Below are 56,971 nucleotides of genomic sequence, written 5' to 3' on the forward strand. Positions count from 1 at the left end.
CGGCGGGCCGCACAGGAACACGTCGCGCTGCCGCAGGTCCGGCACCAGCGCGAGCAGGTTGTCCGCGCCGAGCAGCAGGCCGTTGCGGTTGGCCGCGGTCGGCGGCCCGGTGAGCAGATGCACGTCCGCGCCCCGCCGGTAGCCGATGTCGACGAGCTCCCACAGCAGCACCGCGTCGTTGGCGGTGTTGACCCGGTAGAGCACGACGACGTGGCCGCGGATGTCCTCCAGCAGCGCCCTGATCGGCGTCACCCCGACCCCGCCCGCGATCAGCACCGCGTTCGGCATGCGCTGGTGCAACGTCGTGAACGCGCCGTACGGGCCCTCCGCGAACACCCTCGTGCCCGGCTTGAGCGAGCGCAGCGCCGCGCTGCCCGCGCCGAGCGCTTTCGCGGTGAGGCGCAACGAGCTGCCGTCCGGTGCGGCCGAGAGCGAGAACGGGTTGGCCTGCCACCAGCGGTCCCTGGTGAGGAACCGCCACAGGAAGAACTGCCCCGCCCGCGCGGGCAGCTCGTCCAGGCGCCTGCCGGTGACGTAGACGGACACGACGTCCGCCGACTCGGGCACCACCGCCGAGACCCGCAGCCGGTGCTTCACGTTGCGCCGCAGTGGAAGCAGCACGCGTCCCACGAGCACCGCGCCCAGCGCGGCACCCCAGAGCGTCCACCAGTAGGCGCGCGACACCGCGTTGCCGGTGAACGACGGGCCGACCACGAGCTGGTGGCTGAACGCCAGCACCACGGCGACGTAGGTGTAGAGGTGCAGGAAGTGCCACGTCTCGTAGGCGAGCCTGCGCCGCGCCCACCTCGCCGACGCGACCGCGACCCCCACGACCAGTGCGAACGCGACGACCGCGCGCAGCACGCCCGCCGCGCCGAACATCAGCTGCAACGGCGTGACCCGCTCCAGGAACCCCAGCGTGGTGAACACCGTGTGCCCGATGAGCAGCCACAGCACGGAGAAGCCGTTCCACCGGTGCAGCGAGGTGAGCCGGTCCATGCCGAGCCTGCGGTCGAGCCACGGCAGCCTTGCCACGAGCAGCAGCTGGAACGCCATCAGCAGCGCGCCGTAGAGCCCGAAGATGCGGCCCAGGCTGAGCAGTGCGGTGCGGGACGCGCCCGTGGTGACGTACAGGGACGTCACCACGAGCACGTTCACCCCGAGCACCGCGCACAGCCAGATCCTGGCCGTGGCCATCGGCGGGAGCTTCGAACCGAAGACCCGCGCGACGACGGGAGAGCGCAGTGTCGTCACGTCGCCGCTCGCTCACTCGCCCGCGCGGCGCAACAGCTTGGCGTACGTGAACCCGAGCACCGACCCGTAAATCAGATGGCCGACGAGGCTCGCCACGAAATTCACCGGGGTGATGGGGAACAACACGGTGCTGCCGTAGGCGGAGAAGTAAATCGTGCCGAGCAGACCGGACCAGATGAAGATGCCGTAGCAGACTCCTGTTGCCACCAGATGACGCTTCCAGCTGAGCAGCGCGCATCCGAGCCCGAACACGAGACCCATTCCACCGCCGTCGCCGAGCCAGCGCCAGAAGTAGCCCAGTGCCATGTTCGTGCCTTCACCGCCGTAGATCCAGGCACCCATCTGCGGAATGAAATCGGGCCAGATCCCCAGGATGACGAACGGGATCCGTGCCGCGTCGTAGGCGAACACGCCGACCAGGCCGCCCAGTAGTCCCCGCACGACAGCCGGGGTTTCGGGCACCTTCTTGAGCGCGAGGACCGCCGCTAGGAGCACGACAGGAAGAACCAGGTAGGGGGCTGAGTCCTTCATGTGGATGAATCCGAAGGCGTGTAACGCGATGGACAGCACCGGCAGTGCGCCGGCTGCGACAAAAGTGACGAGTCGAAGGGCGAACCATGCTACTGTCCGTGGTTTTTCGAGAGATACGCCGAATTGTGGCGCGACGGACACCAAGCGAACACGTGCGTGCAGCACCTCTCCAGCCTCCTACCGCATTTACAGTGGCGGCGGCGGTCGTCCCATGTGAGACGAATATGAGTGTGCTGTCGCGGTTGAATGGAATGGAAGAGATGATGTGCGTAGCGGGTGCGGAATGTTCAACCCGCATCTTGAATACGATCAAGCAACGCGCAGGTCAGGTGGAATTTCGGGCTGTTACGGAAGTGCGTTCAGTATCCCCGCGATGGAAGACACCTTGCTCCACGGATGCAGCTTGCGGAGTTCGCGGCTGATGAGGATGGAACCGCTCGACGACGCGAGCGCCAGTGCTTCGGAGCCTGCGATCGACGCCTGTTCCATGCCGCCGGTGCTGGCGTGCGCGAAGGCGAGCTTCGACAGGTGCACGCCGAGCAGCCACCGGCAGGTCGGTGTGCCCTCGTTGCGCAGGTGCTCGTACTGCGCGATCGCCTCGCGGTGGCGGCCGAGGTCGACGCAGCACGCGGCGCGCTGCAGCTCGACGTGCCGGACCTGGAACCAGCTGCCGAGGCGGTACTCGGGCGTGCGCACGGGCGTGATGTCCTCGACGAGCTTGCGCGCTTGATCGAGCTTGTTGAGGCACGCGGCTTCCTCGCCGATCCGGGCCTGGCTCTGCGCTTCCTGCTGCAGCGTCATCGCGCGCAGCTGCGGGTCGAGCCCGTCGTGCCTGCGCGCGGCGCGCGCGAGCCCGATGGCGCGGTCGTCGTCGTCCTCGAGCTCGGCCTGCATGCTCATCCGGCGGTACGCGTACGCGACGAGCTGCTGGTCGTCCGCGGCCTGCGCCTGCTGCAGCGAGCGCTCGGTCCACCACGCGGCGCCCGGCAGGTCGCCGGTCTGCAGGTGCAGCCAGCCGCAGAACTCCGCGTACAGCGCGGCGATGTCGAGGATCTGGGTGCGCCACTTGCCTTTCGCGAGCGGGCGCAACCGGTCGACGAACTCGTACAGCTGCCGCACCGCGGGCAGCATGCTCGAGCTCGAGATCCAGCTGTCCGCGTCGTTGACCACGCGACGCAGGAACAGCAGCTGCCGCACCACTTCCTCGTTGATGGGGGAGCTGTTGCGCGCGTCGTCGCGCCCGGCGTTGAACGCCGCGGGCGCGCACGCCATCAGGAGGCCGTGCCCGTCGAGCGCGCCGCCCATGATGTTCTGCACGAGCGTGGGCGGGCAGTCGTTGGTGCGCGGGCGCCGGACGTCGATCGGTGCGATGCCGACCTCGTCCTCGGTGAGCCCGAGCAGGTGCGCCGGAATGCTCAGCAGCCGCTGGAAGATCCTCAGCACGCGCACGTCGTACGCGAGGTTGCCGCCGGACTCGATGCGGGAGATCGCCGACTGCGAGAAGCCGGCCATGATGCCGAGCTGGTCCTGCCGCAGGCCGCGGGCGCGGCGCGCGATCGCGATGACCATGCCGGGTGAGGAGTGGAGCACCGCCTGTCGCACTTCCCAAGACGCCCACAAAGAGGGTGGTACCGCGGTGGTTTCATCAGGCTCGACGGTCAACTCGGTGTCGGCGGACCCGCGCATCGCACAACCTCGCCAGGTAGTTCGGCGCGGCGGCGGAAGTACTTAGTTAGACAACTTTCCTTACTATTAAATTACCAGTCCTTGAGTTGTAGTGTCAACAAGGTCACCGGGGTGTGATCACCCCGGTGACCTCAGTTACTTGCTTATTCGCACTCAACTGCTTCGAGCGTCGGGTCCTCGGCGACGCCCGCCGCCACGAAGCAGACCTCGTCGCCTGCCGCGACCGTCTCCGCGTAGGCCGAACCGCCCTTGTCCACGACGACGCGCGACCAGACCAGGTCCTCGTGCGAACGCGGGTAGACCGTGAACGTCGTCGACTCGCCGCTCTTGACGCCGGAGTGGCAGTAGCCGCCGAGCCAGTCGAGCCCGCACAGGTGCGCGGTGTAGTCGCCCTTGTTGAAGACCACGACCTCTACTTCGATCTTGGCTGTCGACGCGCTCGCCGCCGGCGTGAGCGCCACCGCGGCGCCGAGAGCGAACGTCAGTGCCAGTGTCCTGCGAATCCCACTCCACATGGGGTTTCCCCTCGGGTTGGTGCTCGCACCGACCGGCGGCCAACCGGTGAGGCCGCGGTACGTCCGCGCACCCTGGCTCAACACGAGCACAGCGTCTCGGTTGGTTCGGAACTGGTCGCGTTCACCGTTGACATCGCGGAAGTTGGCTCTGTGCAATGGAAAAGGGGGCCGAACGGCCCCCTCTTCACTCACCCGCAGTCGACCGGCTGCACCGTCGGGTTCTTGTTCGTCCCCCGCGCCTCGAAGCAGATCCGGTCGCTGCTGGCGACCGTGGACTGCTCGTCGAAACCCTTGGTCACGACCCGCGCCCAGACCAGGTCCTCGCGCGACCGCGGGTGGACCGTGAACTTCTCCGTGGTGCCCCTGCGCACCGGGCCCCGGCAGTACCCGCCGAGCCAGTCGAACCCGCACAGGTGTGCCGAGTAACTGCCCTTGTTCGTGACCTCGACGGTCACGTTCAGCTTCTCCGCCGCGGACGCCGGCTGGGCCAGCGCGACAGTGGCGACGAAAGCGAACAACACTGCCAGGACCCGTTGAATCCCACTCTTCATGGGTTTGTTCCCCTCGGGTTGGTCCTCGCACCGACCGGCGGCCAACCGGTGAGGCCGCGGTGTCTCCGCGCACCTGGGACCAACACGAGAGAGGCGTCTCGCTTGGTTCGGATCTGGTTCGGAGATGTCAGCTTCCACGGTTGACACCGCGAAAAGTGGCTCCGCACAAGGAAAAGGGGGCCGTGCGGCCCCCTCTTCGCACCTATTTGGCCTTGGTGGCCAAGGCTTCCGGTAGTGGGTCGTACCGGCAGAACTGCCGGGTGAACGTGCCGGTGCCCGACGTGAGCGACCGCAGTTCGATGGCGTAGCGCAACAACTCGGAGCTGGGCACCTCGGCCCGGATGACGGTGCGCCCGCCCTCGTCCGCCTCGGTGCCGAGCACGCGCCCGCGCCGCCCGGACAGGTCGCCGAGCACGGTGCCGAGGTGTTCGTCGGGCAGCCGGATCGCCACCTCGTCCATCGGCTCGAGCAACGTGGTCCGCCCGTTCGCGGCGGCCTCCTTCAGCGCCATCGAACCCGCGGTCTGGAAGGCGGCGTCGGACGAGTCGACCGAGTGGGCCTTGCCGTCGACCAGGGTCACCCGGACGTCGACCATCGGAATCCCGTCGTGCAGGCCCCTTTCCAGCTGGGCGCGCACACCCTTCTCCACGGACGGGATGAACTGGTTCGGGATCGCGCCGCCGACGATCTTGTCGACGAACTCGAAGCCCGAGCCGCGAGGCAGCCCTTCCACGACCACGTCGCACACGGCGTACTGGCCGTGCCCGCCGGACTGCTTCACGTGCCTGCCGTGGCCCTTCGACTGACCGGCGAACGTCTCCCGCAGCGCGACGCGCACTGGTTCGGTGTCGACCTCGGCGCCACCGGCGCGCAGGCGGTCGAGCACCACGGCCGCGTGGGCCTCTCCCATGCACCACAACACCATCTGGTGCGTCTCGGGGTTGCGGTCCAGCCGCAGCGTCGGGTCGCTGGCGACCAGGCGGTTGAGGTTGCGCGCGAGGTTGTCCTCGTCGGAGCGCGAGCGCGGGACGACGGCGATGGGCAGCAGCGGCTCCGGCATGTCCCACGGTGCCATCAGCAGCGGCTGCTCGGGTGCCGAGACCGTGTCGCCCGTCTCGGCCGAGGTGAGCTTCGTCAGCGCGCACAGGTCGCCCGCGACGCAGTACGGCACCTCGCGCAGGTTGGCGCCCAGAGGTGAGTAGACGTGCGCGACGCGTTCGTCCACGTCGTGGTCCTCGTGGCCGCGGTCGGCCATGCCGTGGCCGGACACGTGCACCGGGCGTTCCGGACGGAGGGTGCCGGAGAAGACCCGGACGAGCGACACGCGGCCGACGTAGGAGTCCACCGCGGTGCGGACGACCTCGGCGACGAGTGGACCGTCGGGATCGGCGGCGAGCCGGGGGCGCGGGATGCCGTCGATGCCGGTGATGTCCGGCAACGGGTGTTCCAGAGGTGAGGGGAACGCGCGGGCGATGCCGTCGAGCAGCTCGGTCAGGCCCATGCCGGTCGAGGCGCACACCGGGACCACCGGGTGGAAGGAGCCGCGTGCGACGGCGGTCTCCAGGTCGGTGATCAGGGTCTGCTGGTCGATCTCCTCGCCGCCGAGGTACCGGTCCATGAGGGACTCGTCCTCGCTCTCGGCGATGATGCCCTCGATCAGCGCGTTGCGTTCGTCCGGGTAGTCCTCGCTGGTCAGCAGGCCGATCAGGCCGTCGTCGCCGGGGAGGTAGAGCGGTACGACGCCCGCGCCGAACGCGGCCTGGCACGCGGCTATCTCGTTCAGCACGTCGGCGCGGTGGTGGTCGGTGCGGGTGATCACGACGGCGCGCGGCATGCCGACGGTCGCGCACTCCTCCCACAGCGCCACGGTCGCGGCGTCGACGCCTTCGAACGCGTTCACCACGAACAGCGCCGCGTCCGCCGCGCGGAGCCCTGCGCGCAGCTCTCCCACGAAGTCGGCGTATCCGGGTGTGTCGATCAGGTTGATCTTGATGTCACCGTGCTGCAGCGGTGCGACCGCGAGGCCGACTGAGCGTTGCTGGCGGACGGCGGCCGGGTCGTGGTCGCAGACTGTGTTGCCCTCGGTCACCGAGCCGGCGCGGGTGAGCACGCCGGTGGTGGCGAGAAGGGCCTCGGTGAGCGTTGTCTTGCCTGCGCCGGACGGACCGACGAGCACGACGTTGCGGACCTTGGCCGGGTCGTCCACAGCGACCGCGCCTGCCGGTTGTCCGTTGTCGGAGTGTTTGCTGCCCATGGGACGGACCTCCCGTCAAGTTCGTAGTGTTCGATCTCACACCCGTTGAGCGGGGAGGACAAGTCCGTGGACCCGGTAGCAGCAACACCTCGGTTGTACGGAGCGGCCGCACCACCCGGTCGGCTGCTTCCATGGGAGTGGGCGCGCACCCGTCTGGTGGAGGCCCGCACGTACTGGATCGCGTCCGTGTCGCCGTCCGGCAGGCCGCACACCCGGCCGGTGTGGGGCGCGTGGACGACGCTCGGGCTGTGGTTCTCGACCGGATCATCGGCCAGGCGGAACCTGCTGGTGAACCCCTTGATCTCGGTGCACCTGGAGGACGGCGACGAGGTCGTCGTCGTGGAGGGGACGGCCCGTTCGAGTGCGCCTGGACCCTGCCTCCAGGCGTACAACGCCAAATACTCGTGGTCGTTCCGCGCGGCCGGTGACGGCGTCCAGGACGACGACGGCACCACCGGTGCGGCGTTCCTCGTCGTGCCGGACGTGGTGTTCGGGTGGGAGTCGGGGATGGGCGCGCCGACGAAGTGGCACCCGTCACCACCAGGCACGAGGCCGGAAGTGGACTGGTGATTCCGGGCTGCAGTGGACCGCGTGGAGTGGCCACGTGCGACGTACGATCGGACCAGTTCCCTCCCAACTCAGAAAGGTTGCCCGTTGAGCACTGATCAGGTGACTGGTACCGCGCGGGTGAAGCGCGGCATGGCCGAGATGCTCAAGGGTGGCGTGATCATGGACGTGGTCGACGCCACTCAGGCGAAGATCGCCGAAGACGCCGGCGCAGTGGCCGTCATGGCCCTCGAGCGCGTCCCCGCCGACATCCGCTCCCAGGGCGGCGTCGCCCGGATGAGCGACCCGGACCTGATCGACGGCATCATCAACGCCGTCTCGATCCCCGTCATGGCGAAGGCCCGCATCGGCCACTTCGTCGAGGCGCAGGTCCTCGCGTCGCTCGGTGTCGACTACATCGACGAGTCCGAGGTGCTGACCCCGGCGGACTACGCGAACCACATCGACAAGTGGCAGTTCACCGTGCCCTTCGTCTGCGGCGCCACGAACCTGGGTGAGGCGCTCCGCCGCATCACCGAGGGTGCCGCCATGATCCGCTCGAAGGGCGAGGCGGGCACCGGTGACGTCTCGAACGCCACCACGCACATGCGCAAGATCCGCGGCGAGCTCCGCCGCCTGCAGACCATGGCCCCGGACGAGCTGTACGTCGCGGCCAAGGAGCTCCAGGCGCCGTACGAGCTGGTCAAGGAGGTCGCTGAGGCCGGCAAGCTCCCCGTGGTGCTGTTCACCGCCGGTGGCATCGCCACCCCGGCCGACGCCGCGATGATGATGCAGCTCGGCGCCGAGGGCGTGTTCGTCGGCTCCGGCATCTTCAAGTCCGGCAACCCGGCGCAGCGCGCCGAGGCCATCGTGAAGGCCACCACCTTCTACGACGACCCGGACGTCATCGCCAAGGTCTCGCGCGGCCTGGGTGAGGCCATGGTCGGCATCAACGTCGACGAGATCCCCGAGCCGCACCGCCTCGCCGAGCGCGGCTGGTAACCGCTCCGCACGTCGTGTCCCCCAGGGCTTCGGTCCTGGGGGACACGTCTCGTTTCGGGGCCGACAGCCTGTTCGGAACTGTTCCGAACAGGCGTTCTCGTTGACCTGGTGATCTTGCGGGCCGGAGGGTCGAGGTGCCAGATACCCGACCTCCTCGGTCAGGAACGTGTCCGGTACCAGGCCCCGCCACCAGTGCCAGGAGCAGCCTGCGTGGCTTCTTCTTCGCCACCGGGGAAAGTGACGGCGTGGCACCGGTCGCGAGCCGCTGGCGCGCGTCCACCCAGCTCCGCACCGCGTCGTCGTCCAGCCCGCACGCGCGGGCGAACTCGGCTGGTTCGGTGATCTCGGCCGGATCGGGCGGAGTTGTTGCCACACCGTGAAACTAGCGCTTGACGTACCTCACCCGGCACGGGCTCTGCGGCCACCTGGTCTGCTGCCCGGTCATGGGCTGCGGGTCGGAGTCGATCAGTTCGAGGTCGAGGCGCTGCAGGAGCCTGGTGATGATCACCTTGAGCTCCAGGTAGACGAAGTTCTCGCCGAGGCACCGGTGGAAGCCGCCGCCGAACCCGTACAGCGCCTGCTTCTTCTTCGGCTCGTCGGAGAACCGGTCCGGGATGAACTCGTCGGGTTCGGGGAACACCTCGGGCAGCCGGTGTGAGACGCCCTGGTGCAGCATCACCATGGTGCCCTTGGGGAAGTGGTAGCCGTCGTAGTCGATCGGCTCGGTAGCTCGGCGCACCACGCCGTTCGTGCTCGGGTGCAGCCGCTCGGTCTCGTGCAGCGCGTTGTCGAGGTGCACGAGACGGCGCATCGTCTTCACGTCGACCGCGGTCGTGTGCTCGACCTCGGCCATGACCTTCTTGAGCTCCAGCGGGTGTCGCAGCAGGTCGATCATCGCCCAGCTGAGGTGGGCGATCGTGGTGTCGTGGCCGACCCACAGCAGGATGAGCAGCAGCGAGACGAGCACGTCGTCCGGCACGGGCTCTTTGGTGTCGGCGTAGACCGCGGTGGCCAGCGTCTGGAGGAAGTCGGACTCCGCGGGCGGGTTGAGCTTGCGGTCCTCGATCAGCTCGGTGCACTTCCTGCGGAGCACGTCGCGGGCGCGGTGGCTGCGCACGATGTGCGGCAGGGGCACCCAGCCCGGCGTGACCGGGTCCACCCCGCCGGAGAACCGCCGGAAGACGTCGAAGAACCCGTCGATCCTCGTGGCGACGTCGACGCCGAGGAACGACGCCGCCGCGATGTCCATGAGCAGCGGGCCGAACGCCTCGACGAGATCGAACTCGCCCTCGGCCGGCAGCGCGTCGATGAACTCGGTCGCCTTGCGGTCCATGAGGTCCAGCTGCCCGGCGATGTGCTTGCCGGTGAACTGGGGGACCAGGATCTCGCGCTGCCGCAGGTACTCCTTGCGCTCCTCCAGCCAGTACACCTTGGTGAACATGTGCTTGAGGAACGGGTAGGCGTCCTTGATGGACAGTCGCGAGTCCGCCTCGCCGAACATGAACCTGCCGCGCTCAGGTCCGAGCAGCACCACGCCGGGCCCGCCGGGCAGCCGGACCGAGAACATCGTGCCGTGCTCTTCGAACCCGCGGCGGATCAGGCGGTCGGGATTCCTGAGGAACTCGACGGCGTGGCCGACGAGCGGCTTCGCGCCGGACACGGTGGGAGGAAGTGTCATGTCTGGCTTTCTATCCGCTGGCAAGTGCTCCCCTTGACGTGCGCCGTGTTACGAGACGGACTTCTTTTGGTACCTGACGCGACACGGGCTCTGCGGCCAGTTGTTCGCCTGCCCCGGTTCGGGCTTCGGATCGGTGTCGATCAGCTCCAGGTCGAGGCGCTGGAGCAGCCGCGTCATGATCACTTTCATCTCGGTGTACGCGAAGTTCTCGCCGAGGCACCGGTGGAAGCCGCCGCCGAAGCCGTACAGCGCGTGCTTCTTCTTCGGTTCGTCCTTGAACCGCTCCGGCAGGAACTCGTCCGGACGCGGGAACACGTCGCCCAGCCGGTGCGAGTGGCCGGGGTGCAGCACCACGACCGCGCCCTTCGGGATCGTGTACCCGGCGTGCTCGATCGGCTCGACCGCCTTGCGCACCACGCCGTTCGTGACCGGGTGCAGGCGTTCGGTCTCGTGCAGCGCCCGGTCGAGGTACTCGAACCGGCGCAGGTTCTTCATGTCGACGGTTTGCGCGTTCTCGACCTCGGCGGTGACCTTCTTGAGTTCCAGCTGGTGCTTCAGCAGGTCGATCACCGCCCAGCTGAGGTGCCCGACCGTGGTCTCGTGCCCGACCCACACGAGCATGATCGCCATCGCGACGAGCACGTCGTCCGGGACCGGCTCGTTGGTGTCGGCGTAGACCGCGGTGGCCAGCGTCTGGAGGAAGTCGGGTTCCGCCAGCGGGTTCTCCCTGCGTTCCTTCAGCAGGCCCTTGGCGAGCTTGCGCAGCCGGTCGCGGGCGCGGTGGCTGCGCACGAGGTGCGGCGCGGGCACCCAGCCGGGCAGCACCGGGTCCATGCCCTCGGAGAACCGGCGGAACACGTCGAAGAACCCGTCCAGCTTCTCCGGCACGTTCTCGCCGAGGAACGAGCCCGCGGTGATGTCGATGATCAGCGGCCCGAACGCCTCGACGAGGTCGAACTCGCCGTGGTCCGGCAGGTCGTCGATGAACTGGGTCGCCTTGCGCTCCATCAGGTCCAGGTGCCCGGCGATGTGCTTGCCGGAGAACTGCGGGAGCAGGATCTCCCGCTGCCTGCGGTACTCCTCCGGTTCGGCGAGGAAGTACGCCTTGCCGAACATGTGCAGGAAGAACGGGTAAGCGTCCTTGATGGACAGTCGCTTGTCCGTCTCCGCGAACATGAACCTGGCGTGGTCCGGGCCCAGCAGCACCACGCCCGGCCTGCCGGGGAGGCGGACCGAGAAGATCGTGCCGTGCTCTGCCAGCCCGCGGCGGATCAGGCCGTCCGGGTCGCGCAGGAACTCGGCGGTGTGGCCGAGGAGGCGCTTGGCGCCGGACACGGTGGGTGGAAGAGCCATGACCGGTTGTCTACCGCGTCATCGCGCTTCCACCCAGCGTTCGTGCCGCCTTACGAGACGGAATACGCCTCGATCTTCGCGTGGTGGCCGTTCGAGCCGGCCAGCTTCGCGTCACAGGTCACGAGGGGAACGTCCAGCTCTTCGGCCAGCGCGACGTAGGCCGCGTCATACGCCGTGATGCTCTTGCGCAGTTCCCAGATTCGTAGGACGAGAGATCGGTGCGACACTCGGATGATGGGCATATCAGCGAGCTTGTCCACGGTCAGCTGCGCCGTGTCCGCTGGGATGCTGCCGACGCGCTCGTGCTTTCGCATGGCGTGCAGGATCTCCAGATCGATGACTTCCGGTGCGCATGCTGAGGCGCTGATGATGCGGCTGAGCAACTTCGGTCGTGCGGGTTGGTCGGTGAACAGGGCGACTATGGCCGAGGCGTCGACCACGATGCGGCCGCTCACGGCTTGTCCCGATCGCGGTACCCCCGGATCTCGGCGATGAGGTCATCGGTGGTTACCGTGCCCCAGTCGAGCCCGCGGATCCCCTCGAGCCACTCGGCCATGGTGGGACCGTCTTCCGCCTGCTCTCGCTCGGCGCGCTCGACGAATGCGGTCAAGGTCATTGCCCGAGCGCCTGCCACTTCGCCGATGCGGTTCTGCCACCTGTTCTCGGACATGGGATCAAGCCTATCCGGCGGTACTGACAACACCATGCTCCTTTCTGTTTCGATCACATGTTCGACATCGGCCATGTGGAGCTCCGCTTGATCACCCGACGGAGTTGTCAGATGTGTTCCATGACCATCACCGCGGTCGTCCCCGGCTCCAGCGCCTGACACGTGTGCGGCAGGTCGCCGGGATAGACGAGGTAGTCACCGACACCGATCTCGACAGGGTCGTCGCGCAACCCGGCCAACGCCCGCCCGGACGTCACGATCATGTGCTCGACGGTGCCGGGCATGTGCGGCTCGGACTCGCGGGCAGCACCGGGCTCCAGCGTCAGCCAGTAGATGTCCCGCCGGGCCCCAGGCGGGCAGGAGGCCAGCAACGAAGCCGCGTAGTGCGCCCGCTCGGACTGCACGACAGGGCTCTCGCCCGCCCGGATGACCTGGACGCGGGGCACGGGCGGGTCGACCAGCCGGGAGAACGGCACGCCCAGTGCGACGCCGATGGCCCAGAGCGTCTCGACCGACGGGTTGCCGTTGGCCGCCTCGAGCTGCGACAGCGTCGACTTGGCGACGCCCGCGCGCTTGGCCAGTTCGGAGAGGGACAGGCCGGCGCGGTCGCGTTCGCGGCGCAGGGAGGCCGCGATGACGGAGAGCGGGGCAGTGTTCGACACAACAGTCCAATCGTTCGCCTTGACGAACAGCGTTTGGGTGTTCAGTGTAGAAGACGTGCGTTCGACATGGCGAACACTGGACTCCGTGCTGCTGCGTGACGTGACCGCGGTGGCGCTGGGCGCTGCTGTCAACGGTGCCTCGTTCGGCGCCATCGCGGTGGGCTCCGGCCTGCCGTGGTGGATGCCGCTGGTGATGTCCGTGCTGATCTTCGCGGGCGGGGCGCAGTTCATGGCCGTCGGCATCGTCGCCAGTGGCGGCAGCCCGATGACGGCCGTACTGGGAGGGCTGATCCTCAACTCGCGGCACCTGCCGTTCGGGCTGGCGATCGGGGACGTGCTCGGCAGGAGCTGGCTGGCTCGGATCGTCGGCAGTCACCTGATGATCGACGAGTCGGTGGCGTTCGCGCTGAACCAGAAGGACCCGGCCAAGGCGCGCGCCGCGTACTGGGCGTGCGGCGTGAGCCTGTTCGTGATGTGGAACGCGGGTGTCACGGCCGGAGCCCTGGTGGGACAGGCGATCGGTGACCCGATGGCGTTCGGGCTCGACGCGGCGTTCCCGGCCGCGCTGCTGGCGCTCACGCTGCCCGCGCTCAAGGACGTCAAGACTCGGCAGGCCGCCGGGCTCGGCGCGTTGATCGCGCTGGCCACCACGCCGTTCCTGCCGCCGGGCCTGCCGATCCTGCTCGCGCTGGGCGGGCTGGTCGTCTACGCGAACAAGGCGAACAAGGCGCAGAAGGAAGAGAAGGTGGCGGAGCCGTGCCCCTGACCTACGTCATCGTGCTGGCGATCGGCACGTTCGCGTTCCGGATCGCCGGGCCGCTGCTGCGCGACCGGATCACGCTGCCGGACCGTGCCAAGGAGCTGATGTCGGCCGCGGCCACGGTGCTGCTGTTCGCGCTCGTGGCCACGGCGACGCTCACGAGCAACCGGCACTTCGCCGGATGGGCGTTGCCGATCGGCGTCGCGGTCGGTGGAATCGTGGCGTGGCGGAAAGCGCCGTTCGTCGTCGTTGTCGTTTTGGCCGCAATCACCACGGCCGGATTGCGACTGCTCGGAGTGGAATAGCTATCCGTGTTTCCGGATGTGTGAGAACAGCAGATTCGTGTGCACCTCGGCGACCTCGCGGCGGTTGGTGAACCTGTCGAGCACGAGTCGCTGCAGGTGTGCTACGTCCGCTACCGCGACGTGCACCAGGAAATCCTCCGGACCGGTCACGTGCGATAGCGCGAGCGTTTCCGGCAGGCTCAGCACGTAGTTCATGAACGGCTCGACGATGTCCCTGGTGTGCGGGCGGATCCGCACCGCGACCATCGCCTGCACCGGGGTGCCGACGGCCGCCAGGTCGACCGCCGCGTGGTACCCGGTGATCACGCCGCGCTCGCGCAGCGCGCGGTGCCGGACCACGCAGGTCGACGGCGCGACGTTCACCAGTTCGGCCAGGTCCTTGTTCTGCAGCCGAGCGTCCTTCTGCAGTTCCCGCACGATCGCGGCGTCGATCGAATCGAGCACGGCAAACACCCCTTCCAGCCGAAGCAGCTGCGGAAGGATGCCCACACAGCCGACGCGATGTCCACCATTCGGCGCATGACGCGCATCGAGACCATGGCGGTACACGGCGGACGCGACGACCTGGCCGAGCTCGGCGTGCACGCGCCGCCGATCGACCTCTCCACCACCTACCCGGTGCCCGACCAGGCGCTCGGCGGCGAGGCGCTGCACGCGTGGGCGGACGGCGCCGCGAGCGCCTCGTCGCCGGTGTACGCGCGGCTGCACAACCCGACCGTCGGACGGTTCGAGCAGGCGCTCGCCCAGCTCGAGGGCACCGAGGCCGCCGTGTCGTTCGGCAGCGGCATGGCCGCCGTGACGGCCGTGCTCCAGGCCGCGTGCGTCATGACCGCGAAGCCGCACGTCGTCGCCGTCCGGCCGCTCTACGGCGGCACCGACCACCTGCTCTCATCAGGACTTCTGGGCGTGCGCACCACGTACGCGACGGCTGACGGCGTCAAGGACGCGATCGGCCCCGACACCGGGCTCGTCGTCGTGGAGACGCCGGCGAACCCCAACCTCGACCTCGTCGACATCGCGCAGGTCGTCCGGCAGGCCGGGGGAGTCCCGGTCATGGTCGACAACACCTTCGCCACGCCGATCCTGCAGAACCCGGCCGCGTTCGGCGCCACCTACGTGCTGCACTCCGGCACCAAGTACCTCGGCGGGCACGGTGACGTGATGGGCGGCGTCGTGGCCTGCGCGGAACGGCTCGCCGGCCCGCTCAGGCAGGTCCGCATCCTCACCGGCGCCGTGCTGCACCCGCTCGGCGGCTACCTGCTGCACCGCGGCCTGGCGACGCTCCCGCTGCGCGTCGAGGCCGCCCAGAAGAGCGCGGCGACGCTGGCGCAGCGGCTCGCCGAGCATCCGGCCGTCGAGTTCGTCCGCTACCCGCGCCCGGACGGCGTCCAGCTGCGCGGTTCCGGCGCCATGATCGCGTTCGCGTGCCACGCCGACCCGACGGACGTGGTGCGCGGGCTGCGGCTGATCACGCCCGCCGTGAGCCTGGGATCGGTCGACACGCTCATCGAGCACCCGGCCGCGTTGACGCACCGATTGGTGCCGAGTGTGGCACGGGAAGAGTGCGGAGTTCCCTCGAATCTTCTTCGCGTCTCAGTGGGATTGGAACATGTCGACGACATTTGGGATGATCTGCACCGGGCATTGTGTGACGCTGATTACGTTAAGGCTTCCCTAAAGAATTCCTTGGACCTCGTCGTGGCTCACTAGGGTGCCCGCATCGGCGCGTCGGGGCGCGGGAGGTTCCGACGCGATGCAATTTTCCATCGGGAAGGAACTACTCGTGAGTTCTGCTGTGCCCGCGTTGAATCAAGACGATGACGTCGATGCAGACGGCTACACCAAAGCGCTGAGCAAACGTCAGGTCCAGATGATCGCGATCGGCGGCGCCATCGGCGTCGGCCTGTTCCTCGGTGCGGGCGGGCGCCTCGCCGCCGCGGGGCCGTCGCTGATCCTGTCGTACGCGGTCTGCGGCCTCGCCGCGTTCTTCGTGATGCGCGCGCTGGGTGAGCTGGTGCTGCACCGTCCCGTCGCGGGCAGCTTCGTCGAGTACGCGCGTGAGTTCATCGGCCCGTGGGCCGGGTTCGCGTCGGGCTGGATGTACTGGGTGAACTGGGCGATGACCGGCATCGCCGAGATCACCGCCGTCGCGATCTACATGCACAAGTGGTTCCCGAACCTGCCCCAGTGGATCTCCGCGCTCGTCGCGCTGGTCGTGCTCGTGGCGATCAACCTGCTGTCCGTGAAGCTGTTCGGCGAGCTGGAGTTCTGGTTCTCCGTCATCAAGGTGACCGCGATCGTCGTCTTCCTGATCACCGGCATCGGCCTGGTCATCGGCAGCGCGGACATCGGCGGCACCGAGGCGGGCGTGCACAACGTCCTCGGTCACGGCGGCCTCTTCCCGGCCGGCTTCGGCGTCGCGCTGATGACGCTCCAGGCCGTCGTGTTCGCGTACGCCGCGATCGAGCTCGTCGGCATCGCGGCGGGCGAGACCAAGAACCCGCACGAGATCATGCCGCGCGCGATCAACGGCGTCGTCTACCGCATCGGCGTCTTCTACGTCGGCTCGGTGCTGCTGCTCACGATGTTGTTGCCGTGGAACCACTTCACCGGCAACGAGAGTCCTTTCGTGACGGTCTTCTCGGCGCTGGGCATCCCGGCCGTCGGCGACATCATGAACGCGGTCGTGCTCACCGCCGCGCTGTCCTCGTGCAACTCGGGCCTCTACTCGACCGGCCGCATCCTGCGCTCGCTCGCGCAGAAGGGCGAGGCGCCCGCGTTCACCGGCAAGATGAACTCCTCACACGTCCCGTACGGCGGCATCCTGTTCACCGCCGGCGCGTACCTCTTCGGCGTGGTGCTCAACTACACCGTGCCGAAGGAGGCGTTCGACATCGCCATCGCGGTCGCGTCACTGGGCGTGGTCGCCACCTGGGCCACGTTGATCATCTGCCAGATGAGGCTGCGGCAGAAGGCCATGGCGGGCCTGATCGAACGGCCCGCGTACCGGATGCCGGGCGCCCCGTACACGAACTGGCTGACGCTCGGCTTCCTCGCGCTGGTGATCGTGCAGATGGCGTTCGCGGGCACCGCGGAGAAGATCGCGTTCTGGTCGATCCCCGTGCTCGCCGGTGTGCTGGCGATCGGGTGGCGCTACGTCCGTTCGCGTGACCGGGAGCTGGTTACTGTCGGCGACTGACCACGCTTTAGGCTGGGCGGCATGGTTGATGCTGCCCAGCCGGTCGTCGGCGTGCTCGCCCTCCAGGGCGACGTCCGCGAACACCTCGCCGCGCTCGAGAAGTGCGGCGTGGAAGCGCGTGCCATCCGCCGCGCCGAGGAGCTGGACGAGCTCGACGGCATCGTGATCCCCGGCGGCGAGTCGACCACGATCAGCCGCCTGCTGGAGACGTTCGAGCTGCTGGAGCCGCTGCGCGCGAAGATCGCGGCCGGGCTCCCCGCCTACGGGTCGTGCGCGGGCATGATCCTGCTCGCGGACAAGGTCCTCGACGGGCGCGCCGACCAGCACCAGCTCGGCGGGCTTGACGTGGTCGTGCGGCGCAACGCGTTCGGCAGGCAGATCGACTCGTTCGAGACGTTCCTCGACGTGCGGGGCGTCGGCCCGGTGCACACCGTGTTCATCCGCGCGCCGTGGGTGGAGTCGGTTGGTGCGGCCGTCGAGGTACTCGCTACGGTGCCCGAATCCCCGGAGGCAGGCGACGCCGCCGGTAGGATCGTCGCCGTTCGGCAGGGGAACGTGCTGGCGACCGCGTTCCACCCGGAACTCACGGGTGACGAGCGCGTGCACCGCCTGTTCGTGGACATGGTTCGTGGCGTGACTGGTTCGGAGGAGAAATGAGCGGCCACTCCAAGTGGGCGACCACCAAGCACAAGAAGGCCGCAATCGACGCGAAGCGCGGCAAGCTCTTCGCGCGGCTCATCAAGAACATCGAGGTGGCGGCCCGCACCGGTGGTGGTGACCCGGACGGCAACCCGACGCTCTACGACGCGGTCCAGAAGGCCCGCAAGAACTCGGTGCCGCTGGACAACATCGAGCGCGCCCGCAAGCGCGGCGCCGGCGAGGAAGCCGGCGGTGCCGACTGGCAGACGATCATGTACGAGGGCTACGGCCCCAACGGCGTCGCCGTCCTGATCGAGTGCCTCACGGACAACCGCAACCGCGCGGCGTCCGAGGTGCGCACCGCGATGACGCGCAACGGCGGCTCGATGGCCGACCCCGGTTCGGTGGCGTACATGTTCAGCCGCAAGGGTGTCGTGATCCTGCCGAAGAACGAGCTCTCCGAGGACGACGTCCTCATGGCCGTGCTCGACGCGGGTGCCGAGGAGGTCAACGACCTCGGTGAGGCGTTCGAGGTCGTGTCCGAGGCCGGTGACCTGATCCCGGTGCGCAAGGCGTTGCAGGAGGCCGGATACGACTACGAGTCGGCCGAGTCGTCGTTCCTGCCGTCCGTCTCGGTCGAGCTCGAGGCCGAGGGCGCGCGCAAGATCTTCAAGCTGATCGACGCGCTGGAGGACTGCGACGACGTGCAGAACGTCTTCGCCAACTTCGACGTCTCCGACGAGGTCATGGCAGAGGTCGACTGACGCTCGGGGTGGGGGGAGGTGTGCTCGCGGAGTGCGCTCGCCGAAGCCCTCGGTCAGGTGTCTTTCTGGGGGCGCAACCCCCAGACCCCGCCCGGCGGGCTCCGCCCCCGGACCCCCGACACGCGTATGCATGGCGAAGCCCACCCTTGCGTAGGGTGGGCTTCGTGTTGAGCGCCGAAGACCTGAAGCTCCGCGCGTGGTTGCTGGAGCAGTCCGAGACGTACGGGCACGCGACGATCACCGTCCCACCCGACGCCGACGGTGCGGGCTACGCGTTCTCCGTCGGCGCGTGGCGGCGGTTCGGCGCACCGGAGGCCGTCGTCATCGGCATGGAGCCCGAGATGGCCACCGTCCTCATCCGCGCGTACGTCCAGCGTGCGCGCGCCGGCGAGCGGTTCCGGCCCGGTCAGCTGTACTTCGACTTCTTCCAGGGCGTGCCCGTCACGTTCGAGCGCGTGTACCGCGGCTTCTACCCGGAGTTCTTCGGCAGCGCGTTCCTGCTGTACGACCACGGCGACTTCGCCGCGACCCAGATCATCGTGCCGACGCCGCAGGGCCAGTGGCCGTGGCAGCCCAACGCGCCGGAGGGTTTCGGCGACTGGCAGATGGTGCTGACGGAGAGCGGCATCCCGGAAAGCTGGACTCCCGGCGTCAACGGCCCCTGATCACGGGCATCGGTCGCCGAAGTTGCGGTGCAGCTGGTCGCAGGCCTTGCGCAGCGCCAGGTTCTCGTCGACCGTGCACAGCACGACCGCGTTGCCGTCGCTCGTCACGAGCTTCGTGCCGTCCGGGCTCCACGCCATCCTGTGCGGCCCAACGGTCTGAGCGGGCAGCGCGGCCCACGGCTCGCCGGTCTCGACGTCCCACAGCGTGATCCGGTCCTCCGAGGACGCCGCGAGCAGCCTGCCGTCCGGGCTCAGCACCGCGGCCGTGACCGGGACGTCGGTCCGCGCGGTGCGCACGGTGTCCAGGTCGTCGGCGTCCAGCGCGGTGATCTCGCCGCCGGTGCCGGTCACCACGATCCGGTCCCCACCGAACGCGACGGCCGCGGGCCTGTCGAACGCGCCCGGTTTCTCCGCGACGAGCTCGCCGTTCGCGGTGCGCCAGAGCCGCGCACCACCGTCGTCGAGTGTGACGGCGAGGCTCCCGTCGTGGTTGAGCGCGGTGACGCGGCCCGCGCCGGCGCCGGGCAGCTCACCGAGCGGCTTTCCGGTGCGGACCTCCCACAGCAGCGTGCGCACCTGCGTGGTGGCCGCGAGCACCTCGCCGTCGGAGCTGAGCGTCTCGTCGCCGGGCGACTCGGTGTCCTCCCGGTCGGGAATCGGCAGCTCGACGTGCTCGGCGAGGCGCGTGACGTCCTTCTCAGGCCCGACGACGATCGTGTTGCGCGCGCCCGTCACGGCGCGCAGCACGGTGCGGTTCCCGGTGGTCGGCGCGGCCGGATCCCATTCGGTGACGACTGTCTCCCGGTGGTGGGGCTGCGCGGGATCGGTGCGCGTCAACCTGCTCGACGCCGACCGCACCTTCCTCCCGTCCGGCGTGAAGCCGACGCTCCACGCGGCGTCGTGGGGACCGGTGAAGGGGAACTGGGCGAGGTCCCACAGCACGACGCCCTTGCCGCTGCGGGCGGTGATCGTCCCGATCGTCCCGGAGGACAGCTCCGAGACACCGAACTGCACGCCGGGTCCGAAGCGCAGCAGCGGCACGCCGTCCCAGAGCTCGACCCCGGTGCTGGTGGAGAGCACCAGCCCGGTGCCCGCGAACGCGAGCCCGGTGACGTCGCTCCGCGAGAACCGGGTGACCTCCCGGAGGTCGTCGGCGTTCCACAGCACGACGTCGGTGTCCCTGTCGGTGGCGGTGATCGTGCGGCCGTCAGGGCTGAACCGCACGCGCGACGTCTGGCCGGGCAGTTCGCCGACCTGGCGACCGGTGCCCAGGTCGACGAGCGTCGTGGCCTTCGACTCGTGCTCGACGGTCACCACGTCGTGTCCGGGGCGCGGCAGGATCGTGTGTGCACCGCGGCCCGCGGCGACGGGCACACCGATCTCCGAGCCGGAGCGGACGTCCCACGACACGACGGTGCCGTCGTCGGTCAGCACGGCGAGCGCGCGGCCGTCCAGGCGGAACGCCGCACCGCGTGCCCGCACCGGTTTCTCGAGAACCAGCCGGTGCGTCCGGACGTCCCACACGACGACGGCGGACGTGCTCACCGCGGCGACGAGCGACTCGTCGGTGTTGAAGGCGATGCGCAGCACGTCCGTCAGCTCCGGCGCCGACAGCGTGCCCGCGCGGGCACGCCCGTCCGTGCGCCACAGGCCGATGTCCGTCTCCTCCTCGACGGCCAGCAGCGCGCCGCTCGGGCTGAGCGCGATCTCGCCGGTGGCCGGGGCCGTCTCGATCAGGCCGTGGTGTTCGGGCCGGTTGGCGCTCACCAGCAAGGCGCCGCGGGCTTCTGCCGTCCGAGACGTGCCGAACGCGGCGATGCTGTCCCGCAGCGCGCCCTTCACGTCGGTTCCCGTCTGCTGCGCCGCACGTCCGGCGAGCGCGCGTGACTCGGCCTCGCGCTGTTGCCCGATCGCGACGACGGCCACGGTGCACGCGACCACCAGCAGCACCGCCAGCGCGCCCGCCAGCACGCGGGTGCGCAGCACGACCCGCCTGCTCGTGCGCAGCTCGTCCTCCTCGGCCGCGACGGCCCGGTCGAGGAAGTCCTGCTCCCGCTTGGAGAACCGGCTCGGGTCGAGCTCGCGGGCTCCTGCCAGCCTGGCGCCCCGGTACAGGGCGCCGGGATCGCGCCCGTTCGCCTCCCACTCGGCCGCCGCCTCGGCGAGCAGCTGGTGCGTGCGCAGCGCCTGCCGGTCCTCGGCGAGCCACGCCCGCAGCCGCGGCCACGACCGGATCAGCGACTCGTGCGTGATCTCGGCGGACGTGTCGTCCACCGTGACCAGGCGTGCCGCGATCAACGCGGGCGGCACGTCGTCGTCCAGTTCTGCACGGTCGATGCGCCGTTTCGTGTCGTCGGTGCCGTCGCCGGGCGCGGTCAGCCGGAGGAACAGATGACGCACCCCTTGCTGCTCGGCGGGGGAGAGCGACTCGTAGATCGAGTCGGCTGTGCGCGCCAGCGCGCTGTCGATGCCGCCCGCGGCCCGGAACCCGGCGAGCGTCAGCGTGTTCCCGCGCCTGCGCCGCCACGTCTGCAGCAGCGCGTGCGACAGCAGCGGGAGCACACCGGCGCGGCCGTGCGCCTCGGTGACCAGCTGCGCCAGCAACGCGCCCTCGACGGCGAGCCCGGCGTCGGTTGCGGGCCGGGTGATCGCGCGGCGCAGCTCGTCGGTCTCCATCGGCCCGACCGGCACCACCGCGTCGCGCATGGCCGCCACCAGTGCCGGGTGGGAGGTGCAGTGCGCGTAGAAGTCCGCCCGGACCCCGATCACCACGGTGGCTTCGCTGTTCAGGAGCCGCCCGATGAACCGGTCGCGCTCGGCGGCGTCCGCGCAGAGCGTGAACACCTCCTCGAACTGGTCCACGATGATCACGTCGTACCCGTCGAGGTCGTGGTGCGCCGGACGCGGGCCGGGGGTGAGCAGGAGCGACTTCCGCTCGAGTCGCGGCAGCAACCCGGCTCGCAGCACGGACGACTTGCCCGCGCCGGACGCGCCGAACACCGCGAGGAACCGGTGCGTCTCCAGCTTGGCGACCAGGTCGTCGACCAGTCGCTCACGCCCGAAGAACCGGGCCGCGTCCTCCTGCTGGAACGCGGTGAGCCCGATGTAGGGCGAGTCCTCGGCCGGTTCCGCGGCCGGTGGCCCCGCCTGGTCGGCGCTGATGTCCCGCCACCGGCGTTCCCACTCCGCGACGTCCCCGCCGCAGGCCAGCACGAACGCCGTCGTCACCGCGAGGGTCGGCAGCTTTCGCCCGCCCGTCGCGTCGGCCAGCGTGGCCGCCGAGAAACCCGCTCGCCCGGCCAGTGCGCGGTAGGTCAGCCCGGTGCCGTCCCTCAGCAGGCGCAACCCCCGCGCGAACTCCAGCAGCGGTGCGTCGTCGTCCAGCGGCCGCTCAGGTCGCGGCATTCCCCCTCCTCAAAACGTCCGTGCCGGTCATTCTGCATTGTTAGGTTCAGTGCATGACCATCCACATCGGACCGGTGGACCCGTCGCACGCGGGCGAGCTGATGACCGTCCAGCGCGCCGCGTACGTCGCCGAGGCACGGCAGAACGGCGTGCTGTCGATTCCTCCGCTCGAGGAAACCCTCGACGAGATCAGAGCGAGCCTCGGCCTCGCTCTCGGCGCGTGGATCGGCCCGCGCCTCGTCGGTTCCGTCCGCGGCCGCGTCGACGGCTCCCGGATGCTGATCTCCCGTCTGTCGGTCGCGCCGGACGTGCAGGGGCAGGGCATCGGACGCGCCCTGCTGGAGGCCATCACCGACGCCCGGCCCGACGAGGTCGAGCTGCTGTGGCTCGTGACCGGCGCGCGCAGCGACGACAACGTCCGCATGTACGTCAAGGCCGGGTTCGTGCAGACCAGGGCGGGTGTCGACGAGATGAACGTGCCCGTCGTCTTCCTGGAGAAGAAGGTCATCTCGAGTTCAGGCTGAGGTCACGGGCGGCTGGCACAGTCGTTCTCGGTCCACCCACGACCAACCACCGGTGCGGACGTCGATCACCCTCGGCTGATCCGTCCGGCACCCGTTGCCCCTGGCACACCCGGTGCCAGGGGCAGCGCTGTCTCAGCGACACCCGGCAGGCGGCGAGCCGAAGTTGGCGAAGTCCTGCTTCAGCCGCTGGCAGGCCTTGCGGGTGGCGAGGTCCGGCGAGATCGGCCACGCGGTGACGCCGTCGTCGTCGGCGACGGCGAGCTCGGTGCCGTCCCGCTTCCACGCGAGCTTCGCCTGCGCGCCGTTGGTGATCGGCAGGCTCGCCCACAGCTGTCTCGTGGTGGTGTCCCAGATGTTCAGCTCGCGGTCCGCGCCGACGGTGGCGAGCAACTTCCCGTCCGGGCTGAGCACCATGTCGGACATGCCACCGTTGTGCGCGTGCACCCGGCCGGTCTCGGTGCGTTCGAAGGGGTTGAGGAAGAACAGCTCCCCGTCCGGTCGCGCGACCATCAGCTGATCGTCCACTCCGTACGCGAAGAACTGCCCGTCGCGGACGCCCGACTGCCATTCGGGGCCCGGCCACTCGGCGCTCATGTCCTGAACCCGGATCACGCCTTCCGGGTCGTAGAGCGCGAACCGCTGGCTGTCCGGGCTGAACGCTAGCATCGACGACGCCGAGTAGATCTTCGTCGTCCTGCTTCGCGCCACGTCCCACACGAGCCCGTAGCCGGACATCTGAGTCGCGAGCAGCCTGCCGTCGCCGCTGAACGGGCCCACGCGTGGCCAGAGGTTCCCGAGGCTCGCCCGGTGCTTCTCCTCCGGCACCAGGGTGGTGCGGGTGTCGCCGGTGCGCACGTCCTTGATCTCGACCGCGTCGTTCTGCGTGATGACCATGCCGGTGCCGTCCGGTGTGAACAGGCTCAGCGGGGCGAGGTCCTTCGCGCCCGTGGGTCTCACGAGCGGCAGTGCCGAACCTGACGGCCACGTCAGGAGCTGGGGTTGCTGATCGCGGTTCGGCCCGCTCGCGACCGCCCCCTCCGGGGTGAGCCCGACGGCCGCGAAGGACCGGTTGCCGTGGAGGCGCGGCAGGTCGGCCAGCCTCCGCAGGGTGATGTTCCTCGACCCGGTCACGATGATCGTGCCGTCCGTGCCCGTCAGCGGCGTGTTCGGCCCGGAGTACGTCCCCACCTTCTGCTGATGCACCTTCGCGTGTGAGGCCACCTCCCAGAGCTGGACCTCGTCCTCCGTGCACACGACGAGCAGGCGACCCGCGTCGGCGAAGGCCATCCCGGTGACGAGAGCACCGATGACCAGCTCGCCGGACGAGGTGAGAGTCCGACCGTCCACCAGAGCGACAGTGCCTCGTCCGTCGGTGGTGGCGACGGTGATGCCGTCCGGGCTCACCGCCAGGTGGCCGCCTCCCTGGTTCGGGCTCGCCGTCCTGGTGGCGCCGGTGTCCGGGTCGAACGCGGTCAGCACTCCGGCCCTCGAGTACAGGAACGCGGTGCCCCGCGGGTCGATCGCGACGTCGTCGCCTACGCCGATCTCCCGCGCGTTGCCGCCGGTATCGCGCGTGGCGACGTCCCACTGGGCGACGTAGCTCGTCTGAGCCGGGTAGGTACCGGTGCTGACGACCGCGTACACGCGCCGGTCACCGGGCCCGAACACGGCTTCCATGATCTCCCCCTGGCGCGGCGGGTTCAGCGTGCGGGTGACACCGCTGCCGAAGTCGTGGACGTGCAGCCCGGCGGAGTTCCCGATGGCCAGCAGCGAGTTGTCCGAGCTGTACGCCAGCGCCGTCGTGGTCGACCACCGGCCCGACGGCTCCCTCGGCTGCTCGACCCCGCCGACCTGGCGGCGCGACGCGACGTCCCACAGGCCGATTTCGTCGCCCTCCCCGGAGATCGCGAGCTTCGTCCCGTCGGGGGAGAGCGCGGTCACCCCGAAACCGCTCGACGGGAACACGCCGTGGTTCGCTGGCCGGCCGGCGTTGTAGATCAGCGCGCTGCGCGCCTCGGTCGTGGGGCTGGCGGTGTACGCGGCGAGGCTGTTCCGCAACGCACCGGGCACATCCGTGTCGTGCATCTGCAACGCCTGCGCGGCCAGCGCCCGCGACTCCGACACCGCCTGGGCACGTGTCGCGTAGACGGCGATCGACGACGCGACCAGCAGGAGGACGCCGAGCGCCGCCGCGAGCACGCGGGTGCGCCGGGTCTGCCGCCTGGCCACGCGCAACTGTTCGTCCTCGGCCGCGAGGCTCGCGTCGAGGAACGCCACCTCGCGCCTGCTCAACGCGTCGCGGTGCAGCTCCCGCGCCACCGCGAGCCGAGCACCCCGGTACAACGCGCCGGGGTCGCGGTCGTGGGTCTCCCACTCGGTGGTGGCGTCGGTGAGCTGCCGGTGCGCGCGAAGAGCAGCCCGGTCCTCGGCCAGCCAGTCGCGCAGCCGCGGCCACGAGCGGATCAGCGACTCGTGGGTGATCTCGACGCGGTCGCCGTCGACGGTCAGCAGCCGGGCGGACACCAGTGCGGCGGGCACCTCGTCGTCGAGCTCGGCGCGGTCGATGCGTCGCTTGGTGTCCTCGGTGCCCTCACCGGGTGCGGTGAGCCGCAGGAACAGCCGGCGCACGGAGTCCTGCTCAGCCTCCGGAAAGGACGAGTAGATCTCGTCCGCGGTGCGGGCCAGCGCGCCGTCGATGCCGCCCGCCGCCTCGAAACCGGTGAGGGTCAACGTCGTGCCGCGGCGGCGGTGCCACGTCTCGAGCAGGGCGTGGGAGAGGAGCGGCAGGACACCGACGCGGTCGTTGGTGGAAGCGACGAGGTGGGCGAGCAGTGCTGACTCCACCTTGAGGCCGACCTGCGCGGCGGGCTGGGTGATGGCATGGCGCAGCTCGTCGACGGACATCGGTCCGACGGTCACCTGGGCGTCGCGCAGGGCGTCGACGAGCACCGCGTGCCTGCTGCAGTGGGTGTAGAAGTCGGTGCGCACGCCGATCACCACGCGGGTGTCGCGGCACGCCAGCAGCGCGGCGATGAAGGCGTCGCGCTCGGCGGGATCCGCGCAGAGCGTGAACACCTCCTCGAACTGGTCGGCGACAACGATGTCCACGTTCGCCTGGCGCAGCAGCAGGTTCAGGTGCGACGGGTCGGCCTCGAGCTCGGCGAGCACCTGCACCGCCGAGAGCCCGGTCAGCGACGCTACCCGCACCGCGCACTCGCGCAACGGGTGGGCGCCCGGCGTGAACAGGATCGACGGGCCGTCGGCGCGGGGGAGGAGCCCCGCGCGCAACAGCGACGACTTGCCCGCACCAGACGCGCCGAACACGGCGAGGAACGGGTGCCGGGACAGCCGTGCGAGCAGGTCCGAGACGAGCCGTTCCCGGCCGAAGAACCGGTCCGCGTGCTCGGGCTGGAACGCCGCCAGCCCGAGATAGGGCGCGTCGTCCACGTCTGCCGGCGGCAGTGACGGCGCGAGCCCGGCGGCCAGTGAGCGCCAGCGCGACTCCCACTCGTCGGCATCGCCATCGCAGGCGCGGACGAACGCGAGCGTCACGGCGAGCGTCGGCAGTTTGCGTCCGCCTGCCGCCTCGGACAACGTCGCGGCCGAGTAGTGCGCCAGCCTGCCCAGCTCGCGGTAGCCGGGGCCGCCCGCCTTCTCGCGCAGTGCGCGCAGGTCGGCCGCGAACAGGACCAACGGATCGTCCGACGACTCCAGCGGACGCTCACGACGCGGCATCAGCCCCCACCCCCAGTGGCTCGATTCCGGTCAGGCTAGCGCGCTCGTTGTCCGGACATTGTTGTAAGGCTGCAGGTCACCGACACCGAACAACGTGATCGGGCTACAAATGAGGGGCGGGAGAGAGTTTCGGGGGATCTCCGCGCAAGAGGTCGGGGGACCAGCGGTCCGCCCCACATGGGGGTGTGGGGCGGCCCGCAAGTACTCACCCGTCAGTTCTCGTTGAGGAACTTCTGCGCGAGGGCCTCGCCCTGCGTGACCGTCTTGTTGTGGTCCTCGATCGGCGTGGTCTTGGAGCCCTTGAAGTAGAGGTACCAGACGGGGCCGTCGGTGCCGCCGTTCTTCGGGTTCGGGTTGATCCCCAGGTTCACCGCGGACGCGTAGGACGCCTCACCGATGATGTTGGCGGGGCCGGTGTCGCCGACGACGACGTAGTCGACCTTGTTGTTGTAGATGATCGCGACGACGCCACCGCCCTGGATGCCCCACTTGCGGTAGTCCCAGTTGCCGCTCGCGCTCGGCACGACGACGTACGGGAGCTTGTCCGCGACCAGCGGCTTGCCCTTGGAGTCGTGGAACGCGGTGTCCGGCTGGAACCACGGGTCGGTGCTCTTGTTGCACTTGGTCGTCGGCTGCCCGTCGCAGTCGATGTCCATGTCCGCCTTGTACCAAACGGCGCCGGTCTTGTCGCAGACCGGGATGTTGGCTGCGGTCTCGCCGTCGCTCTTGTACTTGCCGCTGGAGATCTGCTTGCAGGTGGTCAGCTTGGCGAGCAGCTCCGCGGCCGTCGGACCGGCCTGGATCACCACGGGCTCGGGTGCGGCCTGCGCCGTGGTGGAGACCAGGGCTGCTCCGGTGAGTACTGCCAGCGCGAAGAGCCCAGATACGAGCTTGCGCATTGCCACCTCTTTCGACAGGTAAGTTTCCTGACAGAGGGCGGCGGAGTACTCACTATGCGCAACGAAAGTTACGCAGGTCAAGGTGCGGGCAATGGTCTAGGGCTTTCGCCCGAGTAGTCCGATCAGGCGTGTTTGTGCATCGCTGTCCGATGCGACGGGCATCGGCGGCTCGAACATCCCGGTGCCCTGCCAGTCGTCGATCTGCGGGCGCACGTAGGCCAGCACCGCCTCGACCAAGCCGGGGTGCAGCCGTTCCGGCGCGCCGATCGAGCGGGCCAGGTCCCAGGCGTGCACGGTCAGGTCGGTCGTCATCTGCCAGGCGTACTCCTCCGCGCTGATCTCACCGGAGCTGACCTGCACGGGCTTGTCCAGCGCGCCCGGTTCGAGCCAGGCCTCGCGGGCGGCCGCGGCGGCGAGCACCCACGCCAGCAGCGGGTCGGAACCGAGGTTGTCGTGGTCGAACCGGTCGCCGACCTGGGCGGGCGTGCAGCCCGCGAGGAGTTCCGGCGCCCACAGCTGTTCGTAGACGAGATGGCCGACGAGATCCCGGACCGACCACTCCCGGCAGGGCGTGCCGAGCGTCCACTGCTCCGGTCCGATCGCACGCACCCTGCGGTCGAACTCCGTCATCGCCAGTCCGTGCGCCTCCATCAAGTCCATCTGAAAAGTTCATCAAAACAAACTCAAGTTCGCATCCGTTGCTGTGGGATGGACCACTCCTGTGGCGTCTCGATTACAAACCGTACGGGCGTACCGCGTAAGGTTCCCCGATCCGCCGTGACATCGTTGACACGAGAGGAAGATCGCCGTGAGCGCCACGAGCGCCAGCATCTCCGCCCCGGACAAGGGGTTCTTCGGCCACCCCCGTGGGCTCTCCACGCTCTTCTTCACCGAGCTGTGGGAGCGCTTCTCCTTCTACGGCATGAAGGCCATCCTCGGCCTCTACCTGTGGACCGCAGTCTCCGAGGGCGGCCTCGGGATCGACAAGTCGCTCGCGCTGTCGGTCGTCGCCATCTACGGCTCGTCGGTCTACATGTCCGGTGTGGCCGGTGGTTGGCTCGCCGACCGCGTGTTCGGTGGGCAGCGCGCGGTGTTCTACGGCGGCGTGCTGATCATGTTCGGGCACATCTCGCTGGCGCTCCCGATCGGACTCGCCGGTGTGTACCTCGGCCTGATCCTGATCGTGCTGGGCACCGGCCTGCTCAAGCCGAACATCTCCACCGTCGTCGGCGGCCTCTACGAGGAGCACGACACGCGTCGTGACGCTGGCTTCACGATCTTCTACATGGCCATCAACATCGGTGGCTTCGTCTCGCCGCTGATCACGGGTGCGCTCGCCAAGGGCGTCGGCTACCACGCTGGCTTCGGTGCCGCGGCGGTCGGCATGGCGCTGGCGCTGGTGCAGTACCAGATCGGTCGCAAGAACCTGCGCGGCGCGGCCGCGGTGGCGCCGAACCCGCTGCCGCAGCACGAGAAGGCGGGCGTCTTCGGCGCCATCGCACTGGTGACCGTCGTGCTCATCGGCCTCGGTGTCGGCGCCTTCATGCTGTGGGACGTCGACGGCGTCATCGGCGTGATCAGCCTGCTCTCGGTCGTCCTGCCGATCACCTACTTCACCGTGATGATCCGCAGCGACAAGACGACCGCCGAGGAGCGCCCGCGCGTCATCGCCTACATCCCGCTGTTCATCGCGGCCGCGATGTTCTGGCTGATCTTCGAGCAGAGCGCGTCGGTGATCGCTGAGTTCGCGGACTCCCACGTGGACAACCACGTCTTCGGCCTGGAGTTCCCGGTCGCGTGGTTCCAGTCGGTCAACCCGATCATGATCATCGTGCTCGCGCCGGTGTTCGCGCTGCTGTGGGTGAAGCTCGGTGAGCGCGCGCCCAGCACGCCGCGCAAGTTCGCCTACGCACTGGTCATGGTGGGCCTGTCGTTCGTGCTGATGTACTTCGCGAGCAACAGCGCCGCCGACGGCAAGGTCACCGCGCTGTGGCTGGTCGTGATGTTCCTGCTGATGACCGCCGGTGAGCTCATGCTCTCCCCGGTCGGCCTCTCGGTGACCACCAAGCTCGCGCCGCGCGCGTTCGCGTCGCAGACGATGGGCCTGTGGTTCCTGGCGAGCGCTTCGGGTTCCGGCATCGCCGCGCAGCTCGTGAAGTTCTACACGAGCAGCCCGTCGGCGTACTTCCTCACGCTGGGCGGTGCGGCCGTGGTGCTCGGTGCCGCGCTGGCGGCGTCGGCCGGTCCGATCAAGAAGTTGATGTCCGGCGTCGAGTAGCCAGTAGGTGAGCGGGAGGCCCGTCGCGGCGGCGGTGCGGCGGGTCTCCCACTCACTTTCAAGGATGCACTACGCAGACGTGTCATTGGTGCCCGAACGTAGGTCCAGGTGGGTGAACTCACGCTTGTTACGCGTCAGTTTTCGCTTGGCGTCAGGGTTTCTTCACCGCCAGTGACGATTTGGACGGTGTGCCGCTAACCGGAAGGTGGATTGCGCCGCGCAGCAGCCGCGACGAACGCCGCTTCACCGGTCCCGCGACCTTCAGGTCGGGGAACTTGCGGAAGAGCCCGTGCAGCGCGGCGGCCGCCTCCAGCCGGGCCAGTCCCGCCCCGATGCAGTAGTGGATGCCCGCCGAGAACGCCAGGTGCTCGCGCACGTTCGACCGCGTCGGGTCGAAGCGCAGGGGATCGGCGAAGGTGTCCGGGTCCCGGTTCGCGGCGGCGAGCAGCAGGATGACCGGCATCCCCGGCTTGAGCGAAACCCCGTGCGCCTCAAGGGGTTCCCGCGCGAAGCGCACCGTGTAGTGCACCGGCGGGTCGAGGCGCAGCACCTCCTCGACGAACAGCTCGGCGTAGGCCGGGTCCTCGATCAGCGGCTCCCGCGTCTCCGGGTTCGCCATCACCGCCATGATCCCGTTGCCGATGAGGTTCACCGTCGTCTCGAACCCGGCGACGAGCAGCAGCTCCGTCGTGGCGATCAGGTCGTCGCGCGCCAGGTCGTCGTTCATCACCAGGTGGCTCACCACGTCCAGCCCCGGCGTGCGGCGGCGTTGTTCCACCAGGTCGTCGAGGAAGTCCTCGAACTCGGCGAGCGCGGCGTTGAGCTCGCGCATCTCCTTCATCGTGCGGATGCCGTCGAGCGTCGCGACGATCGCGGATCCCCAGCGCGCCAGCACGTCCTGGTCCGCGTCGGGCACGCCGAGCAGCTCGAGGATCACCTGGATCGGCACGCGCACGGCGAAGTCGTCCACCGCGTCGAACCGCTCCGGCAGCGCGTCGGCGTACTCGTCGACGATCTTGTCGATCATCGGCTTGCGCTCGCGCAGCGCCCGCGGCGTGAAGAACGGCTGCACGAGCTTGCGCAGCCTGCCGTGGTCCGGCGGGTTGCGCAGCAGGAACGAGTCCTCGACCGGGTTGACCAGCACCCGGCCGTCGCGCCCGTACAGCGTCGAGTCGAACGGGGTGATCTCGCTGGCGGGCGTCACGCCGAACCGCTGGTCGCGCAGCACCGAGTCGCTGATCTCACGCGACGTGGTCACCCAGCCGCCGAGCCTGCTCCACACCATGTCGCCCTGGGCGCGGATTGATTCATAACCGGGATGAGGGTCGCGAAACGGAGATTTCGTGACGACCTTCGCATACGGGTCGCCCATCATCGCGTACCCGCGCAACATCATCCGGCCCAGTACGAGCAGCGCTGCGTTCTTCAGCTTCGGCGACATGCCTCCACATTGCGCTGGACGCGAAGAACTCTCAAGTCTCTTAATGGACCCGGCGGTGACGGCGAACCGTTTCCTCGACGAGGTCCAGCACCGGCTCGAGGTCGTCGGCCGGCAGTCCCATCGCCAGGTGTGACACGAGACCTTCGAGCACGAGCTCGAGGAAGCTGGTGAGCACGCCCACGTCGACGTCGTCGCGCAGGTTGCCCGCCTCGCGCTGGCGCAGCAGGCGCTCGCGGGTCGCCTTCGTCAGCTGCTCGGAGCGTTCCGCCCAGCGCGCGCGGAAGTCCTGGTCGGTGCGCAGCCTGCGGGACACCTCCAGGCGCGTGCCCAGCCAGTCAGCCGCGTGCTCCTCCTCGCGGTCCGCGGGCGCGGAGAGCAGGTCGCGCATGACCTGCACGAGACCCTGCTCGGCCACCACGTCCGCCATCCGCAGCGCGTCGTCCTCGGCCAGCGCGAGGAACAGCGACTCCTTGTCGCGGAAGTGGTGGAAGATGGCACCGCGGGACAGCCCGGTAGCCTCTTCCAGCCGCCGCACGGTCGCGCCTTCGTAGCCGTGGCGCGCGAAACAGGCTCGCGCACCGTCGAGGATCTGACGGCGGCGGGCATCGAGGTGGTCCTGGCTCACCCTGGGCACCCGACGATCGTCTCAGCAGGGAGACCGGAAATCCAATCCGTACGTACGGATTGACACCAATCCTTTGGAGTGGATCTCCGTACGGCGGGTCGAGCGGAGCGCTCGCCGACCAATATCGTGTCGCGCCATGGACACGCAGGACATCCCCAAGTTGTCGACGCTGGCCGAGCGGCTCGGTTGGTCGCTCTGCGTGTCCACAGGCGTCCATGTGGTCGATCTGCTGCTGAGCTCAACGGCGACCGACCTCATCTCGGTCCTCGCGGACAGTCGCGACCGGTAAGCGCTTTCCCGTAACTCTGCCGTGCCATTGACAGGGGGATGCGGTGGTGGTGTGATCTGCGCGACAGATAGGAAAGTTTCCAGCCCAATAACTGAATTCCGCCGCCGCTCCGTGATCCTCCACCCCGACCCGTAAGTGGGAGGCACTTCAGTGGCACCGAGAGCAGGTCGGTCGCTCCGCACGGCCGGCACATTAAGCGTCGCCGCGGCGACTGCTTTCGCAGTGATGTCGATACCGACGGCCGCCAACGCGGCACCGGTCAGGTACGAGGCGGAGAGCGCCTCCATCTCCCAGGGCGTGGTCGAGTCCAACCACGCCGGTTTCTCCGGCACCGGTTTCGTCAACTACGACAACGTGGCTGGCAGCTCGGTGGAGTTCACGGTCAACGCGGCGCAGGCGGGCACTGCGACGCTGACCTTCCGCTACGCCAACGGAACCGCGGACAACCGGGCGGTCGACGTCAGCGTCAACGGCTCGCTCGCGGTCGACGAGCGGGCGTTCCCCGGCACGGGTGCGTGGACCACGTGGCAGACGGTCACGAACCAGGTCAGCCTCAACGCGGGTCAGAACAAGATCAAGGTGACGGGCTCCGGTGCGCTCGGCGGCCCCAACCTCGACTACCTCGACGTCGAGCAGTCCACGGCCGCCGCGCTCGAGCAGGAGTCCGAGACGGCGACGATCAACCAGGGTGTCGTCGAGTCCAACCACGCGGGCTTCTCCGGCACCGGCTTCGTGAACTACAACAACGTGTCCGGTAGCTACGTCGAGTACACGATCACCGCCGCGCAGGCGGGCACGCACTCGCTCGTGTTCCGCTACGCCAACGGCACCGCGGTCGACCGTCCGCTGGCGATCAGCGTCGACGGCGGCACCGCGGTGAACCTGTCGTTCCCCGGCACCGGCGCGTGGACGACGTGGCAGACCGCGACGGTGCAGAACGTCGTGCTGAAGGCGGGTGCCAACAAGATCCGCGGCACCGCGACGACCGCCAACGGCGGCCCGAACGCGGACAAGCTGACCGCGACCTTCACCGGCCCGATCGACAACGAGGCGCCGACCCCGCCGAAGAACCTGCGGTCCACCGGCAAGTCGGCGACCACGACCTCACTCGCGTGGGACGCGGCGACCGACAACGTCAAGGTCGTCGCCTACGACATCTACCAGCACGGCCAGCTCATGAAGACCGTCGACGGCGACACGCTCGCCGCCACGGTCGAGGGCCTCGAGTCCGACACCGAGTACGACTGGACGGTGTTCGCGAAGGACGCGACGCCGAACGTGTCGCCGGCGAGCAACAACGTCATCGTGCGCACCGACCCGGCTCCGCCGGACACCGTGCCGCCGACGGACCCGAGCGGCCTGCGCTCCACGGGCAAGACGGCCACGAGCGTCGACCTGGCCTGGACCGCCTCCTCGGACAACGTGAAGGTGACCGGCTACGAGATCTTCGTCGACGGCGCGTTCAAGCAGAACGCGGACGGCACCGCCACCACGGCGACCGTCGCGGGCCTGACCACGGGCAAGGAGTACGCGTTCAAGGTCCGTGCCAAGGACGCGAAGAACAACCTGTCCGGGTTCTCCAACGAGATCAAGGAAACCCCGGTGGCCGGTGGCCCGAAGGGTGTGCCGAACCCCGGCACCGTCTCCACCATCGCGAGCGGTGTGGACATCGCCTGGGGTGTCGTGTTCCTGCCGGACGGCTCCGCGCTGTTCAGCGAGCGCGAGACGTTCAACATCTACCGGCTCACCGAGGGCGGCCAGAAGACGTTGGTGGGCAAGGTGCCCAACGCCGTCGGCACCAGTGGTGAGGGTGGTCTGCTCGGCCTGGAGATCAGCCCGACGTTCTCGACCGACCACTGGCTGTACATCTACCACACGGCGTCCGAGGGCAACCGCGTCGTGCGGATGAAGTACGAGAACAACGCGCTGTCCAGCTACACGATCCTGTTGCAGGGCATCGCGAAGAGCCGCTTCCACAACGGTGGCCGCCTGCGCTGGGGCCCGGTGGACAACAAGCTGTACGTCTCCGTGGGTGACGCGCAGAACGACAGCCGCGCGCAGGACAAGAACTCGCTCAACGGCAAGATCCTGCGCATCAACGCGGACGGCACCATCCCGTCGGACAACCCCTTCGGCAACGCGGTCTGGACGATGGGCCACCGCAACCCGCAGGGCCTGGACTTCGACTCCCAGGGCCGGCTGTGGCAGGCCGAGTTCGGCCAGAGCACGATGGACGAGGTCAACCTGCTGCAGAAGGGCGGCAACTACGGCTGGCCCGCCTGCGAGGGGACGAGCGGCAACTGCGGCGGCAGCTTCATCGCGCCGAAGAAGACCTGGTCGACCGGCTCGGCGTCGCCTTCGGGTCTGACGATCATCAACGACTACGTGTTCGTCGCGACGACCGTCGGCTCGCGGGTCTACCGCAACCGCATCGACGCGAACAGCAACCTGGTCGAGCAGACGACGTACTTCCAGGGCACCTACGGCCGTCTGCGCACGGTCGAGGTGGACAAGGAAGGCGACATCTGGCTGACCACGTCCGCGGACAAGGACGGCACCGCGAACAACGACCGGGTGCTGCACGTCGACATCGTGTACCAGGGCGGAGACCCCGAGCCGCCGACCGGCTTCAAGCTCACGTCGACCGCCTTCGCGGACGACGCGCTGATCCCGGCCAAGTACACGTGCGCAGGCGACGGCTCGCCTGGGCAGGACCCCTCGCCGCCCCTCGCCTGGGGTCCGCGTGAGGGTGCTCAGGCTTACGCCATCGTGTTCGCCGACCGGGTGAACAACGGCAACAAGCTGCACTGGGCGATCTGGGACATTCCTGCTGCTTCGTCCTCTTTGCCCGAGAATCTCGGTGCCGGGTTCAACGTTCCCGGTCAGGGTGGGGCCAAGCAGAAGGCCATGGGATCCGGGGCCAACTCGCAGAAGTTCTTCGGGCCCTGTCCTGGTGGGTCCACCAACCCGTACACCTTCACGTTGTACGCGTTGAACACCGCCACTGTGCCGGGGATTACCTCCTCTTCGACCATGGCTCAGATTGAGACTGCCATCAAGAACGCTTCTGCCGGTAACACGGTGTTGCGTGGGCGGTCCAACGCCAAGGCTGGGTAGGTAGGTTGTTTTGGGCCGCCCCTGGGATTGTTTCCTGGGGGCGGCTTCTTTTGTTTGGGTTTGCGGTGTGGGGTGGGGAGGGGCTCGCGGATCACCTCACGGTCGCCATGTTTTCAGGGCGGGGTCAAGACAAAAAGACGTCTTGACCCCGCCCTGAAAATATGGCAAGGCTGCGCCTGATCCGCGAGCCCCTCCCCACCCCTCGCCCTTCGGATGCTTGGGATTATTCGGCTGCCGGTTTGTGCTCGGGGGCCGCGCCCGGTTGGCAGTGCGGGGGTTGGGAGTGCGGCGGGCGCTCTTTTCTCTTGGTACCTGCCGGTTTGGGCGGTGCTCCCTTGGTACCTGCCGGTTGGGTGGGTGCCCTCTTGGTGCCTGCCGGTCCGTCGGGCTCCCTTGGTATCTGCCCGTTGGGGCGGTGCTCTCTTGGTGCCTGGCGGATTCGCCGTGCTCCCGTGGCGCCTGCCTGTGCCGTCGTGCCCGCCACGCACCTGCCGGTTCGTGGGGGTGCTTGTCGTGCTGGCTTCGCTTCGCTCGCGGGGGCCACGTGGTGCCGCAGAAGTGCGGGCTGTCGCACCCCGGTTTCGTGGTTGGCGTGGCTCTGGGCCGGGGATTGTCGGTGCTGGCTGCGAGCATGGATCGGGGGGTTCTCGAGTGCGGGGGACGCCCGCGTGAGCGCGGCCGCGATCGCTAGCGGTGGTCGGGCAGCACCGGCACGTCGACACGCCCAACACGCCCAGGCTGTTGTCCACCACGGGCGAAGCGCGGATTCGCGGACCCCTGTCAGGCCCCGCGAATCCGCGCCTCAGGCATACCGCCGCGGAACTAGTAGCTCTTGGGCAACGTGATGGACCAGCTGTCCAAAGTGCCGTCGAACCCCTCGGAACGGTCCTGCACCACCAGCTGCCAGGTGCCGTTCTTGTCCTCACCCGAGAGGTCGAGCGTGTAGGTCGACTGCCAGGTGCCGACGCTGTTCTTCTTGACCACGTAGGACTTCCCGCTCGGCGCGATCAGGTCGACCTTGAGGTCGCTCTTGTACTCGTGCGTCACCTTGATGGCGATCTTCGTGGCCTTCGGGGCCTTGCCCGCGCAGCCCGCGTAGCGGATGGCGGTGCTGATCGCCTCGCCCGCGTCGGGCACGGCGACCTTGTTCGCGTTGGTCTTCGTGCCGCAGCCGGGGGCGGGAGCGGGCGGGGTGATGCCGTGGTTGGTGTAGAGCAGTTTGTTGGGGGACAACGGGCCCGGGTTCGTCACGCGGCCGTCGGTGGCGGCGGCTACCAGGGCGTCGTTGACCTGTTGTGGTGTGGCGGTGGGGTTCTTGGCCAGGTACAGGGCTGCGGCTCCTGCCACGTGCGGGGAGGCCATCGAGGTGCCGCTGGCGGACAGCGTGGCGGTGTCGCTGTCCTTCCACGACGACGTGATGCCCAGGCCCGGCGCCCAGATGTCCAGGCACTTGCCGTAGGACGAGAAGTAGGCGCGGCCGTCGTCGCGGGCCGTCGCGCCCACGGTGATGGCGCTCGGTTCACGGGCCGGGGACATGGTGCAGGCGTCGTTGTTGCTGTTGCCCGCGGCCACCGCGTAGGTGATGCCGGAGTCGACCGAGCGTTTCACCGCCGCGTCTAGCACGGCGTCTTCCTCGCCGCCCAGGGACATGTTGGCCACGGCGGGTTTCACGGCGTTCTTGGTGACCCAGTCGATGCCGGCCACCACCTGCTCGGTGGTGCCGGAGCCCTTGCAGTCCAGCACGCGGACGGCGTGCAGGGTGGCCTTCTTCGCGACGCCGAACTCGGTGCCGCCCACCGTGCCCGCCACGTGGGTGCCGTGGCCGTGGCAGTCGGAGGCGTCGTTGTCGTTGTCGATCGCGTCGTAGCCGGAGTGGGCGCGGCCGCCGAACGTCGTGTGGGTCATGCGGATGCCGGTGTCGATGACGTAGGCGTTCACCGTGGCGGCGTCGGTGGCGTAGAAGTAGGTCTGGTCCAGCGGTGGGACGCGCTGGTCGATGCGGTCCAGGCTCCACGACGGCGGGTTGTTCTGGGCGTCGAGCAGGGACAGGCGCTGGTTCTGCTGCACGAACGACACGGCGGGGTCGGCGGCGACGGCGCGGGCCTGTGCGGCGGTCATCGTGGCCGCGAAGCCGTTCAGGGCCGACGAGTACGTGCGGGTCACGTTCGCGCCGTGGCGCCTCGACACGTCCGCGGACGCGATGTGCTCGCGCAGCACGACGAGGTAGCTGTCCGGCACCGCGGTGGGGCTGTCCGCGCCCAGCACCCGGCCCTGTGCCGAAGCAGGTGTCGCGGTGCCCGCGGCGATCAGCGCCGCCGCCACCAGAGCGAGCTGGAAATTGCGCATTGTTCTCCCTTGTGAACTGCCAGGTAAGAGGGTTCACGCGGCGGAACGCGACCGTCGCGGACAGTATTGCATCGGACGACGATCTGTGGTCGTATGGATAGCGATTGAATGTTCGAAACCTCCGCCGCCTGTTTACCTGGAGGTTTGTCATGAGAAAGATTCTGCTGGCCACGGCCGTCGTCGCGTCCGCATTCGCCATCGCCGCACCGGCCATCGCCGCACCCGCTCCGTTCACACTTAGCAGTACCGCGTTCAAGAACAACGGGAACATTCCGGACAAGTACTCGTGCGCACAGGACCACAAACCTGGTAACGACATTTCCCCGCCGCTGGCGTGGGACGCGGGTGACCTGAAAGCGCAGAGTTTCGCGCTGGTGTTCATCGACACCGCGAACGGCGGCAAGCACTGGGCCGCGTGGGACATCCCCGCCACGGCCAAAGCGCTGCCGGAGGGCCTGAAGAAGGGCTACGACGTGCCGGACTTCCCCGGCACGCACCAGAAGGCCATGGGCAAGGCGGACGTGGCCGAGCAGTTCTTCGGCCCGTGCCCGCGCAACAAGCACAAGTACGAGTTCACGCTCTACGCGTTGAAGGTCGCGAAGCTGCCCGGCCTGAACAAGAACTCGAAGGTCGCGGACGTCGAGGCGGCGGCCAAGAAGGCCTCGCTCGGCACCGCGAAGCTGGTCGGGTTCTCCACCGCGGCGCCTTAGCCGGAAGTGGGGGCCGTCACACGCGTGGCGGCCCCCTTTTCCTTGATCCGCAACGGTTGCAGGCGTGCGACTGTCAGGGCTCCCGTGTAGCGTCGAATCAGCTCGATGATCACGGGGAGTGAGTGTTTTGACTGCGTTGCGCGACCAGCCGGCGCCGGTTCTCTTCAGAGACCGCGCCGAGGCCGAGGCCTACGTGGCCTCGGTTTGCTTCAAGCACGGACCTCCGAAGTTGTTCGGACTCGAGCTCGAGTGGACGGTCCACCACGCGGAAGACCCCAGCCAGCCCCTTGATCCGCGTCGACTGGCCGCCGCACTCGGCGAACACGCACCACCGACGCTCGTACCCGACAGCCCCCAGCGGCCGTTGCCCACCGGCACCCCGCTCACCGTCGAACCCGGCGGTCAGATCGAGATCTCCACCCCGCCCCGCGCCTCGCTAGGCGAGCTGTTCGCGACAGTGGCGGAGGACATCACCCAGCTCACCGCGTTGCTGGCCCAGGAGGGCCTGGTTCTCGGCGACCGCGGCGCCGACCCGCACCGGCCACCGCGCCGCATGCTGAAGGTCCCCAGGTACGACGCGATGCAGCACGCGTTCGACCCGCGCGGGCCGGACGGCATCACCATGATGTGCAGCACCGCCGGTCTGCAGGTGTGCCTGGACTTCGGCCACCAGCAGGACCTCGCGAAGCGCTGGGCCGCGGTGCACGCGCTCGGACCGGTGATGCTCGCCCTCTTCGCGAACTCACCGGGCGTCGGCGGCCAAAGGCCGGACTGGGCGTCCGCGCGCATGCGCACCCTGTACGGCACAGATCCTGTCCGCACGCGTGCGGCGGCCGTGTGCGACGACCCGGCAGGCGCCTACGCGCGCCGGGTGCTCGACACGCCGGTCATCGTCATGCGCAGGCCCAGTCCCAACTGGATCCCGCCGCACCGGCTGACGTTTGCGGACTGGATCGGCGGGGCACTCGAACGCAATCCCACCAGCGACGACCTGGACTACCACCTCAGCACGATGTTCCCGCCGGTCCGACCCCGCGGCTACATGGAGGTGCGGTACCTCGACACGCCGCGTCCGGGCGGCTGGATCGCCCCGACCGCGCTGCTGGTGGCGCTGTTCAGCGACGCGTCCGTTGTGGACCGGGTGCTGGACGTGACGGAGGCGGCGAAGGGCCGCTGGCTGCACGCCGCCCGCTTCGGCATGCAGGACAGCCGGATCGCCCGCGCCGCACGCGAAGTCGTCGAACTGGGATGTCAGGCGTTGAGCCGCACGGACCTGTCGCCCGAACAGGTCAGCGCCATCGCCGACGAACTGCAAGGGGGCTTGGCATGACCGAACAACTGAGGGAGCACGTCGCCAGGCAGCTCGAGAGGTCGCGTGCGCGCAGCACCCAGCTGACCGACGCCGTCGACGAGCACGACCTGGTGCGCCAGCACTCCAAGCTGATGTCGCCGCTGGTGTGGGACCTCGCGCACATCGGCAACCAGGAGGAGCTCTGGCTCGTCCGCGACGTCGGCGGACGCGAGCCGGTGCGCCAGGACATCGACGAGTACTACGACGCGTTCAAGTTCTCCCGGTCCAAGCGGCCGGAGCTGCCGCTGCTCGGTCCGAAGGAGACCCGCCAGTACGTCGGCGACGTGCGCGGCAAGGTGTTCGACGTGCTGGAGAAGGTCCCGCTCGAAGGGCGCAGGCTGGTGGAGAACGCCTTCGCGTTCGGCATGATCGTGCAGCACGAGCAGCAGCACGACGAGACGATGCTCGCCACGCACCAGCTGCGCGTCGGCGACCCGGTGCTGCAGGCGCCGCCACCACCGGCCGGAAACGCCGTGCTGACAACGGAAGTGCTCGTGCCCGCCGGCTCGTTCGAGATGGGCACCAGCACCGAGCCGTGGGCGCTGGACAACGAGCGTCCCGCGCATCCCGTGCACGTCAAGGCGTTCCACATCGACACGGCCCCGGTGACGAACGCCGAGTACGCCGAGTTCATCGCGGCAGGCGGCTACGACCGCGAGGAGTTCTGGAGCGCCGAGGGCTGGATGCACCGCCTGCACAGCAAGCTGCGCGCGCCGAGGTTCTGGCAGCGCGAGGGAAGTGGCTGGGCCCGAACGGTTTTCGGCGTCACCGAGGCGCTCGTGCCGAACGAACCCGTTGTGCACGTGTGCTTCTTCGAGGCCGAGGCGTACGCGAAGTGGGCGGGCAAGCGCCTGCCGACCGAGGCCGAGTGGGAGAAGGCCGCCCGCCACGACCCGGCGACCGGTCGTTCGCGCCGCTACCCGTGGGGCGACGAGGACCCGACGCCGCAGCACGCGAACCTGGGGCAGCGCCACCTGCGCCCGGCGCCGGTCGGCGCGTACCCGGCGGGCGTGTCACCGCTGGGCGTGCACCAGCTGATCGGCGACGTGTGGGAGTGGACGGCGTCGGATTTCCACGGCTACCCCGGTTTCGAGGTCTTCCCGTACCCCGAGTACTCGAAGGTCTTCTTCGGATCGGACTACAAGGTGCTGCGCGGTGGTTCGTTCGGGACGGACGAGGCGGCGGTCCGCAGCACGTTCCGCAACTGGGACTACCCGATCCGGCGGCAGATCTTCGCCGGGTTCCGCTGCGCACGGGACGCCTTCTAGCGGTGTGCCGCCACCTGGGTTACCTGGGCCCAGCCGTGCCCGTCGCCGACCTGCTCTTCGAGCGGCCGCACTCGCTGGAGCGCCAGGCGTACGCGCCGAAGGACATGCGGGGCGGGGGAACCGTCAACGTCGACGGCTACGGCGTCGGCTGGTTCCCAGGACTGGATCCATCGCGCCCTCCGCTGGGAGACGTACGTCGGCCGGTCAGATACCGCCGCACCGGCCAGATCTGGGGCGACGCCAACCTGCGCGCTGTAGCGGCGGCCACGTCGTCGGGCGCGATCCTGGCCGCGGTGCGGTCGGCGACAGCGGGTATGCCGGTGGTGGACACGGCGTGCGCGCCGTTCACCGACGGCCGCTGGCTGTTCAGCCTGAACGGCCGCATCGACGGCTGGCCGGACACCGCGGCGGAGATCGCGAAGACGTTGCCCGTCACGGATTTGCTGACGATGGACGCGCCCACGGACGCGGCGCTGCTGTGGGCTGTGCTGCGGCACCGGCTCGACGCGGGGGAGCAGCCCGCTGAGGCCGTGGTGCGCCTGGTGAACGAGATCGCGGACGCGTCACCTCACTCACGGCTCAACCTGTTGCTCACCGACGGCACCGTGCTCGTCGGCACTACCTGGACGCATGCCTTGTGGGTGCTCGAGAAAGCACAGTCGGTCACCGTGGCCTCCGAGCCGCTGGACGACGACCCGGAGTGGCGGGAGATCCCTGATCGTTCCGTGCTCTGCGCAGGAATAAACCCGTCCACAGTGGAGGTTCAACCGATATGACCGAACCAGTGGTGGATGTGCATCTCACCCCGGAGGATGCGGCGCACGCGTTGCGCGCGGACGTCCGCGCCGGCCTGACCGCGACCCCGAAGTGGGTGTCACCGAAGTGGTTCTACGACGCCGTGGGCAGCGCGTTGTTCGAGGACATCACGCGTCTGCCGGAGTACTACCCGACGCGCGCGGAACGCGAGGTGCTGGGCAGGCGCGCCGCTGAGATCGCGTCGACCACGGGGGCGCACTCGCTGGTCGAGCTGGGTTCCGGCTCGTCGGAGAAGACCCGCCTGCTGCTGAGCGCGTTGCGGGAACGGGGCACGCTCGCCGAGTTCGTGCCGCAGGACGTGTCCGCGGAGTTCCTGCGCGACGCCGCGAAGGCGATCATGGCCGACTTCCCCGGCCTGCGCGTGCACGGCGTGGTCGGCGACTTCACCGAGCACCTGGGCATGCTGCCGGGCGAGTCGCCGCGGATGGTGGCCTTCCTGGGCGGCACGATCGGCAACCTGATCCCGCAGGAGCGCGAGAAGTTCCTGCACTCGGTGCGCGACGTGCTCGACCCCGGTGAGTGGCTGCTGCTCGGCACGGACCTGGTCAAGGACTCCGAGGTGCTGGTGCGCGCGTACGACGACGCGCAGGGCGTGACGGCCGAGTTCAACCGCAACGTGCTGCGCGTGCTCAACCGCGAGCTGGGCGGCGACTTCGACGTCGACGCGTTCGAACACGTCGCTCTGTGGAACGCCGAGCGCGAGTGGATCGAGATGCGCCTGCGGGCCACGCGCGCGATGCACGTGCACCTCTCGGAGCTCGGGTTGGACGTGGAGTTCGCGGCCGGTGAGGAGCTGCGCACCGAGGTGTCCGCCAAGTTCCGGCGCGACGGGGTCCGCCGCGAACTGGAGGACGCCGGGTTCGAGCTGCACCGGTGGTGGACCGATGACGAGGGCCGGTTCGCGGTGTCGCTCGCGCGCGCCAGTTGAGCGGTGGCCGCTGATCGGGCTCGCGCTGGGTGAGCGGCTTTGTGCCGGATTTGCCTGTTGATCAAGGTTGAGCGACCGGAATTGTCGGTGCTGGCTGGGAGAATGAAAGCAGGGGACCCCCTGGCGGGGACCCCGGCGAAGCCGTGCTCGGCGTGTGCTCGGCGTGTGCGCGGCCTGCTTGCGCGGCGTGTGCGCGGCTTGCCTGCGTGACGTGTGCGCGGACGTGTGCGCAGCTCGCATGCGCCACCCTGCCTAACCTGCTGAGACGCAGCGACAATCCTCCGATCGTGGGTGTTGTCGTCACAGGGTGAATGAAAGATTTCACCCTGTGACCTCATCGAAAGCAGTCAGAGCGGCACTGACGGCCGCTCTCGCGCTGGGCCTCGTCGCCGCACCGGCGAGCGCAGCCGCAGCGGAGCCGGAGGCAGCGCAGTCGCAGGCGGCACCGATCGCCTGGGGGAAGTGCGCGGAGGACGTGCTCGCTCTGATCCCCGTCGCCGAGCGGCCCAAGGTCAGCTGCGCCAACCACCCGGTGCCGCTCGACCACTCGCGCGCGAACGGCGCGAAGATCGACATCGCGCTGATGAAGCGCCCGGCGCCCGACCAGTCGAAGAAGATCGGCTCGCTGTTCATCAACCCAGGCGGCCCCGGCGGCGCCGGACTGCGTTACGCCGGGTTCGGGGCGAACTTCTTCACGCCCGAGGTGATGGAGCGCTTCGACCTCATCGGGTTCGACCCGCGGGGCGTCGGCCGCAGCACCCCGCTGCGCTGCTTCAAGACCTCCGAGGAAGCGGACGCGGTCTTCAACCGCATGTACGACGTGCCGGTCTCCAAGCAGGAGATCGACAGTCACATGACCGCCACCAAGGACTACACGAGGGCCTGCGCCCAGAACGCGGGTCCGCTGCTCAAGCACATGGCGACCGAGGACGTGGCGCGCGACCTGGACCTGTTCCGCGCGGGCGTCGGTGACAAGGAGCTGACCTACGTCGGCTTCTCGTACGGCACGCTGCTCGGCGCGACGTACGCGAACCTGTTCCCGCAGCGGTCGCGCGCGATCGTCATCGACGGCAACGTCGACCCGAAGCTGCGCACCCACAACGGAACGCAGTACGACCGGGAACGCGCCCAGGGCTTCGAGATCGCGCTCGACGGGTTCCTCAAGCGCTGCGACGCCGTCGGGCCCAAGTGCGCGTTGAGCGGTGGCGCGCGCAAGAAGTTCGACGCGCTGCGCGAAGCCGTGAAGGTCAAGCCGGTGACGCTGCCGAACGGCACCGTCGTCAAGTACGGCGACCTGATCGGCCGGGTGGCGGGCAACCTGTACCAGCCGGCCACGTTCACCGCGCTCGCCGCATGGCTGCAGAGCATCCACGCCGTGCTCAACCCCGGTGTGATGGTCGCGCAGGACGCCCCGGAGCTGGCGCCCGCGCACAACGGCAGGCTCGACTTCCTCCCGCTGGAGGACGGGCCGTACCTCGCGGACGACTCGTACTACGGGGTCAACTGCACGGACAAGCCGTTCGTCCGGGCGCCGCAGCTGTTCCCGTTCGTGGCGAAGCGCTGGGAGCGCGAGTCGCCGACGTTCGGCCGTTCGCAGGCCGCGTCGGACCTGCTGACCTGCGCGTCGTGGCCGGTGCCGTTCCCGGACCGGTACTCGGGGCCGTGGAACAGGAAGACCAAGAACCCGGTCGTCGTGGTCGGCAACTACTACGACCCGGCGACGCAGTACGAGTTCGCCCGCCGCATGGCGCGTCAGCTCGGCAACGCGCGGCTGATCAGCGTCGACGCGTTCGGGCACTGCATCCTCGGCAAGGCGGCCGGTGCGGACGCCGCGGTCACCAGGTACCTGGTCGACCTGAAGGCGCCGGACAACGGTCAGGTGTTCCACCCGAACGTCCAGCCGTTCGCGTAGACCGGTTGGTGCCTTGATCTTCACGGCGGCGGCGGCCAGAGTGGGCTCGCCGCCGCCGTGAACGAGAGGCATCACGATGAGATTTGCGGCGCTGGCTGTCGCACTGCTGTTCCTGGGCGCCGGAACGGCGGACGCCGCGGCCATTCGCGGCTGGCGGCAGGTCGACCGGACCACGGTGTCGAGGACCCTCGCCGACGAGGGGCTCGGGACCAACAAGTCCGTCGTCTACTACCGCGGCAACGCCGGGATCCCGCAGCCGATCAAGGACGAGGGCTGGGGCCACATCGGCGACACGGACGCCATCCGCGGCCACGTCTTCGACGCATACCAGTGGACCAAGGACACGTCGCGCACCACCAAGATGTTCCTCGTGACGCTGCCGGACGGGCGCAGTTTCAAATACGAACACGAGCTGGAGCCCGGTGAGCCGTCGCTCAACGCCAACTCGTTCGTCACCGTCTCCCCGGACGGCCAGTGGCTCGTCGCGGGCACGCTGGAGAAGGTCCAGGAGCTGTTCGTCTTCCCCGCGCCGGTGCTGAACCCGCGCGTGCCCGCCGGTGGCGGCAAGCTGCCGCTGGTCGGCCGGATCAAGCTCGACCGCCCGGTGCGCAGCGTGCAGGGCTGCGACTTCATCAACGCCGTGCGCATCCTGTGCGGCACGTCCGACAACTTCAACGACCTGTTCCCGACGAGCATGTCGTTCCTGCAGCTCGATCTGGCCGGCCCGGTGCGCGGGGGTGACAACCGGGCGCGGATCCAGCGGCTCGGCCAGGTGCCGATGGACGGCACGTGCACCGGCAGCTTCGTCACCGAGGGCGTCGACTACGACGTCGCGACCGGACTGCTGCGCATGTCGGTGAACCTGCCGACGCCGTGCAGCGCCGAGACGGCCGTCTACACCTTCCGGCGCCGGTAGATCAGCGCACCGGCCACCAGCACGATCGCCGGTAGCGCGGCGGGGAAGATCAGCGGCCACACGACGGGCCCGGTCTGCGCGGTGAACAGTTCGGAGATCAGGAACCGCGCGCCGGGCTCGTCCGGTCCAGGCCGGCTCGGCCACGTCATCAGCAACGCGGCCAGCGCGACCAGGCACGCCACCGCGTCGCGCCGCACGAGCGCCCAGACGAGCAGTCCAGATGAGATCGCGATGCCTGCCAGCCAGATCCACACCGCGTCGATGCCGAACCCGCTGTACGGCCCTGAAGGCGCGAGGACGACGTGCACGATGCCGGCGAGCAGCACGACTCCGCCCGTGAACAACGGGTACGTCCGGTCGCGCGGGTACACCGCCAGAGCGGTGGCGGCCAGCAGCAACAGAGCGGGGGCCGGTGAGTAGAGCGCCAGCGCGCCGAACGCGACGGCGACCAGCGCGACCGGGATGTTGCGCCGTCGCGCTGCCCAGCCGGCGAGTCCGGCCGCGAGCACGAGTGCGGCGAGCGGAAGTGTCCGGCCCTCGGTGAACGACACGGCCAGCGACGTCTCACCACCCGGCTGGTACGAGAACCAGCCGTAGTAGTAGTCAGGCTGGCTGCTCTCGTAGAACGGAGTGATCGTGGTGCCCGAGGTGTCGATCAAGCTGACGACGTGGTCCAGGCCGAGGTTCAGCTGGTTCCACGGCTCGACGGCCAGTGCGAACACACCCGCGGCCGCCAGCGGCACCCACGCACGGGGCGGCGCGACGACGGTGATCACCAGTGCCAGGACACCGGCGGCGATCAGGCCGTCCGTCCGCCACGCCGAGTCGGCCACGTACACCACGAGGGCCACGACGAGCGCGAGCGTCAGGTCGAGGCCTCGGACCTTCTGCCAGCGACGCGTCCGGAACCAGCCGGCGAGCGCCAGCACCGCGAGGCCCGCGTAGACGGCGGTCATGCGAGCAGGCTCCTGACGATCAGCACCAGCGCGCTGGCGCCGCACACGACGAGCACCGGTGTGCGGATGCCACCCGCGTCGAACCGCTTCCGCAACGGCCCGGACAGCAGGAACCCGGCGACGAGGAACGGGATCAGCGCCAGCCCGGTCCACAGCTGACGCGCGTGCACCTGACCGGCCATCAGCAGGCCGAGGATGGACGCGCCGGAGCCGAGCACGAAGAACGCGGCCATCGTGGCGCGCACCTCCGGCCCCTTCGAGTCCTGGTAGAGCAGCCCGACGACCGGCCCGCCGACGGACATGGCCGTGCCGAACGACCCGCTGGCCACCCCGGCCGTCACGAGCGCGCGGGGCGTCGGCGACGGCCGCCACGCGACCACCGACAGCACCACGCAGCCGAGTACGACGGCGCCGACGAGCAGGCCGAAGTCGCGCTGCGACAGGGAGTCGACGAGCCAGATGCCGACGACCGTGCCGGGCAGCCTGCCCGCCATGGCCCAGCCGACGCCGCGCCAGTCGACGTGCGAGTGCTCGCGGATCAGCGACATGATCGAGTGCGCGGTGGCCGCGATCAGCACCGGCACCGGCAACAACGTCGGATCGAGCAACGCGAGCAGCGGCACGGCCAGCAGTGACAGGCCGAACCCGACGAGACCTTGCAACAGCCCGCCGAGCGCCACGACCACGCCGGCGAGCATCAACCCCAGTGACACGAGCCCAAGGTTAACGGTCAGTTTGTTTCCTGTTGTGTGAACGCACCTAGCATGCCGCGCATGACGACCCGCCGAACGTTCCTGCTGGGCACCGGGGCCGCTGCCGCCCTGGTCACGACCCCCGCGGCGCACGCGGCGCCCGACATCCGGATCGGCGGCCGCCCGGACCCCGGCAGCCAGCGCTTCACGCTCGCCGTGATCCCGGACACGCAGTACCTGTTCGATCAGGACCGAGGCGACTCGGAGCCGCTCGACGCGTCGTTGCGCTACCTGCTGGACAACACCGGCCGCGAGAACATCGTGTTCATCTCGCACCTCGGCGACCTCACCGAGAACGGACTGAAGAGCGAGATCGACGACATCAGCGACTCGTTCAGGGTCCTCGACCGGCGCCGGGTCGGCTACAGCGTGCTGGCGGGCAACCACGACCTCGACTCGCGCACCGACGACCAGCGCGGCCGCACCCCGTACCTCGACGAGTTCGGGCCGCACCGGTTCGAGAACTCGCCGACGTTCCGCGGCGCGAGCGCGGACGGCTACAACAGCTACCACGTTTTCAGGGCGGCCGGCCGCGAGTGGCTGGTGCTCGCGCTGGACTGGCGCATGTCCGCCAAGGGCTTCGCGTGGGCGCGCGAGGTGCTGACGAAGCACCCGAAGCTGCCGGTCATCCTGACCACGCACGAGCTCGTGCAGGCGGGGGAGCAGGACACGGCCGAGCTGTCGGACTACGGCCGCAGGCTGTGGAACGAGCTGATCAAGGACAACGACCAGATCTTCCTCACGCTCAACGGCCACTTCTGGCCGCCCGCGCGGGCGGTGCTGCGCAACACCGCGGGCAACGACGTGCACGTGCACATCACGAACTACCAGGACCGCTACTACGGCGGCAGCGCGATGATCCGGCTCTACCAGTTCGACCTGGCGCGCGACGTGATCGACGTCCGGACGTTCTCGCCGTGGCTGGCGGCCAAGAAGAGGCTCAACTCGCTGGAGCGCGGGGAGATCGAGCTGACCGGCGCGGCCGACCGGTTCAGCGTGCCGATCGACTTCGAGCAGCGGTTCGCCGGGTTCGCGCCCGTTCCCGTGCGGCCCGCGCGTCCGGTGAGGCAGGTGCTCGTGCCCGGCATGGTCGCGTATTGGCGGTCCGAGTCGCTGAAGGACCTGTCGGGCAACGGGAACGACCTCAAGCAGGTGGGCAACCTCACCCAGTCACCCGATCACCACCGCGACTCGCCCAGCCACGGCAGCACGTTCTTCGGCAAGGACGGCTACCTGTCCACCGTGGACAACGCGCCGATCAACCGGATGACGTTCGACCGCGGCTACACGATCGAGGCGTTCATCAAGATGCCCAAGGGGTTCGACCACGCGTGGTGCGGGCTGTTCACGAAGCTCGCGCCCGGCTCGGCGGCGGGCAAGACCGGTGACGACCCGAGCGAGCCGATCTGCACGCTCAACCTCGCCGGTGGCGGCGGGCTGCAGTGGGCCGTCTTTCCCAGGAACCAGAACGGGTTGTCCACCAACTGGGGCCACGAGATGGCGCAGGACACCTGGTGGCACGTGGCCGTGGTGAACGACGGCAGGCACACCAAGCTGTTCGTGGACGGTGCCGAGCTGCTGCGCAACCCGTCCACTCCGGCGGTCGGGATCTCCACGGCCGGTGACCCGTGGCTCATCGGTGCCTACGCGTACAACCGGATCGTCGAGAAGTCGTACCACGGCTGGCTCGGTGACCTGCGCGTCGTCGATCGCGCGCTGCCCGTCGAGAAGTTCCTGACGTCTCAGTAGGGTTACGTCATTCGGCCGCAAACGGGCTGAATCCCGAACTGTGCTTGTGATGTCAACGTTCGTCCTCCTGTCGGGTCACCAACTGGAGGACGAATGCGATATCACTTACCCAGGCGCTACTCCCGGCGCGTGCTGGTCATCGGTGCGGGCGTGATCGGCTTGACGACCGCGTTGTGCGCGCGACGCCGGGGCTTCGAGGTCACCGTGGTCGCGGACCGGTTCGCGCCGCACGTGACGTCGGTGGTCGCGGGAGCGCTGTGGGAGTGGCCTCCTGCGGTCTGCGGCCAGCACCGCGACCAGCTCTCGCTGAGCAGGTCGAAGGAGTGGGCCGCGCTGTCGTACCAGATCTTCAACGACCTGGCGGCCGACCCGCTGACCGGTGTGTTCATGCGGCCCGCGGTGTTCTACCACCGCACGCCGGTGGAACGGGACCCCGTCGCGCTGGCCAAGATGACCGAGCTCCGCGCGCACGTGAAGGGTTTCCGGCACGACGCGACGCTGATCGCGCTGCACGGCGTCTCGAAGGAAGCGGTCGACGCCTACGAGCACGTGGCCCCGATGATCGACACCGACCGGTACCTGGCGTGGCTGCTGCGCGAGGTGCGCACGTCGGGCTGCGAGGTCGAGATCGGCCTCGTGCGCGGCAACCTCGTCGAGAACCAGGCGAAGCTGCTGCGCCGCTACGACGCGTCGGCGATCGTCAACTGCACCGGCCTCGGCGCGATCGAGCTGGCGTCCGACGACGACCTGCGGCCGTTGCGCGGCGCGGTCGTGCACGCCCGCAACCCCGGCATCACCTCGGCGCACTGCATGGCGTTCGACGAGCACGCGCACGGCCAGAACATGATCTTCGTCGTGCCGCGCGGCCGCGACCGCCTGGTGCTCGGCGGACTCGTCGAGCCCGACCAGTGGACGACCGACCTGACCATGAAGAGCAGGCAGGTGCTCGAGATGGTGGCGCGCTGCCGCGCGTTCCTGCCCGCGCTGCGCGGCGCCGAGCTGATGCCCGGCAACCCGGTGCGGGTGGGACTGCGCCCGTACCGGCAGCGCAACGTGCGCCTGGAGATCGCGCGCGGCTCGGCCGTCGTGCACAACATCGGGCACGGCGGGTCGGGCTTCACCTTCTCCTGGGGCTGCGCGGAGGAGGCGGTCGATCTGGTCGAGAAACTGGGTTAGGCGGTGTCCGGCAGGCCGAACGTGGCGAACAGGCGAGGGTCGAAGAACGAGGCGACGTGCCTGACCCGGTCGCCGGTGAACGTCAGGACCTGGAGGTTGAACGGCCGGAACACGCCGTCCGGCGCACGCAGGTAGAGGCCGTACGCGGGCTGGCCGTTGGCCTCGACGGCCAGCATCCGCGCCCCGCCCGGCACCGCGGGGCACTGGTTGGTGAGGTGCCACGCCACCATGTCCGGCCCCAGGTACCAGCCGGGGTAGGGCGGCATCTCCCACACGACGTCCTCGGTGAACATCGCGACGATCGCCGGGATGTCCTTGGCCTCGAACGCCTTCACCCACCGGTCGAGCACCGCGCGCTGGTCCTGTGAGGACGGTTCCACCACGTCGTCCTCGTTCAGCTCGCCGACCTGGGAACGGGCCCGCTGCAACGCGCTGTTGACCGCCGCGACCGTCATGTCCAGCTGCTCGGCCACCTCCGCCGCCGACCACCGGAGCACGTCGCGCAGGATCAGCACCGCGCGCTGGCGGGCAGGCAGCAGCTGCAGCGCCGCCACGAACGCCAGCCGGGTGGACTGCCGCTCACCGACGATCGTGGCCGGGTCGGTCGGGATCGGCTCCAGCCACGGCACCTCGTGGTCCTGCACCAGCGGGTCGTCCGGCCCCGACGACGCGCCGAGCCCGGCGGGCAGCGGCCGCCGCGTGCGACTGTCCAGCGCGGTCAGGCAGACGTTCGTCGCGATCTTGTACAGCCACGTGCGGACCGACGAGCGGCCCTCGAAGCCCGCGAACGACCGCCACGCGCGCAGGTACGTCTCCTGCACCAGGTCCTCGGCGTCGTGCACCGAGCCGAGCATGCGGTAGCAGTGGGCGAGCAGCTCGCGGCGGAACGGGTCCGCTACGCGGGCGAAGTCCTCGCTGACCAGCGTCATGGCAAGACTTTATGCGAACCCCGCGCCTCAAGCCGTTCAACGACGGCCGCTGACTGAGCGCGCCAGGCGCTCGGACAACTCCCGCATCCGCTCCACGAGCTCCGGCGGTTCGAGCACGTCGAACTCGAAGCCGATGTGCAGCAGGTGGAACGCCATGGTGTCCAACGACTCCCCGCCACTGCGCATCAGGCACGACGAAGCGTCGATCTCCTCGAGCTGCACCGAAGTGGGGGAGGTGCGGTCGGCGACGTCTTCCAACGGTGCGTGGATGACCAGCACCGCTTGGTAGGTGTAGACGGACGAAGCGACCGACCGCGACACGTACGCGGCGAGATCGTCGGCGGGCGCGGTGCGCGGCGTGAACCGGGCGGCGAGAGCGGGGACGTCCGCGATCCGGTCCGCCCGGAAGGTGCGCCAGTCGGCGCGGTCGACGTCCCACGCGACGAAGTACCAGCGGCGACCGGTGTGCACGAGTCCGAGCGGCTCGACCAGCCGCCGCGTGTCCGCACCGGACCGGTAGGTGAACCGCAGCTGCTGGTGGTCGCGGCACGCGCCGGCGATCACGGTCAGCACCTCGGCGTTGACCGCGGGGCCGCCCGCGGTGAGCGGGGTCGTGTGCTCCTGGAGCGCCTGCACGCGGCGGCGCAGCCGGGACGGCAGCACCTGTTCCAGCTTCGCGAGTGCGCGCACGGAGGTCTCCTCGATGCCCGCGACGGTGCCGTTCGCGGCGGTCCGCAGGCCTACCGCAACGGCGACGGCCTCGTCGTCGTCCAGCAGCAACGGCGGCAGCTCGGCGCCGGCGCCCAGCTGGTAGCCGCCGGTCACGCCGGGCAGCGAGTTCACCGGGTAGCCGAGGCTGCGCAGCTTGTCCACGTCGCGGCGGATCGTGCGCACGTCGACGCTCAGGCGTTCGGCCAGCTCCGGGCCCGTCCAGTCGCGCCGGACCTGGAGCAGCGACAGCAGGCGCAGCAGCCGTGCGGAGGTTTCGAGCATGGCGGAAGTCTGTCATCCAACGAGGACAAGAAGTGTCCTCAACCACGGGAAGTATACGTCTTGATACGGACTGCTACTAGGGTCAGCGCAGTGGCGGCGAGGAGATGTGAGGCTTGCGGCGTCCCGCTCCAACCACGCGGCGGACGGCCTGCCAGGTACTGCTCGGGCACGTGCAGGCAGCGCGCGCACCGGCAGCGCAGGCAGCCGGACACCCCGCTCGACGGGCTCATCGGACGCGAGCAGGACCTGATCGGCGTGCGCGCGCTCGCCCGGTCGAACCGGCTGGTCACGCTGGTCGGGCCGGGTGGTGTCGGCAAGACGCGGCTCGCGCTGGAGCTGGTCAGGGGTGACGAGCAGGCGCGGTTCGTCGAGCTCGACTCGGTGACCGACGTGCTCCCCGCCGTGGCCGCGGCGTTCGGCGCGGACGAGCGCGGTGGCGCGCGGATGATCGACGCGCTGGTCGCGTCGTTGAGCACGAAAGTGTTGCTGGTGCTGGACAACTGCGAGCACCTGGCCGACCCGTGCGCACTGCTCGTCGACGAGCTGCTGCGCCGGTGCCCCGGCCTGCGGGTGATCGCCACCAGCCGGGAGGCGCTGCGGATCCGCGGCGAGGTCGTTTACCGGCTGAGCGAGTTGTCGCTGCCCGCCGAGAACGCGTCGGACCGCACGGACGTCCTGCGTTCCGACGCCGTGCAGTTGTTCGTCTCACGGGCGCAGGCCGCCGATCCGTTGCTGGAGCTGACGGACGAGAACGTGCCCGTCGCCGGGCAGATCTGCCGCAGGCTCGACGGGTTGCCGCTCGCCATCGAGCTGGCCGCGCGGCGGGCAGGTGCGCTGTCGTTCGAGCAGATCCTCGCCGGGCTGCACGAGCAGCTGCTGACCGACGGGGACCGGACCGCGCCGGTGCGGCACCGCGAGCTGGCGGCGACGATCGGGTGGAGCCACCGGTTGCTGTCCGACGAGGAGCGCGCGGTGTTCCGCAGGCTCGCCGTGCTGTCCGGTGGGTTCGACCTCGCCGGTGCCGTCGCGGTGTGCGCGTTCGACGGCATCTCGCCGGACCTCGTCGGCAGGCTGGTGTGCAACCTCGAGGCCAAGTCGCTGGTCGTGCGGATGCGCGACGCCGGGCGGTTCCGGCAGCTGAACCTGATCCGCGCGTACGCGTTCGACCGGCTCGTCGAGGCAGGTGAACTGGGGCTCGCCCAGGACCGGGCCGCGGACTGGCTCGTGGGTGTCGCCGGACCCGTGTGCGGAACGCTCGTGCTCGGCGAGGAGCTCGGGCGCGAGCTGTGCCGAGAGCAGGAGAACCTCGTCGCGGCGGTGGCGCACGCGACGGACGAACGTCATGCCGTGCTCGCGGTCGGGCTGGTGCGCTGCTGGTACCGGCAGGGCAACCTGACGCCCGCGCGGCAGTTGATCTCCGAGGTGCTGGCCCGGCTGCCCGCGTCGGACCTGCGCGGCGACGTGCTGTCGCTGGCCGCCGTCCTCGCGTGCCTGCAGGCCGACCACGTGTCCGGGGCGCCGCTGGCCGAGGAGGCCGTGCGGCTGGCCAGGCGACGGCAGTGCCCGGCCGGGCTGGCGAACGCGCTCGACGCGCGTGCGCTGGCGTTGCTGTGCGGTGGACGGCAAGCGGAAGCCGTTGCGGCGTACTGGGAATGCCTGGACGTGGTCGAGTCGCTCGGCCGACCGGTGGACGCCGCGATCGCCCGCAACCGGCTCGCCTGGGCGCTGGTCCAGTCCGGTCAGGTCGACGCGGCCGCCGAGGTGCTGGGCGACGCGGTGGACGTGCTGCGCGCGGAGGCGACCCCGCAGCACTACGCCGCGGTGATGCACACGCACGGCGCGATCCGGCTGGTGGCGGGGGAGTGGGACGCCGCGGAGTCCGCGTTCACCGAGGCGCTGGAGGCGTCGCAGCCGCGCAGCCCGCTGCTGCTCCACTCGCTGGAGGGCTTGGCGGTCACGGCCGCCGCGGCAGGCAACGCCAAGCGCGCGTTGCGGATCGCCGCGGCCGCCGCGCGCGGGCGGTCGCGCAGCCAGCGGGAGCCGGAGGCGTACTGGCGCGGCGTCGTGACGGAGGCGACGACGCGGGCGCGCACCAGGCTCACCGGCGCGGCGGCCGCGGCGGCGGAGGCGGCCGGCCGCCGGATGCGCGACGACGAGCTGGTGGCGTACGCGTTGCGGCGCACGGCATCCGCGACGCGAGGCCCGCTGAGCCCGCGTGAGCTGGAGATCGCGTCGCTCATTGCGGCCGGGCTCACGAACCGGGAGATCGCGACCAGGCTCGCGGTGTCGATCGGCACGGTCGCCACGCACCTCAACAGCATCCGCGACAAGCTCGGCCTGCGGTCGCGCACGGGGATCGCGTTGTGGGTGAATGAGACGGGGTTTCGTGACGTGAACGCCTGAGGGATGTGCGCACGCCCGGCTGACAGAAGTCTGGTGGTCATGCCACCACAAGAACCGACGTCGCGGCGCGCGTTCATCAAGACCGGGGCGCTGGGCGTGACCTCCGTCGCGATCGCGGCCGCCGCCGGCTCGGCCGAACCGGCGCTCGCGGCACCGCGCCCGGCCGACGCGCCACTGCCCATCACCCCGTCGTGCTCAGGCCACGAGACGCCGTCCTCGGTCGAAGGTCCGCTGTTCAAGCCGAACTCGCCCGAGCGGACCAACCTCGTCACCCCCGCGATCACCGGTGTGCTCCTCGCGTTGCGCGGCGTGATCTACGACCGAGAGTGCAAGCCGCTGCCCGGTGTGCTGATCGACTTCTGGCAGTGCGACCAGAACGGCGACTACGACGAGCACGGGTTCTCGTTGCGCGGCCACCAGCTCACCGACTCCGCCGGTGCGTACCGGTTGGACACGATCGTCCCGCGCGACTACTGGGGACGGTGGGGCAGGCGCGGCGCGCACATCCACGTGCAGGTGCAGGCGCCCAACGGGCCGGTGCTGGTGACCCAGTTGTACTTCCCGGACGACACCCAGGCGTACGGGCGGAACTTCGCCGCGCACAACGCGGGCGACCAGTTCTTCAACCGCGCCTGCGTGGTCACGCTCGGCCCGAAGCAGGGCAACCGCTACGCGGGCCGGTTCGACTTCGTCATCAAGACGACCGCGTGAGGGGAAACGCCATGCCGCTCAAGAGGATCGGCGCGCTCGTCACCGCGCTCACGCTCGTCACGGTCGCCACACCGTCGTCGGCGTCCACACTGGGACGCGGGCCGTGGACGCCGACCCCCGCCCCGGTCGAGAAGGGCGACATCACCGCCGTCGCCGCGCTCGACGGCAAGACCGCGTGGGCCGTCGGCTACCGGCTGGTCAGCGACGACGAGGCGCGCCCGATCGCGTTGCGCTGGAACGGGAAGACGTGGGCGCAGGAGTCCGAGCTGCCGCGCGACAGCTTCCCGCAGGCGATCGAGGTGCGGTCGCAGTCGGACATCTGGACCGTCGGTGACGGCGTCCAGCACTGGGACGGCAAGTCCTGGTCCGTCGCGGACTTCGGCCGCGACCCGGCAGGCTACTTCCTGCCCGAAGGCTTGGACTCGGTGCCGTCCGGACAGGCGTGGGTCGTCGGCAGGCTCGTCGCCGACTCGGTGAAGGACCAGGTCCCCGTCGTCTACGGGTGGGACGGTTCGGCGTGGGCCAAGCAGGCGCTGCCGGACGTCGGCAAGGGCGAGCTGACGAGCGTGGTCTCGTTGGCGCCCAACGACGTCTGGGCCGCCGGCTTCAGCGCGACCTCGCCGCAGACCTCGCTGGTCGTGCACTGGGACGGCAAGTCGTGGACGCGGGTCGCCAGCCCGTCGGTCTCCGGCGCGCACACGTGGATCTCGGCGCTGCACGCCGGACCCGGTGGCGTGTGGGCGGTCGGCGGCAGCAACGCGGGCGCGGCGGACCGCCCGTTCGCGGCGCGCTGGGACGGCCGCCGCTGGCAGGCGGCGCTGACCCCGAACATCGCGGACGGCAGGCTGCGCGCGGTCGTGTCGACCGGTGACGGCGAGCTGTGGGCGGTCGGCGGCAAGGGTGCCGTGACGGTCGCGCTGCGGTGGCAGAAGACGCTCAACCGGTGGGTGCGCACGGCCGCGCCGGACGTCGTGGTGCGCGGTGTCGCCGCTGTGCCGGGCAGCTCGTCGCTGTGGGCGGTGGGCATCGCCAAGAAGGGCGACCTGGTGCCGGTGATCACGAGGACCAGGTAAGGCGTTGCGGCCGACCCGGTGTGTCGCATAGGGTTTGCGGCATGACTGCCGGGTCGGCCTTGCGCCGTTCACAGATCGGTTGCCCGGCCGCGGCTTGACCTCCGGGCGGGCTCGCGGCCCGCCACTCCTCGCGCCACTGCTGTCCAGTGTGGACGTCTGCGCGAGAGAGGAGGTGAATGCGCATGATTCCCCAGGTTGGTGAGGTTTTCACCGGCACCGTGGTGTCCAACGTTCCGTTCGGTTCGTTCGTGGAGCACCCGGATGGCAAGCACGGCCTGCTGCACGGCCAGACCGTCGAGGTCGGATCGGCCGTCGAGGTCAAGGTCCTGGCCTCGGACGAGGTCCAGCAGCGGTTCAGCTGCGAGCTGGCCTGAGATGTGAGTGAGTAGGGGGCTCCGGCGCGCGACGGAGCCCGCTGACTCACGCCGTCTTGTGCTTCTCGCACTCCTTCTTCAGCCGGTCGTGCTCCTTCTGTTGCGGCGCAGAGGAAATCTGCACGTTGAAGGTGTAGGGCCTTGCTGTCACGCCGAACGCGATCCGGTACACGACCAGGTCGACCGCGGTCTTCAACCACCCCGTGTCGGTGCTGGGCGCGTACGGGCCGAGCGCGTTCTCGAACCACAGCGGCACGACCT

51 protein-coding genes (2 of these 51 cut by a window edge) are annotated in these 56,971 nt (G+C 69.4%); 27 read left to right on the plus strand and 24 right to left on the minus strand.

Translation table 11 applies throughout. The annotated features are described in order from the left end of the window. The 6 genes from FKR81_RS13490 to FKR81_RS13515 all read right to left on the minus strand — a co-directional run. Positions 1-1,197 carry the 5' portion of a ferredoxin reductase family protein gene (locus FKR81_RS13490; RefSeq protein WP_146351965.1) on the minus strand. Its footprint begins 90 nt before the window's first position, so the window shows 1,197 of its 1,287 coding nt (coding positions 1-1,197); its start codon is at positions 1,195-1,197; its stop codon lies beyond the left edge, outside the window. Positions 1,198-1,266: 69 nt separating this feature from the next. Continuing rightward, positions 1,267-1,950 (minus strand): DUF6789 family protein, encoded by a 684-nt coding sequence (locus tag FKR81_RS13495; protein ID WP_146351705.1) that lies wholly within the window; start codon positions 1,948-1,950, stop codon positions 1,267-1,269. A 180-nt stretch (positions 1,951-2,130) separates the two neighbouring features. After that, complete coding sequence (locus tag FKR81_RS13500) at positions 2,131-3,471, minus strand: helix-turn-helix domain-containing protein (RefSeq protein ID WP_146351707.1); 1,341 nt, start codon at positions 3,469-3,471, stop codon at positions 2,131-2,133. Between the two features lie 143 nt (positions 3,472-3,614). Continuing rightward, complete coding sequence (locus tag FKR81_RS13505) at positions 3,615-3,986, minus strand: hypothetical protein (protein ID WP_146351709.1); 372 nt, start codon at positions 3,984-3,986, stop codon at positions 3,615-3,617. A gap of 188 nt (positions 3,987-4,174) precedes the next feature. Further along, complete coding sequence (locus tag FKR81_RS13510) at positions 4,175-4,537, minus strand: hypothetical protein (protein WP_146351711.1); 363 nt, start codon at positions 4,535-4,537, stop codon at positions 4,175-4,177. A gap of 202 nt (positions 4,538-4,739) precedes the next feature. Beyond that, entirely contained in the window at positions 4,740-6,791 is a 2,052-nt protein-coding gene (locus FKR81_RS13515; RefSeq protein ID WP_146351713.1) for an elongation factor G-like protein EF-G2, read from the minus strand. Between the two features lie 66 nt (positions 6,792-6,857). Between FKR81_RS13515 and FKR81_RS13520 the strand changes: the two genes are divergently transcribed. From FKR81_RS13520 to FKR81_RS45635, 3 genes are all read left to right on the plus strand, one after another. Then, the gene (locus FKR81_RS13520; protein ID WP_186762956.1) at positions 6,858-7,361 is read left to right on the plus strand and encodes a pyridoxamine 5'-phosphate oxidase family protein; all 504 of its coding nucleotides are present in this window, start codon (positions 6,858-6,860) and stop codon (positions 7,359-7,361) included. Positions 7,362-7,445: 84 nt separating this feature from the next. Then, positions 7,446-8,339, plus strand: a complete 894-nt coding sequence (pdxS, locus tag FKR81_RS13525) for a pyridoxal 5'-phosphate synthase lyase subunit PdxS (RefSeq protein ID WP_146351716.1) — start codon at positions 7,446-7,448, stop codon at positions 8,337-8,339. 245 nt (positions 8,340-8,584) lie between these two features. After that, positions 8,585-8,719: a hypothetical protein gene (locus tag FKR81_RS45635; RefSeq protein ID WP_268891551.1), complete on the plus strand. Its 135-nt coding sequence runs from the start codon at positions 8,585-8,587 to the stop codon at positions 8,717-8,719. A gap of 2 nt (positions 8,720-8,721) precedes the next feature. Here FKR81_RS45635 and FKR81_RS13530 read toward each other — a convergent pair whose 3' ends face one another. Genes FKR81_RS13530 through FKR81_RS13550 form a run of 5 tightly spaced genes read right to left on the minus strand, consistent with a single transcriptional unit; the run spans position 8,722 to position 12,702 of the window. Then, positions 8,722-10,017 carry a cytochrome P450 gene (locus FKR81_RS13530; RefSeq protein WP_146351718.1) on the minus strand — a complete coding sequence of 432 codons (1,296 nt, stop codon included), beginning with the start codon at positions 10,015-10,017 and terminating at the stop codon, positions 8,722-8,724. Between the two features lie 48 nt (positions 10,018-10,065). Beyond that, positions 10,066-11,370, minus strand: a complete 1,305-nt coding sequence (locus FKR81_RS13535; protein WP_146351720.1) for a cytochrome P450 — start codon at positions 11,368-11,370, stop codon at positions 10,066-10,068. Between the two features lie 50 nt (positions 11,371-11,420). Further along, positions 11,421-11,825, minus strand: a complete 405-nt coding sequence (locus FKR81_RS13540; RefSeq protein ID WP_146351722.1) for a type II toxin-antitoxin system VapC family toxin — start codon at positions 11,823-11,825, stop codon at positions 11,421-11,423. Further along, on the minus strand, positions 11,822-12,115 hold the full coding sequence (locus tag FKR81_RS13545) for a hypothetical protein (RefSeq protein WP_146351724.1): 294 nt from the start codon (positions 12,113-12,115) through the stop codon (positions 11,822-11,824). Before FKR81_RS13545 ends, FKR81_RS13540 begins: the two co-directional genes overlap by 4 nt. Positions 12,116-12,147: 32 nt before the next feature. After that, positions 12,148-12,702 carry a helix-turn-helix domain-containing protein gene (locus tag FKR81_RS13550; RefSeq protein ID WP_235921518.1) on the minus strand — a complete coding sequence of 185 codons (555 nt, stop codon included), beginning with the start codon at positions 12,700-12,702 and terminating at the stop codon, positions 12,148-12,150. 55 nt (positions 12,703-12,757) lie between these two features. Here FKR81_RS13550 and FKR81_RS13555 point away from each other — a divergent pair, with 55 nt between their 5' ends. Together FKR81_RS13555 and FKR81_RS13560 are read left to right on the plus strand one after the other, a co-directional pair. Then, positions 12,758-13,468, plus strand: coding sequence for an AzlC family ABC transporter permease (locus FKR81_RS13555; RefSeq protein ID WP_146351728.1), 711 nt, complete (start codon positions 12,758-12,760; stop codon positions 13,466-13,468). Next, positions 13,459-13,767 (plus strand): AzlD domain-containing protein, encoded by a 309-nt coding sequence (locus tag FKR81_RS13560; protein WP_146351729.1) that lies wholly within the window; start codon positions 13,459-13,461, stop codon positions 13,765-13,767. The genes FKR81_RS13555 and FKR81_RS13560 overlap by 10 nt, the downstream gene beginning before the upstream one ends. Here the strand turns inward: FKR81_RS13560 and FKR81_RS13565 are convergent, their stop codons facing one another. After that, positions 13,768-14,211 (minus strand): Lrp/AsnC family transcriptional regulator, encoded by a 444-nt coding sequence (locus FKR81_RS13565; protein ID WP_407936522.1) that lies wholly within the window; start codon positions 14,209-14,211, stop codon positions 13,768-13,770. 75 nt (positions 14,212-14,286) lie between these two features. Here FKR81_RS13565 and FKR81_RS13570 point away from each other — a divergent pair, with 75 nt between their 5' ends. The 5 genes from FKR81_RS13570 to FKR81_RS13590 all read left to right on the plus strand — a co-directional run bounded on the left by FKR81_RS13570 (position 14,287) and on the right by FKR81_RS13590 (position 19,034). Continuing rightward, on the plus strand, positions 14,287-15,477 hold the full coding sequence (locus FKR81_RS13570; RefSeq protein WP_146351731.1) for a trans-sulfuration enzyme family protein: 1,191 nt from the start codon (positions 14,287-14,289) through the stop codon (positions 15,475-15,477). A 160-nt stretch (positions 15,478-15,637) separates the two neighbouring features. Next, complete coding sequence (locus FKR81_RS13575) at positions 15,638-16,966, plus strand: amino acid permease (RefSeq protein ID WP_235921538.1); 1,329 nt, start codon at positions 15,638-15,640, stop codon at positions 16,964-16,966. Positions 16,967-16,987: 21 nt separating this feature from the next. Then, positions 16,988-17,623, plus strand: coding sequence for a pyridoxal 5'-phosphate synthase glutaminase subunit PdxT (pdxT, locus tag FKR81_RS13580; RefSeq protein WP_146351735.1), 636 nt, complete (start codon positions 16,988-16,990; stop codon positions 17,621-17,623). Continuing rightward, positions 17,620-18,369 carry a YebC/PmpR family DNA-binding transcriptional regulator gene (locus tag FKR81_RS13585; protein WP_146351737.1) on the plus strand — a complete coding sequence of 250 codons (750 nt, stop codon included), beginning with the start codon at positions 17,620-17,622 and terminating at the stop codon, positions 18,367-18,369. The genes pdxT and FKR81_RS13585 overlap by 4 nt, the downstream gene beginning before the upstream one ends. A 164-nt stretch (positions 18,370-18,533) precedes the next feature. After that, a complete protein-coding gene (locus tag FKR81_RS13590) occupies positions 18,534-19,034 on the plus strand; it encodes a DUF4262 domain-containing protein (protein WP_235921519.1) in 501 nt (166 codons plus the stop codon). On the opposite strand, the gene FKR81_RS13595 is transcribed toward FKR81_RS13590, so the two are convergent. Next, positions 19,035-22,439, minus strand: coding sequence for an nSTAND1 domain-containing NTPase (locus tag FKR81_RS13595; RefSeq protein WP_146351741.1), 3,405 nt, complete (start codon positions 22,437-22,439; stop codon positions 19,035-19,037). Positions 22,440-22,492: 53 nt separating this feature from the next. On the opposite strand from FKR81_RS13595, the gene FKR81_RS13600 reads away from it, so the two are divergent. After that, positions 22,493-22,963, plus strand: a complete 471-nt coding sequence (locus FKR81_RS13600) for a GNAT family N-acetyltransferase (RefSeq protein WP_146351743.1) — start codon at positions 22,493-22,495, stop codon at positions 22,961-22,963. 132 nt (positions 22,964-23,095) lie between these two features. Here FKR81_RS13600 and FKR81_RS13605 read toward each other — a convergent pair whose 3' ends face one another. The 3 genes from FKR81_RS13605 to FKR81_RS13615 form a co-directional block, all read right to left on the minus strand. Continuing rightward, a complete protein-coding gene (locus FKR81_RS13605; RefSeq protein ID WP_146351745.1) occupies positions 23,096-26,698 on the minus strand; it encodes an nSTAND1 domain-containing NTPase in 3,603 nt (1,200 codons plus the stop codon). 212 nt (positions 26,699-26,910) lie between these two features. Continuing rightward, on the minus strand, positions 26,911-27,597 hold the full coding sequence (locus FKR81_RS13610) for a glycoside hydrolase family 75 protein (RefSeq protein WP_146351747.1): 687 nt from the start codon (positions 27,595-27,597) through the stop codon (positions 26,911-26,913). A 96-nt stretch (positions 27,598-27,693) separates the two neighbouring features. Beyond that, on the minus strand, positions 27,694-28,257 hold the full coding sequence (locus tag FKR81_RS13615; protein ID WP_146351749.1) for a TIGR03086 family metal-binding protein: 564 nt from the start codon (positions 28,255-28,257) through the stop codon (positions 27,694-27,696). Between the two features lie 148 nt (positions 28,258-28,405). Between FKR81_RS13615 and FKR81_RS13620 the strand changes: the two genes are divergently transcribed. Then, complete coding sequence (locus tag FKR81_RS13620) at positions 28,406-29,875, plus strand: peptide MFS transporter (protein ID WP_146351751.1); 1,470 nt, start codon at positions 28,406-28,408, stop codon at positions 29,873-29,875. A gap of 151 nt (positions 29,876-30,026) precedes the next feature. Here FKR81_RS13620 and FKR81_RS13625 read toward each other — a convergent pair whose 3' ends face one another. Together FKR81_RS13625 and FKR81_RS13630 are read right to left on the minus strand one after the other, a co-directional pair. Beyond that, a complete protein-coding gene (locus FKR81_RS13625; RefSeq protein WP_146351753.1) occupies positions 30,027-31,316 on the minus strand; it encodes a cytochrome P450 in 1,290 nt (429 codons plus the stop codon). 40 nt (positions 31,317-31,356) lie between these two features. Further along, positions 31,357-31,950, minus strand: coding sequence for a TetR/AcrR family transcriptional regulator (locus FKR81_RS13630; protein WP_146351755.1), 594 nt, complete (start codon positions 31,948-31,950; stop codon positions 31,357-31,359). 127 nt (positions 31,951-32,077) lie between these two features. Between FKR81_RS13630 and FKR81_RS43560 the strand changes: the two genes are divergently transcribed. Both FKR81_RS43560 and FKR81_RS13635 read left to right on the plus strand, forming a co-directional pair. Then, a complete protein-coding gene (locus tag FKR81_RS43560; RefSeq protein WP_186762957.1) occupies positions 32,078-32,230 on the plus strand; it encodes a hypothetical protein in 153 nt (50 codons plus the stop codon). A 225-nt stretch (positions 32,231-32,455) separates the two neighbouring features. Beyond that, a complete protein-coding gene (locus tag FKR81_RS13635) occupies positions 32,456-35,347 on the plus strand; it encodes a PQQ-dependent sugar dehydrogenase (RefSeq protein ID WP_146351757.1) in 2,892 nt (963 codons plus the stop codon). 822 nt (positions 35,348-36,169) lie between these two features. Here the strand turns inward: FKR81_RS13635 and FKR81_RS13640 are convergent. Beyond that, a complete protein-coding gene (locus FKR81_RS13640; protein ID WP_222598257.1) occupies positions 36,170-37,693 on the minus strand; it encodes a S8 family serine peptidase in 1,524 nt (507 codons plus the stop codon). Positions 37,694-37,842: 149 nt separating this feature from the next. Here FKR81_RS13640 and FKR81_RS13645 point away from each other — a divergent pair, with 149 nt between their 5' ends. The 7 genes from FKR81_RS13645 (at position 37,843) to FKR81_RS13675 (ending at position 45,594) form a co-directional block, all read left to right on the plus strand. Continuing rightward, positions 37,843-38,403 carry a YbhB/YbcL family Raf kinase inhibitor-like protein gene (locus FKR81_RS13645; protein ID WP_146351759.1) on the plus strand — a complete coding sequence of 187 codons (561 nt, stop codon included), beginning with the start codon at positions 37,843-37,845 and terminating at the stop codon, positions 38,401-38,403. A gap of 118 nt (positions 38,404-38,521) precedes the next feature. Then, a complete protein-coding gene (locus FKR81_RS13650; RefSeq protein WP_146351760.1) occupies positions 38,522-39,733 on the plus strand; it encodes a glutamate-cysteine ligase family protein in 1,212 nt (403 codons plus the stop codon). Continuing rightward, a complete protein-coding gene (gene egtB, locus FKR81_RS13655) occupies positions 39,730-41,022 on the plus strand; it encodes an ergothioneine biosynthesis protein EgtB (RefSeq protein WP_146351761.1) in 1,293 nt (430 codons plus the stop codon). The genes FKR81_RS13650 and egtB overlap by 4 nt, the downstream gene beginning before the upstream one ends. A 2-nt stretch (positions 41,023-41,024) precedes the next feature. Then, positions 41,025-41,798, plus strand: a complete 774-nt coding sequence (gene egtC, locus FKR81_RS13660; protein WP_146351763.1) for an ergothioneine biosynthesis protein EgtC — start codon at positions 41,025-41,027, stop codon at positions 41,796-41,798. Beyond that, positions 41,795-42,766: an L-histidine N(alpha)-methyltransferase gene (gene egtD / locus FKR81_RS13665; protein WP_146351765.1), complete on the plus strand. Its 972-nt coding sequence runs from the start codon at positions 41,795-41,797 to the stop codon at positions 42,764-42,766. Before egtC ends, egtD begins: the two co-directional genes overlap by 4 nt. 328 nt (positions 42,767-43,094) lie before the next feature. Next, a complete protein-coding gene (locus FKR81_RS13670; RefSeq protein WP_186762958.1) occupies positions 43,095-44,678 on the plus strand; it encodes an alpha/beta hydrolase in 1,584 nt (527 codons plus the stop codon). Positions 44,679-44,754: 76 nt separating this feature from the next. After that, on the plus strand, positions 44,755-45,594 hold the full coding sequence (locus FKR81_RS13675) for a hypothetical protein (protein WP_146351767.1): 840 nt from the start codon (positions 44,755-44,757) through the stop codon (positions 45,592-45,594). On the opposite strand, the gene FKR81_RS13680 is transcribed toward FKR81_RS13675, so the two are convergent. Both FKR81_RS13680 and FKR81_RS13685 read right to left on the minus strand, forming a co-directional pair. Next, entirely contained in the window at positions 45,573-46,550 is a 978-nt protein-coding gene (locus FKR81_RS13680) for a hypothetical protein (RefSeq protein WP_146351769.1), read from the minus strand. The genes FKR81_RS13675 and FKR81_RS13680 overlap by 22 nt on opposite strands. Next, on the minus strand, positions 46,547-47,263 hold the full coding sequence (locus tag FKR81_RS13685; protein WP_235921520.1) for a sulfite exporter TauE/SafE family protein: 717 nt from the start codon (positions 47,261-47,263) through the stop codon (positions 46,547-46,549). The genes FKR81_RS13680 and FKR81_RS13685 overlap by 4 nt, the downstream gene beginning before the upstream one ends. 60 nt (positions 47,264-47,323) lie before the next feature. On the opposite strand from FKR81_RS13685, the gene FKR81_RS13690 reads away from it, so the two are divergent. Together FKR81_RS13690 and FKR81_RS13695 are read left to right on the plus strand one after the other, a co-directional pair. Next, positions 47,324-49,051: a LamG-like jellyroll fold domain-containing protein gene (locus tag FKR81_RS13690; protein WP_146351771.1), complete on the plus strand. Its 1,728-nt coding sequence runs from the start codon at positions 47,324-47,326 to the stop codon at positions 49,049-49,051. A 93-nt stretch (positions 49,052-49,144) separates the two neighbouring features. Further along, positions 49,145-50,227 (plus strand): FAD-dependent oxidoreductase, encoded by a 1,083-nt coding sequence (locus FKR81_RS13695; protein ID WP_146351773.1) that lies wholly within the window; start codon positions 49,145-49,147, stop codon positions 50,225-50,227. Here the strand turns inward: FKR81_RS13695 and FKR81_RS13700 are convergent. Together FKR81_RS13700 and FKR81_RS13705 are read right to left on the minus strand one after the other, a co-directional pair. Beyond that, positions 50,224-51,156, minus strand: a complete 933-nt coding sequence (locus FKR81_RS13700; RefSeq protein ID WP_146351775.1) for a sigma-70 family RNA polymerase sigma factor — start codon at positions 51,154-51,156, stop codon at positions 50,224-50,226. The two genes, FKR81_RS13695 and FKR81_RS13700, sit on opposite strands and share 4 nt — an antisense overlap. A gap of 36 nt (positions 51,157-51,192) precedes the next feature. After that, entirely contained in the window at positions 51,193-52,149 is a 957-nt protein-coding gene (locus FKR81_RS13705; protein WP_186762959.1) for a helix-turn-helix transcriptional regulator, read from the minus strand. A gap of 90 nt (positions 52,150-52,239) precedes the next feature. On the opposite strand from FKR81_RS13705, the gene FKR81_RS13715 reads away from it, so the two are divergent. From FKR81_RS13715 to FKR81_RS13730, 4 genes are all read left to right on the plus strand, one after another. Further along, positions 52,240-54,552, plus strand: a complete 2,313-nt coding sequence (locus FKR81_RS13715; protein ID WP_146351776.1) for an ATP-binding protein — start codon at positions 52,240-52,242, stop codon at positions 54,550-54,552. 39 nt (positions 54,553-54,591) lie between these two features. Continuing rightward, positions 54,592-55,263 (plus strand): dioxygenase family protein, encoded by a 672-nt coding sequence (locus tag FKR81_RS13720; protein WP_222598258.1) that lies wholly within the window; start codon positions 54,592-54,594, stop codon positions 55,261-55,263. A gap of 11 nt (positions 55,264-55,274) precedes the next feature. Further along, a complete protein-coding gene (locus tag FKR81_RS13725) occupies positions 55,275-56,336 on the plus strand; it encodes a beta propeller repeat protein (protein WP_146351778.1) in 1,062 nt (353 codons plus the stop codon). A gap of 182 nt (positions 56,337-56,518) precedes the next feature. Next, positions 56,519-56,710: a S1 RNA-binding domain-containing protein gene (locus FKR81_RS13730; protein ID WP_222598259.1), complete on the plus strand. Its 192-nt coding sequence runs from the start codon at positions 56,519-56,521 to the stop codon at positions 56,708-56,710. Between the two features lie 46 nt (positions 56,711-56,756). On the opposite strand, the gene FKR81_RS13735 is transcribed toward FKR81_RS13730, so the two are convergent. Continuing rightward, on the minus strand, positions 56,757-56,971 hold the 3' portion of the coding sequence (locus FKR81_RS13735) for a hypothetical protein (RefSeq protein WP_146351782.1). Its footprint extends 568 nt past the window's final position; the window shows 215 of its 783 coding nt (coding positions 569-783); its start codon lies off the right edge, out of view; its stop codon occupies positions 56,757-56,759.

It is taken from the genome of Lentzea tibetensis (assembly GCF_007845675.1).
Taxonomy (GTDB): Bacteria; Actinomycetota; Actinomycetes; order Mycobacteriales; family Pseudonocardiaceae; genus Lentzea; species Lentzea tibetensis.

Excerpts from the sequence above, each read along its gene's own strand:
- FKR81_RS13500 (WP_146351707.1), bottom strand. The coding sequence starts at position 3,471 with ATGCGCGGGTCCGCCGACACCGAGTTGACCGTCGAGCCTGATGAAACC.
- FKR81_RS13505 (WP_146351709.1), bottom strand. The coding sequence starts at position 3,986 with ATGTGGAGTGGGATTCGCAGGACACTGGCACTGACGTTCGCTCTCGGC.
- FKR81_RS13510 (WP_146351711.1), bottom strand. The coding sequence starts at position 4,537 with ATGAAGAGTGGGATTCAACGGGTCCTGGCAGTGTTGTTCGCTTTCGTC.
- FKR81_RS13515 (WP_146351713.1), bottom strand. The coding sequence starts at position 6,791 with ATGGGCAGCAAACACTCCGACAACGGACAACCGGCAGGCGCGGTCGCT.
- FKR81_RS13530 (WP_146351718.1), bottom strand. The coding sequence starts at position 10,017 with ATGACACTTCCTCCCACCGTGTCCGGCGCGAAGCCGCTCGTCGGCCAC.
- FKR81_RS13535 (WP_146351720.1), bottom strand. The coding sequence starts at position 11,370 with ATGGCTCTTCCACCCACCGTGTCCGGCGCCAAGCGCCTCCTCGGCCAC.
- FKR81_RS13545 (WP_146351724.1), bottom strand. The coding sequence starts at position 12,115 with ATGGCCGATGTCGAACATGTGATCGAAACAGAAAGGAGCATGGTGTTG.
- FKR81_RS13570 (WP_146351731.1), top strand. The coding sequence starts at position 14,287 with ATGACGCGCATCGAGACCATGGCGGTACACGGCGGACGCGACGACCTG.
- FKR81_RS13575 (WP_235921538.1), top strand. The coding sequence starts at position 15,638 with ATGATCGCGATCGGCGGCGCCATCGGCGTCGGCCTGTTCCTCGGTGCG.
- pdxT (WP_146351735.1), top strand. The coding sequence starts at position 16,988 with ATGGTTGATGCTGCCCAGCCGGTCGTCGGCGTGCTCGCCCTCCAGGGC.
- FKR81_RS13585 (WP_146351737.1), top strand. The coding sequence starts at position 17,620 with ATGAGCGGCCACTCCAAGTGGGCGACCACCAAGCACAAGAAGGCCGCA.
- FKR81_RS13595 (WP_146351741.1), bottom strand. The coding sequence starts at position 22,439 with ATGCCGCGACCTGAGCGGCCGCTGGACGACGACGCACCGCTGCTGGAG.
- FKR81_RS13600 (WP_146351743.1), top strand. The coding sequence starts at position 22,493 with ATGACCATCCACATCGGACCGGTGGACCCGTCGCACGCGGGCGAGCTG.
- FKR81_RS13605 (WP_146351745.1), bottom strand. The coding sequence starts at position 26,698 with ATGCCGCGTCGTGAGCGTCCGCTGGAGTCGTCGGACGATCCGTTGGTC.
- FKR81_RS13610 (WP_146351747.1), bottom strand. The coding sequence starts at position 27,597 with ATGCGCAAGCTCGTATCTGGGCTCTTCGCGCTGGCAGTACTCACCGGA.
- FKR81_RS13615 (WP_146351749.1), bottom strand. The coding sequence starts at position 28,257 with ATGGACTTGATGGAGGCGCACGGACTGGCGATGACGGAGTTCGACCGC.
- FKR81_RS13625 (WP_146351753.1), bottom strand. The coding sequence starts at position 31,316 with ATGTCGCCGAAGCTGAAGAACGCAGCGCTGCTCGTACTGGGCCGGATG.
- FKR81_RS43560 (WP_186762957.1), top strand. The coding sequence starts at position 32,078 with ATGGACACGCAGGACATCCCCAAGTTGTCGACGCTGGCCGAGCGGCTC.
- FKR81_RS13635 (WP_146351757.1), top strand. The coding sequence starts at position 32,456 with ATGTCGATACCGACGGCCGCCAACGCGGCACCGGTCAGGTACGAGGCG.
- FKR81_RS13640 (WP_222598257.1), bottom strand. The coding sequence starts at position 37,693 with ATGCGCAATTTCCAGCTCGCTCTGGTGGCGGCGGCGCTGATCGCCGCG.
- FKR81_RS13645 (WP_146351759.1), top strand. The coding sequence starts at position 37,843 with ATGAGAAAGATTCTGCTGGCCACGGCCGTCGTCGCGTCCGCATTCGCC.
- egtB (WP_146351761.1), top strand. The coding sequence starts at position 39,730 with ATGACCGAACAACTGAGGGAGCACGTCGCCAGGCAGCTCGAGAGGTCG.
- egtD (WP_146351765.1), top strand. The coding sequence starts at position 41,795 with ATGACCGAACCAGTGGTGGATGTGCATCTCACCCCGGAGGATGCGGCG.
- FKR81_RS13675 (WP_146351767.1), top strand. The coding sequence starts at position 44,755 with ATGAGATTTGCGGCGCTGGCTGTCGCACTGCTGTTCCTGGGCGCCGGA.
- FKR81_RS13680 (WP_146351769.1), bottom strand. The coding sequence starts at position 46,550 with ATGACCGCCGTCTACGCGGGCCTCGCGGTGCTGGCGCTCGCCGGCTGG.
- FKR81_RS13690 (WP_146351771.1), top strand. The coding sequence starts at position 47,324 with ATGACGACCCGCCGAACGTTCCTGCTGGGCACCGGGGCCGCTGCCGCC.
- FKR81_RS13695 (WP_146351773.1), top strand. The coding sequence starts at position 49,145 with ATGCGATATCACTTACCCAGGCGCTACTCCCGGCGCGTGCTGGTCATC.
- FKR81_RS13700 (WP_146351775.1), bottom strand. The coding sequence starts at position 51,156 with ATGACGCTGGTCAGCGAGGACTTCGCCCGCGTAGCGGACCCGTTCCGC.
- FKR81_RS13705 (WP_186762959.1), bottom strand. The coding sequence starts at position 52,149 with ATGCTCGAAACCTCCGCACGGCTGCTGCGCCTGCTGTCGCTGCTCCAG.
- FKR81_RS13720 (WP_222598258.1), top strand. The coding sequence starts at position 54,592 with ATGCCACCACAAGAACCGACGTCGCGGCGCGCGTTCATCAAGACCGGG.
- FKR81_RS13725 (WP_146351778.1), top strand. The coding sequence starts at position 55,275 with ATGCCGCTCAAGAGGATCGGCGCGCTCGTCACCGCGCTCACGCTCGTC.
- FKR81_RS13730 (WP_222598259.1), top strand. The coding sequence starts at position 56,519 with ATGATTCCCCAGGTTGGTGAGGTTTTCACCGGCACCGTGGTGTCCAAC.